34 protein-coding genes are annotated in these 43,725 nt (G+C 65.7%); 21 read left to right on the top strand and 13 right to left on the bottom strand.

What is annotated here, in order from left to right:
- From FQK05_RS25170 to FQK05_RS25155, 4 genes are all read left to right on the top strand, one after another.
- A partial coding sequence (locus FQK05_RS25170) for a TRAP transporter large permease subunit (protein ID WP_158972227.1) occupies positions 1-274 on the top strand: 274 nt, incomplete at its 5' end.
- A gap of 21 nt (positions 275-295) precedes the next feature.
- Entirely contained in the window at positions 296-1,282 is a 987-nt protein-coding gene (locus FQK05_RS25165; protein WP_158972225.1) for a TRAP transporter substrate-binding protein, read from the top strand.
- A 22-nt stretch (positions 1,283-1,304) separates the two neighbouring features.
- Positions 1,305-1,841 (top strand): TRAP transporter small permease, encoded by a 537-nt coding sequence (locus FQK05_RS25160; RefSeq protein ID WP_158972223.1) that lies wholly within the window; start codon positions 1,305-1,307, stop codon positions 1,839-1,841.
- A 29-nt stretch (positions 1,842-1,870) separates the two neighbouring features.
- Positions 1,871-3,322 carry an N-acyl-D-amino-acid deacylase family protein gene (locus tag FQK05_RS25155; protein ID WP_158972221.1) on the top strand — a complete coding sequence of 484 codons (1,452 nt, stop codon included), beginning with the start codon at positions 1,871-1,873 and terminating at the stop codon, positions 3,320-3,322.
- A 184-nt stretch (positions 3,323-3,506) separates the two neighbouring features.
- Here the strand turns inward: FQK05_RS25155 and FQK05_RS25150 are convergent, their stop codons facing one another.
- Positions 3,507-4,460, bottom strand: a complete 954-nt coding sequence (locus FQK05_RS25150; RefSeq protein ID WP_158972219.1) for a LysR family transcriptional regulator — start codon at positions 4,458-4,460, stop codon at positions 3,507-3,509.
- Positions 4,461-4,635: 175 nt separating this feature from the next.
- Between FQK05_RS25150 and FQK05_RS25145 the strand changes: the two genes are divergently transcribed.
- From FQK05_RS25145 to FQK05_RS25125, 5 genes are all read left to right on the top strand, one after another.
- Positions 4,636-5,085, top strand: coding sequence for a tripartite tricarboxylate transporter TctB family protein (locus FQK05_RS25145; protein WP_158972217.1), 450 nt, complete (start codon positions 4,636-4,638; stop codon positions 5,083-5,085).
- Positions 5,086-5,090: 5 nt separating this feature from the next.
- On the top strand, positions 5,091-6,638 hold the full coding sequence (locus tag FQK05_RS25140) for a tripartite tricarboxylate transporter permease (RefSeq protein WP_158972215.1): 1,548 nt from the start codon (positions 5,091-5,093) through the stop codon (positions 6,636-6,638).
- Positions 6,639-6,656: 18 nt separating this feature from the next.
- Entirely contained in the window at positions 6,657-7,625 is a 969-nt protein-coding gene (locus FQK05_RS25135) for a Bug family tripartite tricarboxylate transporter substrate binding protein (RefSeq protein ID WP_158972213.1), read from the top strand.
- A gap of 81 nt (positions 7,626-7,706) precedes the next feature.
- Positions 7,707-8,909, top strand: coding sequence for a CaiB/BaiF CoA transferase family protein (locus FQK05_RS25130; protein ID WP_158972211.1), 1,203 nt, complete (start codon positions 7,707-7,709; stop codon positions 8,907-8,909).
- A gap of 382 nt (positions 8,910-9,291) precedes the next feature.
- Entirely contained in the window at positions 9,292-10,836 is a 1,545-nt protein-coding gene (locus tag FQK05_RS25125) for a Fic family protein (protein ID WP_158972209.1), read from the top strand.
- A 1,013-nt stretch (positions 10,837-11,849) separates the two neighbouring features.
- On the opposite strand, the gene repC is transcribed toward FQK05_RS25125, so the two are convergent.
- The 3 genes from repC to repA form a co-directional block, all read right to left on the bottom strand.
- Positions 11,850-12,926, bottom strand: coding sequence for a replication initiation protein RepC (gene repC / locus FQK05_RS25120; protein WP_158972207.1), 1,077 nt, complete (start codon positions 12,924-12,926; stop codon positions 11,850-11,852).
- Positions 12,927-13,099: 173 nt separating this feature from the next.
- A complete protein-coding gene (repB, locus tag FQK05_RS25115; protein ID WP_158972205.1) occupies positions 13,100-14,053 on the bottom strand; it encodes a plasmid partitioning protein RepB in 954 nt (317 codons plus the stop codon).
- Entirely contained in the window at positions 14,053-15,234 is a 1,182-nt protein-coding gene (repA, locus tag FQK05_RS25110; RefSeq protein ID WP_158972203.1) for a plasmid partitioning protein RepA, read from the bottom strand. The genes repB and repA overlap by 1 nt, the downstream gene beginning before the upstream one ends.
- On the opposite strand from repA, the gene FQK05_RS26310 reads away from it, so the two are divergent.
- The 5 genes from FQK05_RS26310 to FQK05_RS25090 all read left to right on the top strand — a co-directional run bounded on the left by FQK05_RS26310 (position 15,154) and on the right by FQK05_RS25090 (position 20,184).
- Positions 15,154-15,615 carry a hypothetical protein gene (locus FQK05_RS26310; RefSeq protein WP_233270679.1) on the top strand — a complete coding sequence of 154 codons (462 nt, stop codon included), beginning with the start codon at positions 15,154-15,156 and terminating at the stop codon, positions 15,613-15,615. The two genes, repA and FQK05_RS26310, sit on opposite strands and share 81 nt — an antisense overlap.
- 352 nt (positions 15,616-15,967) lie before the next feature.
- Positions 15,968-17,224: a four-carbon acid sugar kinase family protein gene (locus FQK05_RS25105; protein ID WP_158972201.1), complete on the top strand. Its 1,257-nt coding sequence runs from the start codon at positions 15,968-15,970 to the stop codon at positions 17,222-17,224.
- Positions 17,221-17,901, top strand: a complete 681-nt coding sequence (locus tag FQK05_RS25100; protein WP_158972199.1) for a class II aldolase/adducin family protein — start codon at positions 17,221-17,223, stop codon at positions 17,899-17,901. Before FQK05_RS25105 ends, FQK05_RS25100 begins: the two co-directional genes overlap by 4 nt.
- A gap of 112 nt (positions 17,902-18,013) precedes the next feature.
- Entirely contained in the window at positions 18,014-18,661 is a 648-nt protein-coding gene (locus tag FQK05_RS25095) for a TetR/AcrR family transcriptional regulator (RefSeq protein WP_158972197.1), read from the top strand.
- A 227-nt stretch (positions 18,662-18,888) separates the two neighbouring features.
- Positions 18,889-20,184, top strand: coding sequence for a cytochrome P450 (locus FQK05_RS25090; protein ID WP_158972195.1), 1,296 nt, complete (start codon positions 18,889-18,891; stop codon positions 20,182-20,184).
- Here FQK05_RS25090 and FQK05_RS25085 read toward each other — a convergent pair.
- Positions 20,178-21,182: a GlxA family transcriptional regulator gene (locus FQK05_RS25085; protein WP_158972193.1), complete on the bottom strand. Its 1,005-nt coding sequence runs from the start codon at positions 21,180-21,182 to the stop codon at positions 20,178-20,180. The two genes, FQK05_RS25090 and FQK05_RS25085, sit on opposite strands and share 7 nt — an antisense overlap.
- A 153-nt stretch (positions 21,183-21,335) precedes the next feature.
- On the opposite strand from FQK05_RS25085, the gene FQK05_RS25080 reads away from it, so the two are divergent.
- Complete coding sequence (locus FQK05_RS25080; RefSeq protein WP_158972191.1) at positions 21,336-22,949, top strand: ABC transporter substrate-binding protein; 1,614 nt, start codon at positions 21,336-21,338, stop codon at positions 22,947-22,949.
- Between the two features lie 358 nt (positions 22,950-23,307).
- Here FQK05_RS25080 and FQK05_RS25075 read toward each other — a convergent pair whose 3' ends face one another.
- The 6 genes from FQK05_RS25075 to FQK05_RS25050 form a co-directional block, all read right to left on the bottom strand.
- Positions 23,308-24,474 (bottom strand): M20 aminoacylase family protein, encoded by a 1,167-nt coding sequence (locus FQK05_RS25075; RefSeq protein ID WP_158972189.1) that lies wholly within the window; start codon positions 24,472-24,474, stop codon positions 23,308-23,310.
- 355 nt (positions 24,475-24,829) lie between these two features.
- Positions 24,830-26,230: an amidase family protein gene (locus tag FQK05_RS25070; protein ID WP_158972187.1), complete on the bottom strand. Its 1,401-nt coding sequence runs from the start codon at positions 26,228-26,230 to the stop codon at positions 24,830-24,832.
- A 37-nt stretch (positions 26,231-26,267) separates the two neighbouring features.
- Positions 26,268-27,956, bottom strand: coding sequence for a dipeptide ABC transporter ATP-binding protein (locus tag FQK05_RS25065; protein WP_158972185.1), 1,689 nt, complete (start codon positions 27,954-27,956; stop codon positions 26,268-26,270).
- A gap of 1 nt (position 27,957) precedes the next feature.
- Complete coding sequence (locus tag FQK05_RS25060) at positions 27,958-28,842, bottom strand: ABC transporter permease (protein WP_158972183.1); 885 nt, start codon at positions 28,840-28,842, stop codon at positions 27,958-27,960.
- Positions 28,842-29,783, bottom strand: a complete 942-nt coding sequence (locus FQK05_RS25055) for an ABC transporter permease (RefSeq protein WP_158972233.1) — start codon at positions 29,781-29,783, stop codon at positions 28,842-28,844. The genes FQK05_RS25060 and FQK05_RS25055 overlap by 1 nt, the downstream gene beginning before the upstream one ends.
- A 62-nt stretch (positions 29,784-29,845) precedes the next feature.
- Positions 29,846-31,417: an ABC transporter substrate-binding protein gene (locus tag FQK05_RS25050; RefSeq protein ID WP_158972181.1), complete on the bottom strand. Its 1,572-nt coding sequence runs from the start codon at positions 31,415-31,417 to the stop codon at positions 29,846-29,848.
- A 306-nt stretch (positions 31,418-31,723) separates the two neighbouring features.
- Between FQK05_RS25050 and FQK05_RS25045 the strand changes: the two genes are divergently transcribed.
- Both FQK05_RS25045 and FQK05_RS25040 read left to right on the top strand, forming a co-directional pair.
- Positions 31,724-33,103 carry an aminotransferase family protein gene (locus tag FQK05_RS25045; RefSeq protein WP_158972179.1) on the top strand — a complete coding sequence of 460 codons (1,380 nt, stop codon included), beginning with the start codon at positions 31,724-31,726 and terminating at the stop codon, positions 33,101-33,103.
- 121 nt (positions 33,104-33,224) lie between these two features.
- Entirely contained in the window at positions 33,225-34,712 is a 1,488-nt protein-coding gene (locus FQK05_RS25040) for an aminotransferase-like domain-containing protein (protein ID WP_233270677.1), read from the top strand.
- 132 nt (positions 34,713-34,844) lie between these two features.
- On the opposite strand, the gene FQK05_RS25035 is transcribed toward FQK05_RS25040, so the two are convergent.
- Entirely contained in the window at positions 34,845-35,567 is a 723-nt protein-coding gene (locus tag FQK05_RS25035) for a helix-turn-helix transcriptional regulator (protein WP_158972177.1), read from the bottom strand.
- Positions 35,568-35,677: 110 nt separating this feature from the next.
- Here FQK05_RS25035 and FQK05_RS25030 point away from each other — a divergent pair, with 110 nt between their 5' ends.
- From FQK05_RS25030 to FQK05_RS25020, 3 genes are all read left to right on the top strand, one after another.
- Positions 35,678-35,950: a hypothetical protein gene (locus tag FQK05_RS25030; protein ID WP_158972175.1), complete on the top strand. Its 273-nt coding sequence runs from the start codon at positions 35,678-35,680 to the stop codon at positions 35,948-35,950.
- A 591-nt stretch (positions 35,951-36,541) separates the two neighbouring features.
- Positions 36,542-37,828, top strand: coding sequence for a metallophosphoesterase family protein (locus FQK05_RS25025; RefSeq protein WP_325063981.1), 1,287 nt, complete (start codon positions 36,542-36,544; stop codon positions 37,826-37,828).
- Complete coding sequence (locus FQK05_RS25020; protein ID WP_158972173.1) at positions 37,828-41,295, top strand: YhaN family protein; 3,468 nt, start codon at positions 37,828-37,830, stop codon at positions 41,293-41,295. The genes FQK05_RS25025 and FQK05_RS25020 overlap by 1 nt, the downstream gene beginning before the upstream one ends.
- 238 nt (positions 41,296-41,533) lie before the next feature.
- On the opposite strand, the gene FQK05_RS25015 is transcribed toward FQK05_RS25020, so the two are convergent.
- Complete coding sequence (locus tag FQK05_RS25015) at positions 41,534-42,457, bottom strand: LysR family transcriptional regulator (RefSeq protein ID WP_158972171.1); 924 nt, start codon at positions 42,455-42,457, stop codon at positions 41,534-41,536.
- 132 nt (positions 42,458-42,589) lie between these two features.
- Between FQK05_RS25015 and FQK05_RS25010 the strand changes: the two genes are divergently transcribed.
- On the top strand, positions 42,590-43,725 hold a 1,136-nt coding region (locus tag FQK05_RS25010; RefSeq protein WP_158972169.1), incomplete at its 3' end, for a TRAP transporter large permease.

The following is a 43,725-nucleotide window of genomic DNA, read 5'->3' as shown; positions in this document are numbered from 1 at the left end:
TTTTGCGCCGATCTTCGTGCCGGTGGCGCTGGCCATGGGGATCGACCCCGTGCATCTGGGCATCGTCATCTGCTTCAACATCACCATCGGGCTTCTGTCCCCGCCGCTGGGCGGTGTGCTTCTGATCCTCGCGACCACGGTAAAGATGGATTACTGGGCCCTCGTCCGCGCGACCTTCCCGTTCTTTCTGGCCGAAGTCGCCCTGCTGATCGTGCTGACCTTCTTTCCCGACCTCAGCCTTGCCCTGCCACGCCTTCTCGGGCTGGCCAACTAGAACCCAACAACGGAGATTGCCATGACGTTCATGTCCCGTACCCTTGCCACCGCCGCGCTGGCGCTGATCGCAGCCGGTGCCGCGCAGGCCTCGGAAGTCAAGATCGCGATGAACGGCGCCGACGACCCGGCCACGAATGCCGAAGCCGCCTTTGCCCACGGCTTTGCAGACGCGCTGGACGGCACCGATTTCGAGGTGACGATCTTTCCGTCGGGCACGCTGGGATCCGAAAAGGAACGGTTCGACCAGGTCGCCCAGGGGCTGGTCGAGGTCAACCTTGCCACCGCATCGACCAGCTATGGCATGTCGCCCATGGTCAAGGGCGTGGCGCTGCCGTTCTTCTTCGAATCCACCGAACAGTTCGACGATATCGTCGTCGACACCGACATCCTTGAAGAGATGAACGCGCCGCTGGTCGAAAACGGCGTGCGGCTGGTGGGTTTCAACTTCATCGGCGGCTCGATCGGCATTCACAACGCGAAGAAGCCCATCGCCACGGTCGAGGACATGCAGGACCTGCGGTTCCGCGCGCTGAATGCCGAACAGCTGGACTTCATCCAGACGCTGGGCGCCACGGGCACCATCGTCGCCTGGGCCGAAGTCGCCAACGCGATCCAGACCGGCGTGGCGGACGGGTACTTCAACGCCCCGAACTCGGCCATCCGGACGGGGCATACCGACTTCCTGAAATACTACACGCCGGCCGACATCTCGCCCTCGACCCGGATCGTGCTGATTTCCGAAGACTGGTACGCGTCGCTGTCGGACGACGAGAAGGCCCAGATCGACACGGCGGTCGCAGCGGGGATCGCGGCCAACCGGGCGTGGGTCGCCAACTGGCTGCCGGCAGTGCGCGAAAAGCACGAAAGCCTGGGTGTGACGATCACCGAAATGGCCCCGGGCGAACGTGACAAGATGGCGGACCTGTCCAAGGACGTCTGGGCCAAGACCCTGACGCCCGAGCAGCTGGACGCCTGGACCCAGGCCCGCGCGGCCGTGTCGAAGTAACCCCAGCCAAGGAACGGTCCCCATGCAACGCACGGCAAGGATGATGATCGGCCTGTCCAACGGGCTGGACCGCGTGGCCACGGTGGTGGCCGGTTTTGCCATCGTCGTGCTGGTGGGGGCCGTCATGCTTCAGGTGGTGGCGCGCTACGTGTTCCAGCAACCGCCATCCTGGACCGAGGAACTGGCCCGCTATGCCATGATCTGGGCCGGGCTGATCGGCGCGTCGATGAGCTTCAAGCGCCGCTTCGACCCGGCCCTGTTCAAGGGGGCCTCCTCCACGAAAGGGCTGATCGGGCTGATGGCCGAGACGATGAAGTCCATCGTCGTGCTGACCTACCTGCTGCCGATCCTCTTCTACGTCTTCTTCGGCCCGGGCATGAACCCTGCCCGCGGCTTCCTTCTGCGCCACAGCCGCACCATGGCCGAGGCGCTGCCGTTCTCGACGATCTGGATCGCCGTCGCAGTGCCGCTGATGATCGTCCTCGTCCTGCTTCACCTCGTCTCGCGCTGGTGCGGCGACGACGGCGGCGGCGATCCCGCGGCGACCGAGACCGACTGAACCGAACGCCCCACTGTCAGGAGACTACCATGCACGCAGATTTCATCATCCGCGGCGCCGAAATCATCGACGGCAACGGAACGCCCCGGCGCAAGGGCGACGTGGCCGTCAGCGACGACCGGATCGTGGCCACAGGGGACCTGGGCCACTGGACCGCCGGGCGCGAGATCGAGGCCAAGGACCGCGTCGTGGCCCCCGGCTTCATCGACCCGCACGTGCACCATGACGCCGCGCTCTTCACCGCGCCGGATATGGAGTTCATGACCAACCAGGGCGTGACCACCGTGATCAACGGCAATTGCGGCTTTTCCATTGCGCCGATCCGGCGCCCGGAAAACCTGCTTGGACAGTTGCGCATGATCTCGGCCCGGCCGGACCTGATCTTCCCGACCTATGCCGCCTACCGCGACCGTATCGCGGCGGAACCGCCGGCGGTGAACGCGGCCTGCCTGATCGGCCAGTCCACCCTGCGGTCCAACGCGATGGACGACCTGTCCCGCGCCGCGACCGACGACGAACTGGCAGACATGTGCGCCCTGCTGGACGAGGCACTGGGCCAGGGCGCCATCGGGGTATCGACCGGCCCGTTCTATCCGCCGGCCCGCGCCTCGACGACCGCCGAACTGATCGCCCTGGGCCGGGTCGCCCATGCTCATGGCAAGCTGTACGTCACCCACATGCGCGACGAAGGCGACCGCGTGATCGAGGCGCTGGAGGAGACCTTCTCTGTCGGTCGCGAAGCCTGCTGCGGCGTCCATGTCTCGCACCACAAATGCGCGGGGCTGGCCAATCACGGCCTGTCGGAAACCACGCTGGCCATGATCGACGCGGAGATGCGTCAACGCGACGTGGGGCTGGACACCACGCCCTGGATCGCGTCGTCGACCATCCTGAATTCGGGCCGGCACCGGCAGGCCGAACGGGTGATCATCGCCGAAAGCGAACCTCATCCCGAACTGGCAGGCCGCGATCTGGCGGATGTCGCACGGGACTGGAACACCGATCTGGAAGGCGCCATCGAACGGCTGCTGCCGGCCACGGGCATCTTCTTCATCATGGCCGAAGAGGACGTGCAGCGGATCATGGCCTATGAACACACCATGATCTGTTCCGACGGCATGCCATCGGGCAGCCACCCGCATCCCCGCGTCTGGGGCACCTTCCCGCGGGTGCTGGGCCGCTATGTCCGCGATGTGGGGCTGTTCTCGCTGGAGGAAGGGGTGCGCCGCATGACCTCGATGCCGGCCGACCGGTTCGGCCTGGGCGGGCGCGGGCGGATTGCGGTCGGCGGTTTTGCCGATCTGGTGATCTTCGATCCCCGGACCATCGCCGAGGGCGCGACGTTCGAAAACCCGATCCGCCCCGCGCACGGGATCGACCGGGTCTTCGTCAACGGACGCGAGGTCTTTGCCTTCGGCAAGCCCACCGGCAACCGCCCCGGCCGCCCGCTGCACCAGACCGCCCCGGTCCGGGTCGTCTGACAGCGGCACCGCCCTGCCCGGCCCGGCATCGGGTGCCTGCCGGTCCGGGCCGGCAGGCTGCGGCGGTCGCCCCGACAGGCAAAACCGGCCGCGGGCAAGGTTCCCGTTCCGGATCCGCCACCGGCCGGAACGGCGCTTGTCGCGCCATCGGGGGGGCGCCTCTGCCGTCCGGATCGGCCGCGGACTATGCGATGGCGTCCCCGCCCTGCCTGCACACCTGAAGGAGCGCATCGCGCAGACGCTGGACAGACGGCAGGCTGCCGATCTCGCGCAGCGTGACGAAACAGATCCGGATCGGCGGCAGCGACAGGTCTGGGGTCGACAGCGTCACGATCCTTTTGCCGACGGGCTGCGGGTTCAGGACGGCCCGCGGAACGAAGGTCAGCAGATCGACCTCCTGGGCCAGCATCAGCAGCGATGTCGGGTCGGCCGAAACTTCGACGACCGGCAAGGGTGCCGGCACGCCGCAATTGCGAAACGCGACCTCGATAGAGCGGCGGTTGTTGGTGTCTTCCGACGGCAGGGCCCAGGGCCATTGTGCCAGCTCTGCCGCGGACACCTCGGCCCTGCCGGCAAGCGGGTGATCGGCAGAACAGACCACCACCAGGCCGGTTTCTGTCAAAGGTTCGTATACCAGCAGATCCGCCGTCGGCACCGGCATGGCTGTCCAGTCCACCCGACCCACATAGCAGTCCAGGTCCCCGTCCAGAAGGCGCGACATCATGTTGCCCACGGTGCCAGCCTGCAGGAGGAAGCGGATGCCCGCGCGCTGCGCTTCCAGCTGGCGCAGCGCCGCCGGCATAAGCTTGAACAGCGATGCCGGATTGGAGCCGACCCGCACCACCGCCGGAGACTCTGTGCCCAGATCCGCCGCCAGGTTGTCGAAAATGGCCAGCCCCGCCCGCGCCCGCTGCAGCGCCACCCGGCCAAGCGGCGTCAGCACCGCGCCGCGCACGGACCGGTCGACGAGCGCTGCCCCGAATGCAAATTCCAGATCCTTCAGCATCTGCGAAACCGCGGGCTGGGTCAGATTCAGCGCCTCGCCCACCGCGCGCAGCGACCGGTGGCGGTCGATCAGGTCCAGCAGGCGAAGCTGGCGCAGACGCAGGTGATCCAGATGGGAAGACGGGCCAGACATAAGCAATACCTATCACATTCAAGAATCTTCCGAATATTACTTTTAACCCGGCCCCGTTACCCGTGGAAGGGAGGAGACCCAAGCAGCCCGGATTCCATCCGGGGTGCGGTGGGCGCAGGGGCCAAGGGCGACGCCGTGCCGGCCGTTCCAGGCCCTGCGCAACGGGAGGAAAAATATGAAACGAGCTGACCTCGTGTCGGGGCTGGTGCTGGCGGCGTTCGGCGTCGTCATGCTTGCCGTCGTGATCCCCGCACAGATCGAACCGGCGCCGGACGGCTATGTCTCGCCGCGCCTGGTGCCCAATCTGGCGATGATCGTCATCGTCGCGCTGTCGCTGCTTCTGGTGCTGCAAAGCCTGCCCAAGTCCGAAGAGACGCCAAAGGCCGGGACGCCCGTGTTCTTCGCCCGGGACTGGGTCGCACTGGCCAAGATCTCCGGGGTCTTCGCCGCCAGCCTGGTGCTGTTCTGGCTGGGCTCGCCGCTGGCGGCCGGCGCGGTGCTGATCGCGGGCACGCTTCTTCTGCTGGGCGAACGCCGCCCTGTCATTCTTGTCGGGATGCCGGCAGGGTTGCTGCTGGCGGTCTGGGCGCTGTTCTACAAGCTGCTCGGCACCGTGATCCTGTGACCGCCATGGAACATCTTGCCATCGGCTTCCAGAATGTCCTGACGCCCGGGACGCTGTTCTGGGTCACCGTCGGGGTGACGCTGGGCTATGTCCTGGGCGCCCTGCCCGGGCTGGGCAAGGCGACCGGGGTCGCCATTGCGATCCCGATGACGTTCTACCTGCCCCCCGTCGCGGCCATCGCCATGCTGATCGGCATCGCCAAGGGCAGCGCTGCGGGCAGCGCGGTTTCTGCCATCCTGCTCAATACCCCGGGCGAGCCGTCTTCGGCACCTACCGCGCTGGACGGCTATCCGCTGGCGCGGCAGGGCAAGGCGCAGAAGGCACTGAAGATGGGGCTGTTCGCATCCGTCATCGGCGATTTCCTGTCGACCCTGATCCTGATCGCGCTGGCCGCGCCGCTGGCCCGCTATGCGTTGCTGATCGGCCCGGTCGAACTGTGCTCTGTCCTGCTGTTTTCCCTGACCTTCATCGGCAGCCTGGCCGGGCGTTCGATGCTGAAGGGGATGATCGCCGCCGCCTTTGGCGTGTTCTTCGCCACCATCGGAATCGAAACCGAAACCTTCATTCCCCGCCTGACCTTCGGGATGCTGGAACTGGATGACGGTATTTCGCTGGTGCCGATGGCCATCGGGATGCTGGCGGTCGCCGAGATGGTGATCCAGGCCGGAAACATGCGGAACCTCGACCGCGAGGCGGCCGAGATCGACGACAGCACCCGCCCCGAAGACCGGCGGGTGACGCTGGCCGAATGGCGCCGCTGCCTGCCGGTGATCGGCCGCGGCACGCTGATCGGCGCGGTGGTCGGCATCCTGCCGGGGCTGGGCGCCAGCGTCGGGTCGTTCCTGTCCTATGGCGCGACGCAGCGCAGTTCGAAGACGCCCGAGAAATTCGGAACCGGCATGATCGAAGGCGTGGCAGCCGCCGAAAGCGCCGATAACGCCGTGGTGCCGTCCAGCTTCGTCCCGCTGTTCGCCCTGGGCATTCCGGGCAGCGTGATCGCCGCCATCCTGATCGCCGCACTGGTGCTGCACGGGCTGACGCCGGGGCCGATGATGTTCATAGAACAGCCGCAGATGGTCGCCGATCTTTATGCCGCGATGCTGTGCGCCAGCGGGATCCTGTTGCTGGTCGGCTATGCGGGTCAGCGCATCTTTGCCCAGGTCATCCGGGTGCCGATCCGCCTGATCATCCCCGTGGTGCTGTTCCTGTGCTGCATCGGCGCCTACATGAACACCAACAGCCTGTTTTCGATCTACTTGATGCTGGCCTTCGCGCTGCTGGGTTTCTTTGCCCGCAAGCTGGAATTTTCCTTCGTCACGTTCCTGATCGGCTTCGTGATCGGCCCCAATCTGGAACTGACCTTCCGTCAGTCGCTGCAGCTGCTGGATCACGACCCGATGCGGCTGGCAGCGCATCCCATCGCCCTTCTGTTCGGCCTGCTGACCGTCGTGACGGTCGTCTGGATCGGTCGCAGCAACCGGCGCCTTGCGGCGCAGCGGTCGGCCCGGCCCCGGGCCGGCACGGACGCACCTGCCGAACAATCGCACACCTGAACACTGGGAGGAGACCAGATGCGCAAGACCAACAGAAGACAGCTTTTCGGTGCCGCGGCCGCGGCGCTGCTGGTGCTGGCCGGGCTCGGCACGGGCCCCGCGATGGCCGACGACTATCCCGTCCGCCCGATCACCATGCTGGTGGGCTACAAGGCCGGCGGCCAGACCGATCTGGTCGGGCGTGCTGTGGCCAGGGTCCTGTCCGACCAGCTTGGGGTGCCGGTCAACGTGGTCAACAAACCCGGCGGCGGCGGCGTTCTGGCCACGCACGAGCTGAGCAAGGCCAAGCCGGACGGCTATACGATCCTGTTCCATGCCAACAGCGTGATCAACACCGTGCCCTTCCTGATGAAGCGGGTGACCTTCAAGCCCGAGGATTTCGAATATGCCGGCATGATCACCTCTTATCAGGTCGGACTGGCCGCGCAGAAGGATGCACCCTTCGACACACTGGAGGACTTCGTCGTCTGGGCCAGGAACAATCCCGGTTTCAGCTTCGGATCGCTGTCGCCCACCGCCCGGATGACGATGGAGGTGATCGCCAAGCAGGAAGGGCTGGACGTGAACATCGTGCCGCTCAAGGGCGGTGGCGATCTGCTGAACGTGCTGCTGGGCAACCAGGTCGATCTGGTCTGGTCGGGGGGCATCCACTACAAGTACCCCGAACAGCTGAAGACCATCGTCGCGCTGACCACCTTCCGCCATCCCTCGGCGCCCGACGTCGAAACCATCGACGAAGCCGGCTACAGGCTGGCCATGGACGGGCTGACCACCCTGATCCTGCCCAAGGGCACGCCGCGCCCGATCCTGGAACGGCTGAGCACGGCCCTGAAGGCGGCCGAGACCGACGAAGCCTTCGCCAAGGTCGTTGCCGCCGCCAATATCCCGATCCGTTACAAGGATCTGGACGAGGCCGCGGCCGAAGTGGCCCAGAGCTACACGCGCAACAAGACCATCTTCGAGAGTGCCGGGATCGAACCCCAGTGATCCCTGACGCGCCGGCAGGAAGATCCGGCCGGCGCATCTTCCTGCCCTGGCAGACATTTCAACATCCAATACGAGGCCGCCATGTTTCAGCCGTTGAAAGGCATTCGCGTGATCGATCTTAGCCAGGTTCTGGCCGGGCCCTATGCCACGTACCAGCTGGCCTTGATGGGGGCCGAGGTGATCAAGATCGAAAGGCCCGGTCAGGGCGACTGGACCCGCGTCGGCGGCCCCCTGCCGCAACTGGCCGAACGCGGCATGGCACTGGGATTTCTGGGCCACAACGCGGGCAAGAAATCCGTGACCATCGATCTGAAGACGCCGGAAGGCGTGGCGCTGGCGCGCGAACTGGTCGCGGGTGCCGACATATTCGTCGAGAATTTCAAGCCCGGCGTGGCCGAACGGCTGGGACTGGGGTTCGAAACCCTGCGCGAAATCAACCCGAAACTGGTCTACTGCTCGATCTCGGCCTTTGGACAGGACGGACCGCTCCGGCACCGTCCGGCCTATGATCACGTCATCCAGGGCATGTGCGGCATCATGCTGACCACGGGCAAGCCCGGGGACGGGCCGGTCAAGGTCGGTGCGCCCTATGTCGATTATGCGACGGGGATGAACGCCGCCACGGCGATCCTGGCCGGGCTGCGCGAGGTCGATCGGACAGGCACCGCCGTTCAGGTGGATGTGGCGATGCTGGATACCGCGCTGATGCTCATGTCCTCGTTGATGACGACGCACCTGACCACCGGCTGGATCCCCGCGCAGAACGGCAACGAAGCCTGGAGTGCCAGCCCCTCGTCGGGGGCCTTCGACACCGCGGACGGCATCCTGATGCTGGCGGCGAACCACGATACCCAGTTCCGCCACATGTGCCATGCCATCGGGCGCGACGATATCCCGGGCGACCCACGCTGGGACAGCGCGGCAGAACGGCACAAGAACTGGAAAAGCCTGCGCGAAACGCTGGAAGAAACGTTCCGCGGCAAACCCGCTGCAGAGTGGGAAGAGCTGTTGTCAAAGGCCGCCGTGCCCGCCGGGCGCATCCGCGGTCTGGATGAAATGCTTGCCGAGCCGCAGATCGCCGCCCGCGGCCTGACCAGCGAGATCCGGGTCGAAGGGCATGACGGTCCGGTCCACATCCCGACGCTGAGCTTCAAGGCCAATGGCGAAAACTGCACGCCGGACCTGCCGCCCCGTCCGCTGGGCGCCGACACCGACGCCGTGTTGCAGGCGGCCGGAATTTCTCGCGAACGGCTGGACGCCTTGCGGGAAACCAGTGTGATCTGAAGGTCTCGTCGCCGGTCCGGATGAAACGACGAAGGACCGCAGACTGTTTCGGCCCCGGATGTCGCGCCGCGCCAGGCGGCGGTATGCTGCGATGGTTCCGGACGCCCCCGTGGCGTTCGGACCTTTTCGCCGGCCGCGTCCGGCCCCTCCCCTTCGATCCGGGGTCGGGACGGACGGCAGTGAGAGACCTTGGGGGATGCCTTCAATCCTCTGGCTTGGACCACGCCGGGCCGGGTGCCCCTGAAACCCGGCTTTCCCGATGGTTCCCGGTCGGTCCCCCGGGTATCCATTCACTGGATTTCGCCGACAGGCATTGATTGCAATCAATATTCATGACACTGTATAAGTCATAATCGATTATCGAAAGAAATATCCGGAATTCATGGAAGATGGGCAGAGAAATCCATATTCAGGGCCTGTAAGCGTCTTTCACGACCGCCGGCTTCCCGAACCCGCCCGCCCGGCGGGCTATGCCGCGCTGATCGACGCCTATGCGCTTTCGGTTCCGCTGCCGCGCAAGCTGGCCGCCATCGGTCCGCGCCACAAGGTCTACGAGGCCGATGGCTGGCAGCTCTTTACGCCCCGCCATGCCCCGGACGCCAGCCTAGCCGGGCATCTGATCTTTGCACTGCGCTACGAAGGGCTGGACCTTGCCGTGCTGAAGCGGCTGTTCCTTGCGACCGGCGCCGCGCCGATCCGGACCATGGTCCAGGCAGCGCCGACCGGCAGCTACGCCCGCAGGATCTGGTTTCTGTATGAATGGCTTCTGGGCCGACGGCTGGACCTGCCGGATGCGACGCGCGGCAACTATGCGCCCGCGGTCGACACAAGGCTGCAATGGGGAACCGAGGGCACACCGTCGCCGCGCCACCGGGTCCGCAACAACCTGCCCGGAACGCCGGATTTCTGCCCGATGATCTTCCGGACCCCGGCGATCGAGGCCTTCATCGCCCGCGATCTGGCCGCCGAGGCGCGCACGGTTCTGGCCCAGGTGCCCGCCGATCTTCTGGCCCGCACGGCGGCCTTTCTGCTGCTGAAGGATTCCCGGTCCAGTTTCCAGATCGAGGGCGAGAACCCGCCCCAGGACCGGATCCGCCGCTGGGGCCAGATCATCGGCGAGGCCGGGCGCCATCCCGTCGACCGGGCCGAGCTGGAGCGCCTGCAGCGCATCGTCATCGGCGACGCGCGTTTCGTGCAACTGGGCCTGCGCCAGGACGGCGGTTTCGTGGGCGAACACGACCGCCTGACCGGCGCCCCCCTGCCCGATCACGTCAGTGCACGGCCGGAAGACCTGCCGGCACTGGTCACCGGACTGGAACAGTTCGACCGATCCATCGCCCCCGGGCTCGACCCGGTTCTGGCGGCCGCCTGTCTTGCCTTCGGCTTCGTCTACATGCACCCTTTCGAGGACGGAAACGGGCGCCTGCATCGCTATCTGATCCACCACGTGCTGGCCGCCCGGGGCTTCAATCCGGCCGGGCTGGTGTTCCCGGTGTCGGCGGTCATCCTGGAACGGATCGACGCTTACAGGCAGGTGCTGGAAAGCTATTCCCGCCGTCTTCTGCCGCATGTCGACTGGCATCCGACAGAGCGCGGCAATGTCGAGGTGCTGAACGACACGGGCGACTTCTATCGTTTCTTCGATGCGACGCCCCATGCCGAATTCCTGTTTACCTGCGTGGCACGGACCATCGAAACCGACCTGCCGGCCGAAACCCGGTTCCTGCGTGCCTATGACGGGTTCAAGACGCAGGTGTCGGCACTGGTCGACATGCCGGACCGGACACAGGATCTCTTGTTCCGCTTCCTGCACCAGAATGCCGGCAGACTGTCCGACCGTGCCCGCGCCAGGGAATTCGCCGCCCTGACCGAGGAGGAGGCGACCAGGATCGAAGCCATCTATGCGGATCTGCAAGGGAATTTCTGACCCGCTCCGTCCTGCCGTTTGCATTGCGCCACGCGGGCACGAACGGTCAGAGGCGGCACCTGCAGTGGCTTCGTAGTCCGGGCCGTTCAGCGCCACGCAGTCCTTCCGCAAAGGCTGCGCCTCATCCGACCGTCCCGGTCCTCCCCAGGACCAACACGCTGAAACGATCGAGGCAATAGTTTGGCCACTCCCCAGGACAGAGGAATCACCACGCTGCCGAGGCGCCTCCTTCGGTCGTGCCCGACTTCTCCGTCGCGGATCTCCGGGGCCCTACGGGGTCGACAGGTCGAAGCGGGAATTCAAGGCTTAGCCGACTGGATGCCTGGGCATGGGCTTCGTGGAAGTTCGTTCGAATGACAAAGAGGTAAACCTGTTCGTACCGATTGACCGGGCCACGAGACTTGCCCGCGCACGCTGCCCTATCGCATCCATGCCGTGCGCACCGAAGCTGGAGTCCGGGTCGTCAATCACCAGCAGGACCGCCGCGCAATGGCCGGCATTTCCGGCGGCGTCCATGAAGGGAACGACATGCGGCACCGGCCAGGCAACAGGACGGGCCGCCGCTCGCCGCGGTACATGTCCCCCCTGCCCTCTGGATCACGGACGACACCGGCGCCAGGCCTGACATCGTGACGCTGAACTCCGGGTCTGGCGAGTTGCCCACGACCTCCGCCGCCACCCGCATCCGGCCGGCCTTTGCCATCCTTGCCAAAGCGGGGCGACTGTTGGGCGTGGGTTCGTTCCGGGCCTTGAAGGGTCAAGCTTGCATACTGCAAATCCAAGGCGATCCCCCTGCCCCGCCGCAGCATACCGTCCAAGGTCGCGGTGGTCGGCAACGCCTGAACTTCACTACGCCTTTCTTCGGTCAGCAGCCGGAAACGCTCCGTCTTCCCTGGCCGGATCAGACAGGACGTCATTGCGGCCTGCTCCAAACCACGGTGCGGTACAGGACCAAGGGACACCCGGTGCATTGCCGATTCCGGATTGTCAGCTGACAATTTGCGGATGCCGGGTCATGTCACGGGGCAATTGTCAGCTGACAATCGTGCCCGCCGCGCGGTCGTCAGCATGCCCGCAAGATTGAAGGACCCTTTCTCGGCGCGCTTGCACAAGGCACGAAGATAGGCGCCTGGGCTTCGGATCTGGGCCATGGATTCCAGCATGCACAAGACCGAAACGGCGGCTCCGCGTTCTCCGATAACCGAGGACGCCTGGCGATAGACTTCGGCGTCGATACCCATCATCGGATGAAGCCGGTCAGCCGTGCTGACCAGCTGTGGCCAATCGGGGTGCCGGGTCGGAAAGAAGTTCTGGTATTCCCTGCAACTGCTCAGGACATCCGAGATATCCGGGTCCTTGGGAAGGGTCTTGTCCACAGGCTGTATCCTTACAGAAATGGATTTATCTGTAGCTTGTATGTGCCGCTCATTCCGGCTGTCGCTGGCGCTCGTTTCGACGGTCGGAGCACAGGGCCGTGGATCGGGCAAGGTGGTCTCGACGGCGGTGACCAGGGCCCTCAGCACGTCCGAGGACAGCTTGCGGCGAAGGCACAGGCGGACGTGTTCCAGCAGGGGATCGTCGGGGTCCCGACCGTCGTCCAGCGCATTCTGTCGGGCGGCTGCAAGGCGGGCGCGCAGGGCGGCGACGCGGTGGGCCTCGGCCCGGGCGTCATCGGCCATTTCCGCAATGGATGCGGCCGCGCGGGCGAGGGGGCTGAGATCGAAGCCGAAGACGACACCACCGACCCGGGCAAAGCGTTTGCAGTTGGCGCTGTCACGCCGTGCAATCAGGCCGCTGCGCACCAGTGCGGCCAGGTGCCGGCGCAGGGTGCTTTCGGGCATGCCGTTCAGCCGTGCCGACAGGGTCCGGTTCGACGGATAGACCATGCCGGCGCCGGGGTCGGCGGGCAGGTCGCGGCCGGGGAAGAAGGTCAGAAGGGCGCGCAGCACCGTCAGGCTGCGGTGGTTCAGCCCGTGGCGGTCGGCCACCAGCGTCAGGGCGTCCAGCAGGGCCCACTTGTCAGCGGGCAGACCCGCCGTTTGACAAGCCTCTGCCGGTTGCCCGCGGACGATCCGGGACATCTGGGTCATGAAAATTGTCACGAAAGACAAAACTTCCCCGCCCACCGAATCGGTGGTGGTTGACAGGATCAGGGGTGCGGAGCTATCTCAAGAGTGCGAGAAATGAGAAGGCTCTCCGGGCTCTGTCCTGGGGGGCTTTTTTTGTCCTGTGTCGTGCCTCCTGTTGCTGCTCGTTTCGGTCCTCAGTCTTTCGACCGCGTCTTGATCCAGCGGTCGTAAAGGTCGGTGATCAGGTCGTCCGCCTGGGCGTCCAGCCAGTGGGCAAAGCCCGGGGCGCCGTTTGCGTCGACGGTCAGGGTCAGGCCCTTATCGTTGGTCTTCAGCCGCGCGATGGGCAGGCCTTCGGCGCTTTTCACCTTGCGCGTCCGGGCGGGCAGACGGGCGGCCCGGGGTGCGGGCGCCAGGGTGGCCCAGGCCAGCACCTGTTCAAAGCGCGCGTCCGATCCGGGCACGGTGGCCAGGGCCGGCAGGCGGGCCGTGACCCTTTCGCGGATCTCGGGCTTTTCCATCGCTTCGGCCAGCTTCAGCCAGCGTTCGCGGCCGATCGACGGGGCCGAACCGATCTCGCGCAGGAAGGGCAGGTCGAAGGCGCGGCCGACCTTCAGCATGCGGCTGATCATCGGCAGGTCCATCGACAGGGCCGCGGCAATGGTCGGCCGGTCATAGGCCAGTGCGTCCAGCTGGGCCGCGAAACTGGCCTTCTCGATAAAGCTAAGGTCTTGACGTGCCGTGTTTTCCTGCCCCTGGGCCAGGATCAGCGCCTGGTCGTCCAGATGCCGGACCATCGCCTTGACCGGCAGGCCAAGCGCGCGCAGCGCCATCACCCGGCGGCGGCCATAGACGATGTCGTACTGCCCGGGCTCTCCGGCCCGGGGGCGGACCAGAACGGGCACCTGCTGACCATGGGCGCGGATGCTTTCCTTCAGCGCCTCGTCGGCCTCGTCATCGGTGCCAAGGCGGTCGGTCACGCCCGCGGCATGGATCAGGTGCGGGTCGATCTCCTGCACCGCGTTTTCCTGAAGCCGGGTCAGCGAGCTTTGCAGCGCGCCCACGGCTCCGCGCGGGGCAGGGGCCTCGGGCGTCCGCCGCGAGGGCGAGGGTGTGTCGGTGGGTGTCAGGATTCCCTTGCGTGCCATCAGCGTCCCCAGGCCTGTTGCATCAGGGTTTCGATCTCGTCGTTGACGGCATTCAGGCTTTCCATCGCGCGGTCATAGGTGGACCGGTGGAAGGCGCCGCGTTCCACTTCGTAGATCGTCTGCTGGGTCAGTCCGGCGTCCGAAATCGCGGTGGATTTCAGCATGGGCGAGACCATGACCTCCTTGCCGAAGAGCTGCCGCAGGAAGGCCACGACCTGCTGCTGCGGCCCGTCCGAGGGTTCGTAGCGGTTGATCAGGAAGCGGAGGAAATCCAGTTCCATCTGCGCGCCCGCGTTCGAGACGACGTCGAGGAGATCCGCGCTCATCTGAAGGAACTGGCTCATCGAGGCGACGTCCAGCATGTTGGGCACGACGGTGATCAGCATGCCGGTCGAGGCACAGAGCGCCGAAAGCGTCAGGTAGCCCAACTGTGGCGGGCAGTCGAAGATGATGACGTCGTAATCGGCCTCCACCTCCTGAAGCGCCGCGGCCATGCGGGCATAAAAGGGGGGCTGGATGTTGTTGCGAAGGGCGGTCGGCGTCTCGTGCTCGAACTCCTGCAGCATCAGGCCGGAAGGGGCGAGGTCGAGCCCTTCGAAATAGGTTTTCAGGATCACCTGCGACAGGGGCACGGGGTCGTCATAGCGAAGCGCATCGTAGACCGACCCGGAATGCAGGAAATCGAATTCAGGCTGATATCCGAACAGCGTCGTCAGCGAGGCCTGCGGGTCGATGTCGACCGCCAGTACCCGATAGCCTTTCAGCGCCAGCCGCTGGGCCGCATGGATCGACGACGTCGTCTTGCCCGACCCGCCCTTGAAATTCAGGAAGGACAGGACCTGCACCTTGTCGCCGGGGCGGCGCCCCTTCAGGTAGGTGCCGGGGGTCTTGGCGCTGTCGTCCAGGATCTTGCGGATCGCCGCCAGATCGGTCGCGGAATAGCTGCGCCGCCCCCCGGCCGAGGTCTGGACCTCGGGCACGCGGTCTTCGAAATGAAGCTTGCGCAGGAAGCTGGGAGAGATGCCAAGCAGGTCCGCCGCCTCGCCCGCCGAGAACAGGCGCAGCTGCTTTCGCGCATCGGGCGCGAAGCTTTTCAGCATGTGCTGCTCCAACGCGCCAGCCAGTTGCTGCGCATTCTCGCGGATGCGGGTATTGATATGAATGGGATCGGTCCCAGTCATGCGCTGCTGCCTCTTTCCGGAACGCTGTTTTTCGCCAACGCCATATTTTCCGTTTCTTTACGCAATCAGAAGGGGACTTGTCCACAGATTCCTGTTTGCCGTCAGCAAGTTGCCGGCCACCACGGGGTGCGGTGTCCGGGCGGCAGCTTGGCGTTCGGCGGCTATCACATTGATTTCAATTGTATTTTTGTGGTTTCGGGCGGCCGGGACCGAAATCGGCCTTTGGCGGCACCTCCGGCCGGGTTCCGCAGGGCAGGGGGCCCGGACGAATCGAGCCTGCTGCGGCGCGGGGCGCTGTGCCGCGATGCTGTGCGGCCAGGCTTCACCCGGCCGGAATGGACCGGCGGGCGGGTGCTGAATTCCGCGCTGACCGACCTTTAACACCTGCTGAAGAACCGGGGCGCGGCGCTGAAGAGGGAACAGACCGGACAGACCTTCTGTGTCCGGCCGCAGGACGCGCACGAGGCCGTGGCCTGAATGTCGGCGCAGGGGTCGCCGCGCTTCTTCGCCCGGACACCCGCCCCGAAGGTCCCCGGGCGTCCCTTTCGGGCCGCGGATCTGTAAGGGCAGGGCGGCTGGATCTGCGGCGCGCTTGTCGAAGATTTTCGTACACTGCGATCACAACCGTGGCTATAGCCTGCGGGATGGGCGCTGAAGTGGCGAAAAGACCTTTTCTTAGTCGAATAATTTTGATTAACTTTTCGGGCCGAAGCGGAGAACCGGGAACCACGCGATGCCACCAGAACTGGGTATTCTATCGGACGATTTCACGGGCGGTCTGCTGGTCGCCAGTCTGATCGAGGCCGACGGCGTTGCCTGTCCGGTCTATTTTTCGACCCCCGCCGCGGCGACCGGGTCGGTGACCGCACCGGTGATCGTGATTGCGGCGCGCACGCGTCTGGTGCCTGTCGCGCAGGCGCTGGACGATGCCGGCGCCGCGTTCGGGGCGCTGGACGATCTTGGCTGCCGTCAGGTGGCCTACAAGGCCTGCGGCACCTTCGATTCTACCGAGGAAGGCAATATCGGCCCGGTCGCACGGCTTCTTTCCGAACGCTACGGCCAGTCGCCCGTGCTGATGAGCGCAGGCTTCCCCGAAGCGCGGGTGGCCGTGTTCGAAGGCCATATGTTCGTGGGATCCGACCTGATCAACGAGTCTTCGAAGCGGTTCGATCCCGTCACCCCGATGGCCGATCCGAACCTTGTGCGGTTCCTGTCGCTGCAGACCGGGTCGCCCGTCGGGCTGGTTCGCCACAGAGAGCTTCTGCAAGGGGCCGAGGCGGCTTCGCGGGCCCTGCAGCAACTGGTGGACGACGGGCATGAATACATCCTGCTTGACGCTGCGGATGTCGGCGACATCGCGGTCAGCGCCGATCTTGTGGCCGGGCACAGGTCGTTCGTGGCCAGCGACAGCCTGATCGTTGCGGTTGGACGGCGGGCCGGGCGCGACCGGAAGACCGCGCCGGCCCCTGTGCAGCATGCCGAAGGCCCCATCGCGGTGCTGGCCGGCAGTGTCGGGCCGATTGCCGAGGATCAGCTGGCCGCGTTCGAGGCCGCGCATCCGATCTGCCGGATCGACCCGGCGGCAGACGGGGATCCCGAAGCCCTTGCCGAACGGGCCGTGACCGAGGCCGCGGCGCATATCGGGCGCCCCTTCGCCGTCACGACCTGCACCGACCGCGCCGGGGTCGAGGCGGCGCAGGCGAAGTTCGGGCAGATGGGCGCGGCACGCCGGGCCGAGGCGATCCTGGCCGGGGTGGCCGGGCGGCTGTATGATCGCGGGGTCCGCCGGTTCGTCGTGTCGGGGGGCGAGACCTCGGGTGCGGTGGTCGGGGCGCTGAAGATCGACAAGGTCCGCGCGTTGCCCTTTGGTCCCCTGGGCGGCGGCTTCTGCATTGCCGAGGCGCCGTCGCGGATATCGCTGTTTCTGAAATCCGGCAAGCTGGGGGACCGGGACGTTCTTCTGCGGGCGCTCGACGAGATGGAACCATGACGCAAGAGATCACGGAAGAAGACGCCCGCCAGGCGCTGGTCGACAAAAGCCGCCTGTGCATCGACAGGGGCCTGTCGAATGCCACGGCCGGGAACCTGTCGATCCGGTTCGGCGCGGGCATGCTGATCACGCCGTCGGGGATCGAGCCCGCGTCGATGACGGCGGACCAGATTTCGTACTGCACCTTCGACGGGCAGGCCTCGGGCGGGTGGAAGCCGTCCAGCGAATGGGCGCTTCATGCCATGATCTATCAGGCGCGGCCCGAAGCCGGGGGCATCGTCCACGCCCATCCGACCTATTGCGTTGCGGTTTCGGTCCTGCGCGAACCGATCCCGGCGTTCCATTACATGGTCGCCGGGTTCGGCGGCACGACCGTGCCCTGCGCGCCCTATGTCCTGTTCGGTACGCGGGATCTGGCGGTTGCCGTGGCCGACACGCTGGGCCAGCGCTATTCGGCCTGCCTGATGGCCAATCACGGGATGATCGCCCTGGGCCGCGATCTGGACGCGGCCTTCCGCGCGACCGAGCGGCTGGAGACGCTGGCGCACCAGTACCAGTTGGCGCGGAGCATGGGGCCCGTGGCGCTTTTGACCGATGACGAGATGGCCGAGGTTCACGGCGCCTACAAGTCCTACGGTTATGGCAAGCCCGCGACGACGGGGCAGGCACAGGGCTGACAGGCACGGGGCTGACGGCGCGCACCGCGATCTTCGGCACCGGAATTGCCGGTGGCAGGCGCCTGCGGGACAGGCCATACTTGCCATCGCCGGAGCCGCGGGAAGGATGCATGTGACCAGAAAACAGCCGGACCTGCCGCAAATGCACCGGGTGCCGCGCCGCAAGCCCGGCAAGGAGCGTTTCACGCTGCTGCTCGACACGGTCGAGGCGCTGATGTCGGATCATGACTCGGGCGATATCAGCCTGGCCGATATCGCGGAAAAGGCCGGCGTTCCGCTGTCGTCGATCTATCATTTCTTCCCGAACCGCGACGCCGCCTATTGCGGGCTGGCCGAACGGTTTCAGGAAGCGATCGGTGCCCTGTCGGAAGCGCCGATGCCCCGGCCGCCCGAAAGCTGGCAGGCGCTGATGGAGTACAAGCAGCGCGCAGGTGCGGAATACCTGAACAGCCACCCCTCGGCGCTGCGCCTGTTCCTGGGGGCGGCGGTCAGCGTCGATGTGCGCAATATGGATCTTCACGGCAATGCGCGGCTGGCGAAGACCCGCGCGGCCTATATGCGCCGCTATTTCGTGCTGGATCACATTCCGGACCTTGAACAGCACCTTGCCGTGGCGATCGGCCTGACCGACGGCATCTGGGCCGTGTCCTACAGCGAACATCGCACGATCACGCCCTATTACCTGAACGAGGCGGTGCTGGCCTCGCGCCTTTATCTTCGCGCCTATCTGCCTGAATACGTCCGGCCCCTGGGCGGCTGAGACCCGCGCCCGTCGGGAGGCGGTTTCTGCGGGTGCAGCAATCGCGCCCGGGATCATCGCCTTTCGATCTGCACCCTTCGTATTTGGCAATATCTGCCGTCGATATCGCGTCTAGCGTCCTGGGGAACGCAAACGCGGAAGCTGCGGTTGGCCCCTGACGTGACGCCCCGGACAGGAGCGCACCGGCCGGCAAGGAGCGGCGCCGCGGGGATCATGGAAGCTGAGGCATGAACGAAGAGACGCACAAGATGTTCGATGTGGCCGCGTGCCCGACATTGGCGGATTATGGTTTTACCGGCGGTCGGGACAATTTCCACGCCTTCTGCGCGCGGATCTTCCGGGACGGTTCGCCCCGCTTCCTGCGTACCGACGACGGCGAACTTGTCGTATTCCGCAATGCCGATCTGGTGGCTTTCGGCACCTCGGCCCTGGTCGGGAACGTGCCCGTCGGCGCGATGTATCCGTCGCTGTATCGCGCGGGCGCCGCAGGACGGCTTCCGGGGGCCGAAGTGGCCGAGGTGATCTCGTCCCAGGTTTTCACCTTCAACCCACCGACCCACGGTCCGGCGCGGATGATCCTGGCCAAATGGCTGGGGCCCAGACAGGTCGCGCTGATGGAGCCCCTGGCGCGCGACGTGGCGGCCGAGCTTGTGGCCCGCGCGCAAGCCGGGGCCGAGGTGGAGTTCGTCACCGAATTCGCCGAGGCGATGACGATCCGCTTCTGGGGCGCGCTTCTGCGGATGACGCCCGAGGACACCGCCGATCTGGAACGTCACGCCCATGCGATGACGGCGCTTTTCCATCTGCAACGGACGTCAGGGGATATCGACCGGCTGGATACCGCGTTCCGCGGCTATCGCGACAACCTGAACCGGGCCGCCGACCGGCTGCTGGCAGAGGGCGATGCCGAAATGACGGCGCTTTGGGACAAGGTGCAGGCGCTCGATTTTCCCGACGATCCGCACCGGACCGGGGTGCTGCCGAAGACGCTGGGCGATTTCCTGGCGGGCAATCTGGTCGATGGCGTGCATACCGCCGCGCTGGCGGCGGCCAACACCTTCTATGTGCTTTCGACCTGCGACGCGGCGCGGACGGCGTTCCGGGACGATCCGGCGCAGCTTCCGAAGATCATCGCCGAGGCGCTGCGGATGGAGCCGCCGGTCATGTTCCTGAAACGTTATGTCCTGGAAGATTTCGACCATGCCGGCACCACCTTTGCCGCCGGTCAGCAGGTCATCATGATGTGGGCCGCGGGCAACAACGATCCGGCCGTCTTTGCCGATCCGCGGGCCTTCGATCTGTCGCGTCGGGCCGGGGCGATGACCACCTTCGGCAACGGCGCCCATATCTGTCCGGGCCGCTATCTGGGTCTGATGCTGGCCCGCGTCCTGATCGAGACCTTCCGCGACGCCGGGATCGAGATTGCCGTGCCCGAAGGGAAGGCGGCCGACTGGTATCCGGCGCACATGATGAACCAGATCCGGGCGATGCCGGTCATCCTGCGGCGTGCGGGGGGTCAGTAAAGGCTGCGGCCGTCGCCGGTGGTGACCGAGGCGAAGTCGCGGCGATAGTCCTGCGGACTTTTGTCATAGATGTTGCGGAAGGCCCGGTAGAAGGCCGACGGCGTGCCGAAGCCGCAGGCCAGCCCGATTTCGCGGATCGGCAGGCTGCTGTAGAGAAGAAGGTCCTTTGCATGGCGCAGCCTGATCGCCAGATAGATCTGTTTCGGCGTGCTGCGCAGATGGCGGCGGAACAGGTACTGCAGTTCGCGCATCGAGATCCCGCAGCTGTCGGCGATCTGCGCGATGCTCAGCGGCGTTTCGATATTCCCGGCCATCAGGGTCTGGGCGGTTTCAAGGCTGCGGTTCCCGATCCACGAATTCTGGTTCGACATCTGCCGCTGCCAAGCATCGTCCGGGCGGGGCGAGGGATAGACCAGATCGTTGCAGACCCGGTTGGTCAGCACGTCGCCATGATGGCGGCGCAGCATTTCAAGCCCGAAGTCCAGCATCGCCGTCTGCCCGGCGCAGGTCGATCTTGTGCGGCCGATGACGAAAAGCTGTTCCTTCACCTCGTGCACGCGCCCGTCCTCGCGCAGGGCGGCAAGGGTGCTCCAGTGCGCCGTTGCCGCGGCATCGTCCAGCATGCCGGCCTGCGACAGGGCCAGCGCACCGGCATCCGCGCCGCAGATATGCGCGCCGTTCGCGGACTGGCGGCGCAGCCAGCTGAAGAGCGGCCGGCGGAGCGCCGGGTCGAGTTGGTAGGACACGAGGAGGATCACCAGATCATAGGCCTTGGGGTCGTCGAAACCGCGCGTGCCCGACACCTCGATCCCCAGTCCCGCGGCCAGCGGCCCGTCGCCCGCGACCAGGATGTCGGTGTCGTAGAGCGTGCCCGAGCTGACGCGGTTCGCAGCCCGGAACGGTTCCACCGCAAGAAGCGCGCTGTGCAGCGACGGTTCGGGCGTCAGGACCAGCGCGATGTGGCGGCGCTGGTCTGGCGGGTTGGTTTTTCCCTGCATGCGGCGGCCCGGCTCTCAATTCGATATTCGTTAAATTCATATACTATGGCGCTTTTCGCAACATGAAGCCGGATCAAAGGTGCAACGTTTTGTCAGGAAAGGGCGCTGGCACGGCCTTCCGAGATCAAAATGCCACCAACATGGGATATCATCATGATCCAATCTTCGTGGACGACAGTACAAAAGGGGCTGAGCTCCGTCGCGCTGTCCGCCGCCATTCTAACGATGTCCGGACTGACGTCTGCAGCGGTGGCGCAGGACGACATCTCGCTGGTGGTCGCGCGGGACATGGACCTGAATTCGCTCGATCCGGCGCGTGCGTTCTGTGACACGTGCCAGATCTACCTCAGCTCGACCTATGACCGTCTTGTCGACATGGCCGAGGACAACACCTCGCTCGTGCCGATGCTGGCCAGGGAATGGTCCAGCAACGAAGACCAGACCGTCTTTACCTTCAAGCTGGATCCCGCGGCCAGGTTTTCCGACGGATCGCCGGTCGAGGCGAAGGACGTAAAGTGGTCGCTGGAACGGCTCGACAACATCAAGGGCGGCATTTCCTACCTGATGGATCCGGTGACAAGCATCGAGGCACCGGATGCGTCGACCGTGGTCATCACCGTCTCGGCACCGAATTCGGAATTCGTGGGCTCGCTCTCGGCGCCCTATGCCGGGATCCTGAATTCGGACGTGGTGACGGAGCATGGCGGCAATGCCGGCCCGTCGGCGGATTCGAAGGATACCGCCGAAGACTGGCTGATGGGGAATTCGGCCGGTGCGGGGCCCTACACGCTGGTCAGCTACAGCCCCGGCAACGAATTCCGCCTGACCCGGAACGAGAACTACTGGCGCAAGGCGCCGCAGGTGAAGGATTACATCTTCCGGCAGACCAAGGACGCGGTCAGCCAGGTGCAGATGCTGCAGAGCGGGAATGGCGACATCGCCATGAACGTCGACCCGATCACCGCCACCAGCATCACCGGTTCCGATATCGAGGTGGTGACGAAGCCGTCGTTCAACATGGTCTATGTCGCTCTCAGCCCGGGCGCCAAGAACCTGCCGCATCCGCTGACCCCCAAGATCCGCGAAGCGATTGCGAAGGCCATCGACTATGACTCGCTGATCGAATTCACGCTGGAAGGGCAGGGCTCGCGCCTTGGCTCGCCGCTGCCGAACGGCTTTCCCGGTGCCGGCGCGGTCGAGCCCATCGCCTTCGATCTGGAAGGCGCCAAGGCCCTGATGGAAGAGGAGGGCGTCGCCGACGGCTTCACACTGGAAGCGATCTTTCCGAACGTGAACCAGTACGGCGTCGACTACACGCTGATGATGCAGAAGATCCAGATGGATCTGGCCAAGATCAACGTGGATCTGGACCTTGGGGCGGTCGAATTTTCGGTCTGGCGGGAACGTCTGACGGGTGACGGCATCCCGATGACGGCCGTGTTCTTCGCTCCGGATTATTACGGGTCGTCGCAATACGTGCAGTATTTCGCGATGATGGACGGCACCGTCTGGTACGGCCGCGCCGGCGGACCGTCGGATCCGTCCATCGCCAACCCGAAAACGCCCGAGATCTTTGCCCAGGCGCTGGCCGCCGGCGGCGAGGAGAGCAACCGGCTTTTCGGCGAACTGGCCCAGATCATGGCGGACGACCACGTGATCCTGCCGATCGTCAGCCCGGACGCGCTTTTCGTGTCGCGCAAGGGCGTGTCCGGCCTGCGCTACAGCGCCTGCTGCAACCTTGTCCTGGCGGACATCACCGTCGAATAACGGCGCGCGGCCTTCAGGCTTCGTACCTCCGGACCCTTCCGGAGGTACTTTCGTTTTCCACGGGCGCGGAATCGAACGAGACCGCGATCCGGATCGCGAAGCTGGTCACCGGCAAGTACGAGATCGTGGCCTTTTCCAACAGCTGGCACAACGGAGGCCGAGTCATGCCCGGTCGGGGGCGGCGCGTGGAAACCACGCACCCTACGGCAGGGTTCCGATGCCGTTGATATCCTTCCAATGCCCGGTCGATTACCCGGTTCCCCACGCACCGTCTGCCCCCAAGGTTCCCACAACACGGGTCAACGTCTGAAACCGCCCGTCGGTTGCGCGATCCCCATGCCCCGCAAACGCGCGCCGATCACTCTGCCGGCATCCGGCTTTCGACCATTTCCACGAACCAGCTGCACCCGAAGGGGATCGCGTCGTCGTTGAAATTGTATTCGGGATGGTGCAGCGGCTTGCTGTCGGCGCCGTTGCCCAGCCGGATCATCGCACCGGGGCGTTCGTTCAGCATGAAGGCGAAATCCTCGCCCCCCATGACGGTCGGCGTCTCGATGCACGACCCGGTGATCCGTTCGGCCGCGGCGGCGGCAAAGCCTGCCTCGTCTTCCGAGTTGATCAGCGCCGGCACCCCGTCGATGTAGTCGACCGCCGCCTCGCCGCCATGCATTTTTGCCGTCATCTCGGCGATCTCGTGGATCCGGCGTCGCGCCATGTCGCGCACCGCAGGCGACGTCGTTCGCACCGTACCCTTAAGCTGGGTCTTCTGCGGGATGACATTGAACGCCTTCGACGACGTCTCGATACATCCGACCGACACCACCACCGAATCGAGCGGATCGGTGCTGCGGCTGGCGATGCTTTGCAGCGCGATCACGATATGGCTTGCGATCAGCCCGGAATCCACCGTCTCGTGCGGGCGGGCGCCGTGGCCGCCCTTGCCGGTGACCTCGATCTCGAAGATGTCGGCCGCGGCCATCGACGGGCCCGGCTTCACGCCGATCGTGCCCACCGGCAGGCCCGGCGAGTTGTGGATGGCATAGACCTCCTGGATGCCCCAGCGGTCCATCATGCCTTCGTCGCACATCACCTTGCCGCCGCGGCCGCCCTCTTCGGCCGGCTGGAAGATCAGCACGACGCTGCCGTCGAAGTTCCGCGTTTCCGCCAGGTACTTGGCGGCGCCCAACAGCATCGCGGTGTGTCCGTCGTGCCCGCATGCATGCATCTTGCCCGGCACGGTCGAGCCGTAGTCGAGGCCCGTTTCCTCGTGGATCGGCAGGGCATCCATGTCGGCGCGCAGGCCCACCACCCGGCCGGAATTGCCGCGGTTGCCCCTGATCACGGCCACGATACCGGTCTGGGCGATCCCTTCGGTAACCTCGTCGCAGCCGAATTCGCGGAGCTTCTCGGCCACCATGGCACTGGTGCGGGGCAGATCGAACAGAAGTTCGGGGTTGGCATGGATCTCGCGGCGCCAGCCGGCGATTTCGTCCTTCAGTTCGGCGATACGGTTCTTGACGGGCATTCTTCCCTCGTTCCTGCGAAAAACGGCACGGGGTCAGCGGAAGCAGGCCGTGCATCGCCTGCCATGATACGCAGGGAACCATGGCATGTCCCGCCGAACCGCGCGGTCCCGACGGGTGCTTCCGCAGATTTCAGACCAGCGGAACGGTCGCTTCATCCACATGGCGGCAGGGGGCGTTCTGCCCCGGGCCGGGGGACGTCTTGATCGACGACCCGCGGATCTTGCGCCTGGATCTTGCGCCCGGGCCCGCACATCGCGGGCCCGGGCTTCGGCTTGGACCGGCCGACCCGAAGCCCGGCCTGACGTGTTCAGGGGCAGAAATCGGGCCCGCGGCCTAACAGGCCCGGATCTGCACCTACCGCGGATCGACCGGCACGTCCGGGCCGCCACGGGCCGCGATATCGGCGCCCGCGGCCAGCAGCAGGTCCTCGCGGTAGCGCGCGGCGGTCAGTTGCACGCCAAGCGGCGAGCTGCCTTTCATGCCGGTCGCGACCGACAGGCCGGGCAAGGCGAGAAACGGGATACCCAGTTGGGGAAGCTGCGCGGCCCAGACACGAAGATAGGCTTCGGGATCTTTCAGATCCTCTGCGAAGGGGAACGGCGTTTCGGCCGAATTCGGCAACAGAAGGATCGGATAGTCCTCGAAGAACATCTGCCACTTGCGGGCGAGCGTGGCGCGGGTCCGGAGCAGGCCATGGAGTTCGGGAAGTCCGACCGAGCGCGCAAGCTCTTGCTGGCCGCGGAGCATGGCGATCACGCCGGGATCGCCGTCGGCCTCGGCCGCCGCCAGGGCCCCGTCGAAATCTTCCGAAAGCCACAGCTTGACCTGCGCGTCACCGGCCTCTTTCAGGGGCGGGATCGTATCGACCTCGTCGACCTGCCAGCCGGCGTCGCGCAGCCGTTCGGCCGCATCGAGCAGCGCGTCCACGACCGCATCCTGCGTGTCCAGACCGTCGGGGCGCAGGGAAAGCGCCACCTTGCGCGGAACGTCGGGCCCCTTCAGCGGCACAGGCGCAAACCAGGGATCGCGCGGGTCGGGCTGGACCATGGCCTCGAAGCCCAGGCGCAGATCGTCGATGGTGCGCGCCAGCGGGCCGGACACCGACATCAGCTGACCGGAAATCCCCCGTTCGGGCATGCTGGCGTTGTAGTTCGGCACCCGGCCAAGCGTCGGCCGCAGCCCGTGAACCCCGCAGGCATAGGCGGGATAGCGTATCGATCCGCCGATATCCGTGCCATGGGCAATCGCGCCGATGCCGCTGGCAACCGCCGAGGCCGCCCCGCCCGAGGACCCGCCGGGCGTCAGCCCCCTGTCGAACGGGTTGTAGTTGTCGGGATACAGCTGGGAGGTCGTGAACCACCTGACGCCGAAGGACGGCATGTTCGAACGCCCGATCGACACGGCACCGGCGCGTTCGAGATTGTCGACCACCGTCCCGTTTGCCGCGGCGATGTTGTCCTTGTGGGCAACCACGCCGTAGGTGGTGGCAAAACCGGCTTCGTCATTGGTGACCTTGATCGTGACCGGCACGCCCGCCAGCGGGCCGGGATCGCGGCCGGCCGCGATCATGGCGTCGATCTTTGCCGCCCGCATCAGCGATTGTTCGGGGCGGTGATCGACGATGGCGTTGATCAGCGGGTTTACGGCTTCAAGCCGGTCGAGTGCCGATTGCGTCGCCTCGACCGCCGTGAACGCACGGGCACGGACGCCGGCGGCGATGTCGGTTGCGGTAAGCTTCCAGAGTTCGGATGTCATGCTTCTTGTCTCTCGGGTTATGGCTGTATTCTTGCGTCTATGCCGGACGGCCGGGTGCAGCGATGCCCGTCATGTCCGGCGCTCGCACGGGAAACGGTCGAAAGCGGGCAAAGTCCCAGTGGCTGCCGGGCGCGGCAGCCAGAAGGCGTCTTGTATAGTCCTGCCGCGACGCGGTCAGCACGGCGGCAGCGGGGCCCCATTCGACAAGCTGGCCCCCGCGCATCACCGCAATGTCGTCGCAGATCCTGGCCGCCACCCGCAGATCGTGTGTGATGAAGAGGATCGCGACACCCATTTCCGCCTGGATCTGCTCGAACAGATCCAGGACCTGCGCCTGTACCGAGACGTCCAGGGCCGACACCGCCTCGTCCGCGACCAGAACGTCGGGTTCGACGGCGATCGCCCGGGCAATGGCGATACGCTGCCGCTGCCCGCCAGAGAACTGATGCGGCAGCCGGTCCGCGGCGTTCCGGGGCAGACCGACCTTGACCAGAAGGTCACGGGCCAGCGCCAGGGCTTCGGCATGGGGCATGCCGTAGTTGATCGGCGCTTCGGCAATGGTTTCGCCGACAGTGACGCGCGGGTTGAGCGAGCGATAGGGGTCCTGAAAGACCATCTGGATGCGGCGCCGCATGTTTCGAAGCGAAGCGCCGTGCAGGTTGTCGACATGGTCGCCGCACACCCGGATGACACCGCTGTCGGGGGCTTCGAGCTGCATGACGCAACGCGCCAGCGTCGACTTTCCCGAACCGCTTTCGCCGACGATGCCCAGCGTCCGGCCGGGTCTGAGATGAAGCGAGATGTCGTCGAGCGCCCTGACTTCGCGCCCGCGGCCGAAGATCCCCCTGCGGCCGAAGGTCTTGTCCAGCCCGTCCAGTTCCAGCGCGAATCCCGCGCTGGTGTCCGGTCGCGCCGGTCGGGGTTCAAGCCCGGGAACGGCCTTCAGCAGGGCGCGGGTGTAGTCCCTGGTTGGATTGCTCAGGACACCCTGCAGCGATCCGGTCTCGACCATAGCGCCGGCGTTCAGCACCGCCACGCGATCGGCGATTTCGGCGACCACACCCATGTCGTGGGTGATGAACAGGATCGCCGTCCCGCGATCCTTCTGCAGGGTGCGGATCAGGTCCAGGACCTGTTTCTGTGTCGTCACATCCAGCGCGGTCGTCGGTTCGTCGGCGATCAGCAGGGCCGGTTCCAGCACCAGCGCCATGGCGATCATGACGCGCTGGCGCTGGCCGCCCGAAAGCTGGTCGGGATAGGCGCGCATGATCGCCCGCGGATCCGGCAGGTTCACCTTGGCGAGTATGTCGAGCACCCTGGCCCGCCTCTCGGCCGTGCCGAGCTGGGTGTGGATCAACAGCACTTCTTCGATCTGGTCGCCGATCCGTGCGACCGGGTTCAGGGCCGTCATCGGCTCCTGGAAGATCATCGACATGCGGGTCGTCCGCAGGGCCTGCAACCGCTTGCGGGACGCGCCGCGCAGCTCTTCCCCGCACAGGCGGATGCTGCCGCCGCCGATCTCGAGGTCGGCCTCGGGCAGAAGGCCCATCGTCGCCAGCGATGTCAGCGACTTGCCCGAGCCGCTTTCGCCCACGAGGCAGAGCGTTTCACCGGCGGCGACGGAAAGCGACACGTCCTGCAAAAGCGTGGCGCCATCGCGCCCCCGGAGACGGATCGTCAGGTCGCGGATGTCGAGTACGGGCGCCTCGGGGGATGCTCCGGTCATGTCACGCTCTTCCTGTTTTGCTGCGGGGGTCGAAATGATCGCGCAGGACATCGCCCAGCATGTTTGCGGCCAGGATCACCAGCGACAGGATGAGCGCGGGCCAGAAGATCATGCCGGGCCGGAGCGAGAAGAACATACGCCCTTCGGACATGATGTTTCCCCATGTGGGAATGTCCGGGCTGATCCCGACGCCAAGGAACGACAGCACGGCTTCTGTCAGAATGGCCGACGCGAAGACATAGCTGCCCTGGACCAGAAGGGGGGCGACGGTCGAAGGGATCAGGTGGCGCCACATCAGCTTGCCAATCCGCGTGCCGGATATCCGGGCCGCCTCGACGAAGGGGGCAGAGCGGGTCGACAGGATCACGGCGCGGACGATCCGTGCGACACGCGGTATTTCCGGGATGGTGATCGCCACCAGAACGGTCCCGACAGAGGCGCCGGCCAGGGCGACGATTGCCACCGCAAGAAGAACGGCGGGCATCGCCATCAGACCGTCCATGATCCGCATGATCACCGCGTCCGCCGCGCGGAAGAATCCGGACACAAGCCCGATCACAAGACCGGTCCCGACCGCCAGGAGCGTGGCACCGACGCCGATCACCAGAGAGATGCGCCCACCGTAAAGCACGCGCGAGAAGATATCGCGGCCATAGGCATCGGTCCCCATCAGATGCTCGGCAGAGGACGGTCTGAGCCGCGCGGTCATGTTCAGCGCCAGCGGATCGTAGGGGGCCAGCAGTGGCGCAAGCGCCGACAGGGCGGCGACGGCGAACAGGACCGCGACCGTGACCCCGATCACCACCCCCTTGCGACCGGTCATGAGGCTGGACAGGACGGACAGCAGGGCAGGGCGCGACAGCGCGGTTTCGACAGGGCCTGACATCAGTACTTAATCCTTGGGTCGAAGAGGCTGTAGGCGAGGTCGATAAGCAGGTTGATAAGCACGTAGACCGCGCTGGTCACAAGGATCATGGCCTGGATGACCGGGTAATCCCGGGCCATCACCGCATCGATCGTCAGCCGCCCGAGACCGGGCAGGTTGAACACGCTTTCGGTGACGACCACGCCCGAGATCAAGAGTGCCAGACCGGTGCCGACCACCGTCAGGATGGGGATTGCCGCGTTGCGCAGCGCATGACGGAAAAGAACCCTGGGTTCCGTGCAGCCCTTTGCCCGGGCGGTGCGCACGAAATCCTCGTGAATGACATCCAGCATGGCCGCCCGCGTCATCCTGGCAATCAGCGCGACATAGATCACGGACAGCACGACACTGGGAAGGATGGCATGCGACAGGAAGGGGCCCAGCCCGCGCGACAGCGGGGCGAAGCCCTGAACCGGAAGCCAGCGCAGGTCGATCGCGAAAAGCTGAATCAGCATGTAGGCGATGACGAAGACGGGAATGGAAAAACCCAGCACCGAAAAGGCGACCGCGCCCCGGTCGATCCAGCTTCCCTGTTTCCAGGCGGTCAGAACGCCCAGGGGCACCGCCACAAGAACGGACATGCTGATCGTGACCAGTGCGATGGACAGGGTCGGTTCCAGCCGTTGCGCGATAAGCTCGGACACGGGCAGGCCCGAGATCAGCGACTTGCCGAAATCGAGACGGACGATTTGCTGGATCCAGGTCACGAACTGGACCAGAAGCGGCTGGTCCAGCGACAGCGCGGCGCGGATCTGGCGCAGCTGCTCCTCTGTCGCCTGATCTCCGGCGATGGCGACGGCAGGATCGCCCGGCGTCAGCCGCAGAAGCAGGAAGACGAAGATTGCCACGAAGGCCATGACCGGCACCGTCGCGAGAATCCGTTTCAGAACGTAGAAGATCACAGGCATTCACCTTCGGCTGGAAGGGCGGCCCGCCACGCGCGCCGCCCGGGGTTCCGTTACGGTTACCGGGCCCGCTTCACATTCCAGAAATACGGCGCAGCCGGACCGGTCACGAAGCCTTCGAGATCCGACCGGAACGCGCTTGGCGAGACGAACTGTCCAAGCGGCACATACGTTGTCTGCTCGTAGGCATAGGCCTGGATTTCCTTGGCCAGCGCCATGCGTGCCTCTTCCGTGGGGGCCGCGGCGAATTCGGCCCGCAGTTCGTTCAGGTGCGGCAGGTCGGCCCAGCCGAAGGTGCCCTGTTCGCCATTGCCGTCCATGAACAAGTGGCCCAGCGGGTTCATCACGTCGGCGACGCCAAGGTACGAGAACATGATATTCCACCCGCCTTCATCGGCCGGCCCCTTGTTGCGCGCGCGCGTGGCCACGGATTGCCAGTCCATCGGCAGGGAGGTGACATTGAACCCGACCGCGCGCAGCGCATCGGCGGCAACGACCGGCTGGGTCTTCAGGACCGGCACGTCCGTCGTCTGCAGGATCACCACCGGGGTGCCGTCGTAACCGGCCTCCTTCAAGAGCGCCTTTGCCTCTTCCTGCCCGGTGCCCGCGGCAATCTTTTCGCCGCCGACGGCGAAGTCCATCTTGGTGCCGCACCCCATCATGGCGGCGCAGGGCGTGATCAGATCGGGATTGCCGACCAGCGCCAGCAGGAAGTCTTCCTGCTTGAACGACAGGGCGGCAGCGCGGCGCAGCCTGGGATCGTCGAACGGCGGCTGAAGGAAGTTCATCCGCGCCAGCGTCTGCCCGCCTAGCGGGTTCAGCGTCTTGATGGTGATTTCGGGATTGCTTTCGAGGATCGGCAGCAGGTCCATCATCGGCGCTTCGAGGAAGTCGACCTCTCCCGAGGACAGCGCGTTGATCGCGGTCTGGCTGTCCGGCATGTTGATCCATTCGACCCTGTCGAAATGCACCACCTTGCCGCCAGCGCCCCAGCTTGGGGGTTCGTTCCGGGGGATGTAGTCTTCATTCTTCAGGTAGACGGCCTTCACGCCGGGCTGAAATTCGTCCCGGACGAATTCGAAGGGGCCGGAACCGGTGAAGTCCGAGATCGCTTCGGTCGCCGGGGTCGAGGCAACGCGTTCGGGCATCATGAAGGGCACAAGGGACGACGGCTTGCCGATCGTGTCCATGAGCGGCCCGAACGGTTCCGACAGGACGATCCGGAAGCTTTTTTCGTCGACCGGTTCCATGGACGCGACGAAGCTCATCATCTGCCGGCCCATCGTGTCGCGGCTGCCCCAGCGTTTCAGCGAAGCAATGCAGTCTTCGGGCCGCACCGGCGTGCCGTCGTGCCATTTCAGCCCGTCGCGCAGCGTGAACGTGTAAACGAGGCCGTCGTCGGACATCGACCAATCCGCCATCTGTGGCCGGACGACAGAGTTTTCGTCCATGGCGACGAGCGTGTCGTAGATCATGTAACCATGGTCGCGGGTGATATACGAACTGGCCATGACCGGATCGGTCAGCCGCAGGTCGGAATGCATCACGGCGCGCAAGGTTTCGGCGTAGAGCGGCGCCGCGGTCACGGATGCCAGGGCCGCAGATGCAATCAAGCGTTTGATCTTGAACATTTTCCTGTTGGTCCTTTTTCTTTTGGGCAAACGATCCCTGTCCGTTTCTCAGTGCTTTGAAACGGGCTTCGGGAAATTCGCGGAAGGTGTCCCGTGAACCGTTAAGCGCGTCGAAAATGTCTGCATAGGTGCAGATGCGGCCTAACCGTGGTTACAGATTGGCCGGGACCGCCGATCGGCAGCGCCCGTGCGGAACTGCACCCACAGTTGGCGCCCGACTGTACCTACCGGTCCATCTTCCGTCCGGCTTATGGCTCGGCCAGCCAGGGCCCGCGGTGACGCGGCTGCAATACGGAGGCATGAGAGATGGACACTGCGTACAAGACCAATGACATTTCCGGGGTCGTCGAACTCGACCGGGCGCATGTCTGGCACCACATGCTGCAGCACAAGGCGCTGGAAACCGCGGATCCGTTCATTGTGGTCGAAGGACGGGGCCTGACCGTCTGGGATGCCCGGGGGCGCGAATATCTCGACGCCGTTTCGGGTGGTGTCTGGACGGTCAATGTCGGTTACGGGCGCGAGAGCATTGCCGATGCGATGCGCGATCAGGCCGTGCGGATGAACTATTTCGCAGGCAGCGCCGGAACGATCCCGGGCGCACAGCTTGCCCGGCGTCTTCTTGGGCTTATGCCCGGCCTCGACCGCATCTATCTGGCCAATTCCGGGTCGGAGGCGAACGAGAAGGTCTTCAAGATGGTGCGCCAGATCTCGGCCCGCCATCGCGGCGGCCGCAAATCGAAGATCCTGTTTCGCGATCGCGACTACCACGGTTCGAGCATTGCAACCCTTGCCGCGGGCGGACAGCCGGAACGGGCGGATGAATACGGCCCCCTGCCGGAAGGGTTCGTGAAGGTCCCGCATTGTCTTGAATATCGCAGGCAGTGGGATGCGGACGATTACGGCCGGCGCGCCGCGGATGCCATCGAAGAGGTCATCCTGCGTGAAGGGCCCGATACGATCGGGCTTCTGTGCCTGGAACCCGTCACCGCGGGTGGCGGTATCATCACGCCCCCCGAAGGTTATTGGCCGCGCGTGCAGGAGATCTGCCGGAAATACGACATTCTTCTTCATATCGACGAGGTGGTCTGCGGCCTGGGCCGCACCGGGACGTGGTTCGGCTATCAGAATTACGGGATCGAGCCGGATTTCGTGACCATGGCCAAGGGATTGGGCTCGGGCTATGCCGCGATCTCGGCCGTGGCGACGACCAATGCCATATTCGACCTGTTCAAGGACGAAACGGACCCGATGGCCCATTTCCGCGATATCTCAACCTTCGGCGGCTGCACGGTGGGCCCGGCCGCAGCGCTCGAAACCATAGACATCATCGAACGCGAGGGCCTTCTGCAGAATTCCCGGCGCATGGGTGAACGGCTTCATCAGGGCCTGCGGGCGCTTCAGGACCGGCACGCGGTGATCGGCGATGTGCGCGGCATCGGGTTGCTTCAGGGCGCCGAACTGGTCCGCGACCGCGACACGAAGGAACCGGTAAGCGAAGCCCTGGTGACGCGTGTCCTTGCCGAAGCCAAGTCCGAAGGTGTCATCATCGGCGCAATGAACCGGTCGATGAAGGGCCTGAACACGACCCTGTGCCTTGCGCCCGCCCTGATCGCGACCGAGGCGGATATCGACCGGATCCTCTCGGCGATCGGCACGGGCCTGTCGCGGGTCTTTCCCGCCTGAAGCCCTGCGGCAGACGCCTGCGCGCCGGGTTTCAGGGCGCTGGCGCCCCGTGCACGGCGGCGCTAGTCTTCGCCTGTCGTGCTGGCTGGCCCATTGTTCCGGAGGCCTTCAGGAGGCGGCGATGAACCAGATGATCGAAACCCTGATCCAGCTCGACCGCGAGTCGGTCGAGAGCCTGCAGATGCAGATCCGCCGCCAGATCGCCATCGCGGTCGTGTCCGGCCGGTTTCCTCCGAACTATGCGCTGCCGTCGATCCGGGATTTCGCACGCCGGCTTCATGTCAGCAACAACACGGTGTCTCTTGCCTACGATGCGCTGCGCCAGGACGGGTTCATCGCCAGCAAGCGCCGGTCGGGATACTTCATTTCCCCGGACGCCCACGCCGCGCGGGATGCCGCGGTCATGCCGGGGGCAGACCAGGACCCCCCGGATCGTTTCGATTTCAAGGCGCATTTCGGCGATTCCACCTATGACCAGCCGCGCACCACGAAGCCGCACGATGCGCTGGTCCGCTTCCGCTATCCGTTCATCAGCGGCCATGTGGATCCCAACATGTTTCCCGTCGGTGCCTGGCGGGAATGCGTGCGGGATTCCGTGAACTCGATCCAGATTCGCAACTGGGCGATGGATTTTTCCACTGTCGACGACCCGCTTCTGATCGAACAGCTGATCCTGCGGGTCCTGCAGCCGCGGGGGATCTATGCCAATCCGGACGAGGTCCTGATCACCGTCGGCGGGCAGAATGCGCTTTATACCGCGCTGAAACTTCTGCTGAAGAAGCGGGGCGTGCTGGGCGTGGAAAACCCCGGCTATCCCGAAGCCGCCAATATCGCGCGCATGGAAGGGCACGAGGTCCGCCACCTGCCCATGGATGACGAGGGGCTGATCCTGTCGCCCGCGGCGCTGGAGTGCAGCTGTCTTTATGTCACCACCACGCACCAGCACCCGACAACGGTGACCATGTCGGAATCCCGCCGCCACGCCTTTTTGCGCGAAACGCGGAAGAAAGGCATCTTCATCATAGAAGACGACTATGAGGCCGAAACCACCTTCGACGAGAAAGCGGTCCCCGCGCTCAAGGCGCTGGATCACTACGGGAACGTGATCTACATCGGCAGCCTGACCAAGTCGCTGATGCCGGGGCTTCGGATCGGTTTTCTGGTGGCCGACCGCGATTTCGTCTCCGAGGCCCGCTCGTTCCGGCATCATGTCCTGCGTCATCCGCCGATCAACAATCAGAATTCCGTCGGCCTGTTTCTGGAGCGCGGTCATTTCGACAGGTTCATCGCCCGTTTACGGGACGAATACCGCGCCCGTGCAAGGGTGACGCGGGACGCGCTTTACACCTATCTGCCCGAACTGAAGGACCGTGCCCGCTTTGGCGGAAGCAGCTGTTACTTCAGCTTCGCCGACGGGCTGGACACCCTGGCCCTGCAGGAAGCGGCCGCGCGCCGATCGGTCTATTTCGAGGAGTCGAGCAAGAATTTCGAGAACCTGCACGAAGGCCGCTCTGGCATGCGGCTGGGATATTCCTGCATCGACAAGACCCTGATCCCGGACGGCGTCCGTCTGTTGTCGGAAGCCGTCGCCGAACTGCGGGGCACCTGAAGCGCATCCGCCGCTGACCGTCCGGAAATCCGGAGGTGTGGCGGGTTTCCGGTCAAGGGCGCCGCATTGCGCCCTGGCGACAGCAGGCTTTGGCCCTTGCCGTGACGGCACGACGATACAGCGCAAGCAAGTCTACGCAGTTTCGACCGCAGCCTCCGCGCCTGTCAGGTCACGGGCGCCAAGGTCCCAGCGATTCCGCTCTGACCAGATCTGGCGGAGGATCTCTCCCTGACCGGCGAAACAGGCGCCGGTCGGTTCACAGGCATAGATCCGGTCGGTACGGAAATGGCGCAGGCCCCCGCGAAGTTCGCACCATGCCGCAAGAAGAACCGCGTTGATGTGATAGACCACGCCGATGGGCCGGATATCGCGCGTGGTGCGCACGCCGGCCCCATCCATATAGTCGATCCGCAGCACGCGTTCGTCCCGGACGGCCGCGCGCAACATCGCCTTGGACACGCAGCCCAGTTCCGGATCGTCGGCCGGCGCCCCCCAGGGGGAAACCTGAAGCCAGTCCGCCGGAGCATGAAGCGCATCGATCTTTGCCGAAATCCGTTCCGCCGCCCGGCAAAGCGCACGGTCGCCCGACCGGCTGAGCATGCAGAGCCCGACGCGCAGCGCCTCCACCTCCTCCTCGTCGAAGTTGAGTGGCGGCAGATCATAGCCCCGGCGCATGACATAGCCGATCCCGGGTTCGCCCTCTATCGGCGTACGCATGGCCTGAAGCGCCGCGATATCGCGGTAGACAGTGCGGACCGACACTTCGAGCCGCGCGGCAAGGTCTTCCGCCCGGATCGGTCCGTCGACAGACCTGAAAATCTGGATCGTTTCGAAAAGGCGGTTCGATTTCGTCATGGGCGGCATTCCGGCAACGTGCGCTCCTGACATTATAGGCCCGACCGCTGACAACGCCATGTCAGGAGCGATCGGCCAAGGTTCATCCGCCAGGATCAGGAACCGCGCAGATGAGCTACTATGAACATGCAACCCTTCTCGCCCTCCGCCTGGGCCCCTGGGCCGGCCCGGAAGAGCCGGCCCGGTCGACCATCGCGAGAGAGATCGAAGCGGCCTTCACCGAGAAGCGGCAGCATCCCGACATGCCGACGACACCCGGGAAACGGACCACGCCGTTCGACGCGGTTGCCGCCGTCCTTGGCCTTCAACGCCGCCCCGGACACGCGGATTCGGGGAACGAAAGCACGCCCAAAGGAAACAGGGACGGCGAAAGGGGCCGTTGAAGCTCTCGACGCAGCTGTCCTGCAAAGGTTTGCACAGGGCGATAGGGGGCCCTTCGACCCTGCGGCCCTCCGGCCGGCGCAGGAGGCGTTCGATGTCGGTTCTCTGCCGTAGCGCGCAGGGAAGAAACGCTGTGTCAGGGTCATGGCTGCGCGTGCAGCCCCCGGATTGCACAGCGGGTGGCCAAGACGGGGTCCCAGGTCTCAACGGTGAATTTGCGGGAACCGCAGTGATGTCGAGACGGGCCAGCTGTGCCCCGGGCCTGCGTTGCCCGAGGCTCCGGCTTCCGAGCAGGGCGGAGCAGGGTCACGAACGGATTTCCCCTGAAGGACGCGCGCGGTGCGAATGGGTCTCGATAAAGTGGACCAGTTGCCGATCTCGCTCTCAGGCGGTCACGTCAGCATTCCGGATCCGGCGCTGTCGTCGGCATCTCTGATTCCGGAGCCACGCCAACGTGCTTTTCCGGATCGACGCCGAAATTCCTCCACCCGCTGTCCTTCGACATTATCCCGCGGCACAAACTCCGCAGCCAGGAATGGTGTCATTCGAAAGGGAGCCAAACGGCGTTTCCGTCCCTGTCCGGTGGCCCGACGATTGGAATTGAAGCTTTTGCCGGATCCGGATCTAATCGCCTGGAACTTGGGGGTGGTCCGATCAAGATCCTGCACACAGCCGATGTCCATCTGGATGCGCCGCTCCGATCACTGGCGCTGCAGGATCCGGACCTGCGCGACCGGGTGCAGACTGCCACGCGCACGGCTTTCGTCCGCATCGTCGACACCTGCCTGGCCGAAGGCGCGTCGGCGCTGTTGATCGCGGGCGATCTCTTCGACGGGGCGCAGCGCAGCGCGCGGACGGCGGCCTTCCTGGTCGAACAGCTGGACCGGCTGCGAAAGGCCGGGATCCGGGTCTTCTACATCCGCGGCAACCACGATGCCGAAAACCCGGTCGCGGGCGAGACGGCGCTGCCCGACAATGTCCACACCTTCGACGCGCGCGGCGGCAAGGTGCAGCTGGCCGAGGATGTCTGGATCCACGGGGTCAGCTTTTCCGGCCGCCACGTGCCCGACAGCCTGCTGCCCAGATTCGACGCCCCCGTGCCGGGCGCGGTGAACATCGCGATGCTTCATACCTCGCTGGCCGGGGCCGAAGGGCACGATGTCTATGCGCCCTGTTCGGTCGCGGATCTCTCTGCCATGGGTTTCGATTACTGGGCGCTGGGACATGTCCACCGTCGCCAGGTCCATGGCGCGGCGCCCTGGATCGTGATGCCAGGAACGCCGCAGGGCCGCGACATGGGGGAAACCGGCCCGAAAAGTGCCACCATGCTGACGCTGGGCCCCGGCGGGATCGGGGTAGAGGAGATCCCGACCTCGGCCGTGGAGTTCGTGCGACATGAAATGAACGTGCCCCAGGATGGCGACGATGCCGACCTGCGCGCCGATCTGCGGGGCGCCTTGCTGAAGGCCGTGCAGGGACTGGTTTCCGACACAGGCGTGGTGCGGTTGACGCTGAAGGCACCGGGCCCACGCCATTGGCAGATCCTGCGGGACCGGGACCTGTGGACGGAAACCCTGCACCGGCTGGCGGCGGATACCGGGCGGCTGTGGCTGGACCGGCTGGATATCGTGGCGGCCGGGGCCGAACCCGCCGGTCAGGGCGCCACCGACGAACTGGCCCGCCTGATGGCGCAAATCCGTGCCGAGCCGGGCTTTGCCGAGACCTGTCGCCTTGCGCTGGAGGACCTGGCCGCCGAGCTCCCGGCGGACCGCCGCCGCGCGCTGCTGCCGGACGAGGACGCAGCCGCGGCCCTTGCCCGGGCGCTGGCCGAAGCCGGGGCCGAAGCCATGATCGCCCGCATGAAGGGGGCGCCCGACTGATGCGGATCCGGCAACTGGACCTTGACCTGTTCGGTCGCTTTGCGGGGCAGGTCTACGATTTTGGCCCGGGCGGCGAGGGATCGGATTTCCACCTTGTCTACGGGCCGAACGAGGCCGGCAAGACGACCACGATGGAAGGCTTCCTGCGGTTGCTTTACGGCTTTCCGCACCGGGAGCCCTATGACTTCCTGCATCAGCGGCGGAACCTGAAGGTGTCCGGCCGGCTGGAGATCGACGGCCAGATCCGCGACTTTGTCCGGCTGCCGACGCAGAAGGGCAACCTGGTCGACACCTCGGGGGCGGTGCTGCCGGAAAACGCGCTGGCGCAGCATCTGGGCGGGCTGACACTGGCGGATTACCGCAGCCTGCTCTGCCTCGACGACCAGACGATCGAGACGGGGGGCGAGGATATCGCCAATGCCCGCGGCAATTTCGGGACCCACCTGTTTTCCGCCGCTGCCGGGATCGCGAACCTGAACGCGGTGCTGGACGCCGCACGGGACGATGCCGACAAGCTCTACCGCAAGCGTGCCAGCACGACCCAGATGGCCGAACTGAAGCGCGAGCTGGAGGAGGTGAACCGCCAGATCCGCGACCGCGACGTGACGGCCGGGGCCTGGAAGGCGCTGAAACAGGATGTTCAGGCAGCAGAGACGGCAGAGGCCGCGGCCCGGACCGCCCGCGATGCCTTGCGCACCCGGCTGGCGGAAGCACAGGCGCGGGCACGGGCGCTTCCGCTTCTGGCCGAACACGACGCGCTGGCGGCCCAGGTGGCGCCCTTCGCGGCGTATCCCGACCGGCTCGATATCCGTGCCGAGGACCTGGTGACCCTCACCGCGGATCTTGGGCGGGCCGAGGACAACCGCGACCGCCTGACGGACGAAATCGCCGAGACCGAGGCGGCACTGGCCACACTTGACCCGGATCCTGCCCAAGTGGACCTTGGACCGGCGCTGGAGGTGCTGGGTACGCTGCGCGACCGGGCGGCGCCGGCGGCAATCGACCTGCCGAAGCGCCGTCAGGAAATGGCGAACCTGCAACAGGACATGGCGAATGTCGCCCGCGACCTGTCACCGGATCGGCCCCCCGACGCAGGTCCCGAAGATCTGGTCCGAAGCGCGCCGCAGATCGCGGCGCTGGAACAGGCCCGCGAGCGGATGCGTCAGGCCGAAAGGGCCCGGGACACCGGGGCACAGGAGGTCGCCGACCTGGATCGGTCCGTAACCGAGGCCGAGGCCGCCATCGTCAGGATCCGCGACGATGCACCGGCGCACACGGGCTGCGCGGACCTGTTGGCGCGCCATGACCTGGGGGCGCTGGAACGGGACCTTGCCACGGCCCGGGCCCAGATCGGCGCGGCCCGGGATCGCGTGGCCGAGGCGCTGGACAATCTTGCCATCGCCGGACTGCGCTTTGCGGACCTGCCTGCAGGTCCGGTCGACCCGCTGACCGCGGCCGATCTCGCCCGGCGCCACGCCGATCTGACGGAGGAGATCCGGACCGTGACCTCTGAACGCGACAGGTGGCAGACCGAGGCAGAGGTTAACGCCGCCCGCATCGCCCGCCTGGAAGCCGGGACCGGCCCGGTCGGCGATGCCGAGGCGGCAGAGGCCCGCGCAACGCGCGATGCGCTCTGGCAGGCCCATTTGGCCGACCTTTCGGCTGTCAGCGCCGCGGCGTTCGAACCGGCAATGCAGCGGGTGGACGGCCTGGCCGAAGCGCGCCTGGCCCATGCCGCGGATCTGGGTCAGCTGCGCCAGTTGGACCTGGCCCGGATCGATGCGGAAACCCACGGTCGCCGCGCCGCCGACCGACTGGCCCGCATGACCGAAGAGGCGGACGGGATCACGGCACAGGTAGCGGATCGGGCCGCCGCCCTGGGCCTGCCGGCGCTGGCGCCCGATGCCTTCCACGCCTGGGCCGACCGGCACGATGCCGCGGTCCGCGCAGAGGCGCGCCTCGACCGCGTGATCGCAGCGCATCAGGAGGTGCTGAACCGGGTCGACGGGATTCTGGCGGCCTTGCGGCCGCTGCTGCCGCTCGAAGACCCGGACTTTGACAGCGCCCTTGCCGCCGCCCGCCGCCTGGCCGAGGCCGAGACCCGGCACCGCGACATGCTGAAGACAGCGGCCGAACGGGCGGGCAGTCTGAAGAAGGATCGGGACCGCCGGCGCGCCGCACTTGCGGATCTGGAAGCCGTCGCAGAGGCCGCCGCGGCGGATTGGACGTCTTTGGTGGCCGATCTCTTCGGTGCTGCGGTGGTCCCGGCGGTGCTGGACCGGGCACTGGCCCGTCTTCACGAGTTGCGGGCGCTTGACGTCCAGCGGATGCAGGTGGCGCGGCAGGTCCAGGGGATGGAAGCCGACGCTGCGCAGTTCCGCGACAGCGTGGCCCAGTTGGCGGATGCTCATGGGCTGGAAGTCGGCGACGACCCGCTGGCCACCTTCGACATCCTCCGCGGCCTGAAAGATGCGGCGGTGGCGATGATGACCCGCCGCGAGACGCTTTCGAAGACCATGGCGGACCGCACCGAACGGCTGTGCGAAACGCAGGGCCGCCTGAACGAGATTGCCCGGACCGTGCAGGACATCGGACGGAGCTTTCCTGACCTCCCCCCGGGCGGGACCTTGGGTGACACGCTGGCCGCACTTCGTTCCACCGTGGCCGTGGCACACGAGACCATCGAGAGACGTGCCCGGATGCGGGCGCTGGAAACGCGGATCCTGGCCGGTCTGGCCGCACCGGACCTTGATGCAGCCCGCCAGGCATTGGCCGGTGCGACGGCCCCGGCGCTGGAGGCAGAGGCGGCCAGCCTTTTGTCCGACCTCGACGCGGCCGAGGCCGCATTGTCCGCCGCCACGGCGCAAAGGGCCAATGCCGCGCGGGATCTGGCCACGATCACCGGGGATGCGGGCGTCGCGGAACTGGTCGAGCGCCGCACGACACTGGAGCTTCGGATCGAACAGACCGTGCTGGACTATCTTCGCCACCACCTGGGCCTGAAACTGGCGGACGAGGCGATCCGGCGCTACCGCGACACCCATCGCAGCGGCATGATGGAAGCCACCGAACGCGCCTTTGCCGACCTGACCGCCAATGCCTATCCCGCGCTGACCACCCGGCCGGAAAACGGGACCGAGATCCTGTTGGCCCGCGATGCCGCCGGCGGTGCCAAGCAGGTGGGCGACATGTCCAAGGGCACGCGCTTCCAGCTTTATCTTGCCTTGCGGGCCGCGGCCTACGAACAGCTCGTCTCGCAAGGGGTGCGCCTGCCGTTCTTCTGCGACGACATCTTCGAAACCTTCGACGAAGACCGCACCCGCGCCGCCTGTCGCCTGATGGAACGGATCGGGCGCAGCGGCCAGGCGATCTACCTGACCCACCACCGCCACGTCGTCGACATCGCACGCGAGGTCTGCAGCACCCCGCCCATCGTGCACGAGATCGCGCCGGCCAAGCTGTCCTGACCTCGCGCCCCTATGTCCTTCATTTCGTCGGGGGCCGCCCGGCCAGCTTGGCCCATTGTCCGTTCGGTCGGTCTTGGCAAACGGCAAGTGCGATCAGGACCGATTCCGCATTCATTTAACATAAGACTGACTACGGGCTTAAGTCAGATCCGGGTGGGCACGGCGGGAAATTAGTATCGGTGCAGGATCGGCAGGGCCTGGGCCCGGTGCCGTCCCCCGGACGTGCGGTGAACGGGCGTCAGGTCACAGGGCCGCGGGGCGGGCGGTATCCGGCCGTCCAATCCTCCAGCAGCTCGCCAAGCTTTTCGATCAATATGCGCGCGGCCGAACGGTGGCTGACCGGTCCCAGCGACATCGCATAGATATCGAATCCCAGGTCCAGATCGCGCACCTGGAAACCGGTATTGTTCTGGAAGTAGGCGGTGAATTCGTCGGCGATGGACGCCACGCGCATGGTCTGGGCCAAGGGCGGTACCATCGACAGGGACTTGACCGTGATCTGCGGCTGGAACGAGACGTCCTTTCCGGCCAGCGCATCGGCCAGCACCTTGCCCACCGGACCGCGCAGCGTGGAGCCCATAAGCGCCTCGGTATCCAGGTCGGTCATCGGAAGCGGCCCATCGCCCGCCAGCGGACCGTCGGGCGGCGTCAGAAGCTGCAGCCGCCCCTGCCCGATCCGTTCCAGTTCGACATCCTCGACCTGCACCTTGCCCGCAACGATGCAGACATCCGCCTGCCCCGCCCGAAGCGAGTGCAGCTGCTGCGCCAGCGTGCCGACGTCCAGAATCACGTTCATCCCCGGCAGGCAGGTCAGCAGATGGCGGACAGCCTCGGGCACGAAATGGATCGACAGCATGTTGATCGTCATGACCGAAAGCGTCTGGCCGACCCCCTTCTGCAGGGCATCGATGCGGTGTTCCAGCCTGGTCATGCCTTCGAACAGGAACCGGCATTCGCCGCGGATGATCTCGGCCTCGGCGGTGGGCATGACGCGCCCCTTGTCCAGCACGAAAAGCGACAGGCCAAGCGCCGCCTCGAAATCGCGCAGATGCCGCGAGACGGTAGGCTGCGTCAGCCGCAGGTGGCGCGCCGCACCGGAAATGGAATCGTGATCGTAGACGGCACAGAAGACCTGCAGGCGCTGAAGCGTGATCGGTCGCATGGCACTCCTCGGGGCCGGGGCACGGACTAGCCATAGAAGAACTCTATGGGGAGTTCAATATTTTGCTATTTCGCGGTGCGCGGTCCGGTCGCAGGATGGCCTGCAAGCGAAAGCCACAGGGAAGACCCGGGTATGCCTGCGCCATTCATTCTAGGATTCACGATTCTCGGGCTTCTGGCCGGATCCGCCATTGCCTATGTGATCGGCGCCGCGGCGATCCTGACCTTCGTCGCCGCCGGGCGGGATTCGTTCATGGCGGTCCTGCCCCAGCGGCTGTTCAGCCAGTTGGACAGTTTCGCCTTCCTGGCGATGCCGCTTTTCATCTTTGCGGGCGACCTGATGAACCGCGGCGGGCTGGCCACGGCGCTGATCGATTTCACCATGTCCTTCCTGGGCCGGCTGAAGGGCGGGCTGGGCCATGTGAACGTGGCCACGTCGGTGTTCTTTGCGGGCGTCTCCGGGTCTGCCGTGTCGGACGCCGCCGCGCTTGGCAATTCGCTGGTGCCCGAGATGCGCCGCCGCGGCTATTCGCTGGAATATGCGGCCGCCATCACCGGGGCGTCGTCCATCATCGGGCCGATCATTCCCCCGTCGTCGATCCTGATCTTTTACGGCGCGTTGATGGAAACCAATGTCACCGCGCTGTTTGCCGCCGGGATCGTGCCCGGCCTGCTGATCGCGGCGCTGCTAATGGCAATGAACGCCTACTATGCCCATCGCGACGATCATCCGGGCGGACGCGATGCCCAGGTTCCGCCCTTCTTCCCGTCGCTGCTGAAGGCGCTGCCGGCGATGTCGCTGCCGGTGATCATCCTGGGCGGCACGCTCTTCGGCTTCATGACCCCGGCCGAAGCCGCGGCGATGGCTGTCGTTGCCGCGCTTGTCATCGGATTCGGCTACCGGCAGCTGACGCTGCGCGATATCGGTCACAGCCTGCAGCGCACCTGCGTGATGCTGGGGGCGCTGTTCATCATCCTTTGCGCGATTTCGACCTTCAGCTACCTGGCGGCGCTGCTGCAATGGCCGCAGACGATCAAGGGCGTGATCGAAGGCTGGGGCCTGGGTCCCCTGCAATACCTGATGCTGATCAACGTGATCTTCCTGATCGCGGGCATGGTGATGGACGTGAAGGCGGCGGTTGCGCTTTTTGCGCCGATCTTCGTGCCGGTGGCGCTGGCCATGGGGATCGACCCCGTGCATCTGGGCATCGTCATCTGCTTCAACATCACCATCGGGCTTCTGTCCCCGCCGCTGGGCGGTGTGCTTCT

The sequence above is a fragment of the Chachezhania sediminis genome (assembly GCF_009765275.1).
In the GTDB taxonomy this organism is placed as follows: domain Bacteria; phylum Pseudomonadota; class Alphaproteobacteria; order Rhodobacterales; family Rhodobacteraceae; genus Chachezhania; species Chachezhania sediminis.
Note: the sequence above shows the minus strand (reverse complement) of the source record. Positions and strands in the feature narration are given on the sequence as shown.

Excerpts from the sequence above, each read along its gene's own strand:
- FQK05_RS25165 (WP_158972225.1), top strand. The coding sequence starts at position 296 with ATGACGTTCATGTCCCGTACCCTTGCCACCGCCGCGCTGGCGCTGATC.
- FQK05_RS25160 (WP_158972223.1), top strand. The coding sequence starts at position 1,305 with ATGCAACGCACGGCAAGGATGATGATCGGCCTGTCCAACGGGCTGGAC.
- FQK05_RS25155 (WP_158972221.1), top strand. The coding sequence starts at position 1,871 with ATGCACGCAGATTTCATCATCCGCGGCGCCGAAATCATCGACGGCAAC.
- FQK05_RS25150 (WP_158972219.1), bottom strand. The coding sequence starts at position 4,460 with ATGTCTGGCCCGTCTTCCCATCTGGATCACCTGCGTCTGCGCCAGCTT.
- FQK05_RS25145 (WP_158972217.1), top strand. The coding sequence starts at position 4,636 with ATGAAACGAGCTGACCTCGTGTCGGGGCTGGTGCTGGCGGCGTTCGGC.
- FQK05_RS25140 (WP_158972215.1), top strand. The coding sequence starts at position 5,091 with ATGGAACATCTTGCCATCGGCTTCCAGAATGTCCTGACGCCCGGGACG.
- FQK05_RS25135 (WP_158972213.1), top strand. The coding sequence starts at position 6,657 with ATGCGCAAGACCAACAGAAGACAGCTTTTCGGTGCCGCGGCCGCGGCG.
- FQK05_RS25130 (WP_158972211.1), top strand. The coding sequence starts at position 7,707 with ATGTTTCAGCCGTTGAAAGGCATTCGCGTGATCGATCTTAGCCAGGTT.
- FQK05_RS25125 (WP_158972209.1), top strand. The coding sequence starts at position 9,292 with ATGGAAGATGGGCAGAGAAATCCATATTCAGGGCCTGTAAGCGTCTTT.
- repC (WP_158972207.1), bottom strand. The coding sequence starts at position 12,926 with ATGACCCAGATGTCCCGGATCGTCCGCGGGCAACCGGCAGAGGCTTGT.
- repB (WP_158972205.1), bottom strand. The coding sequence starts at position 14,053 with ATGGCACGCAAGGGAATCCTGACACCCACCGACACACCCTCGCCCTCG.
- repA (WP_158972203.1), bottom strand. The coding sequence starts at position 15,234 with ATGACTGGGACCGATCCCATTCATATCAATACCCGCATCCGCGAGAAT.
- FQK05_RS25105 (WP_158972201.1), top strand. The coding sequence starts at position 15,968 with ATGCCACCAGAACTGGGTATTCTATCGGACGATTTCACGGGCGGTCTG.
- FQK05_RS25100 (WP_158972199.1), top strand. The coding sequence starts at position 17,221 with ATGACGCAAGAGATCACGGAAGAAGACGCCCGCCAGGCGCTGGTCGAC.
- FQK05_RS25090 (WP_158972195.1), top strand. The coding sequence starts at position 18,889 with ATGAACGAAGAGACGCACAAGATGTTCGATGTGGCCGCGTGCCCGACA.
- FQK05_RS25085 (WP_158972193.1), bottom strand. The coding sequence starts at position 21,182 with ATGCAGGGAAAAACCAACCCGCCAGACCAGCGCCGCCACATCGCGCTG.
- FQK05_RS25080 (WP_158972191.1), top strand. The coding sequence starts at position 21,336 with ATGATCCAATCTTCGTGGACGACAGTACAAAAGGGGCTGAGCTCCGTC.
- FQK05_RS25075 (WP_158972189.1), bottom strand. The coding sequence starts at position 24,474 with ATGCCCGTCAAGAACCGTATCGCCGAACTGAAGGACGAAATCGCCGGC.
- FQK05_RS25070 (WP_158972187.1), bottom strand. The coding sequence starts at position 26,230 with ATGACATCCGAACTCTGGAAGCTTACCGCAACCGACATCGCCGCCGGC.
- FQK05_RS25065 (WP_158972185.1), bottom strand. The coding sequence starts at position 27,956 with ATGACCGGAGCATCCCCCGAGGCGCCCGTACTCGACATCCGCGACCTG.
- FQK05_RS25060 (WP_158972183.1), bottom strand. The coding sequence starts at position 28,842 with ATGTCAGGCCCTGTCGAAACCGCGCTGTCGCGCCCTGCCCTGCTGTCC.
- FQK05_RS25050 (WP_158972181.1), bottom strand. The coding sequence starts at position 31,417 with ATGTTCAAGATCAAACGCTTGATTGCATCTGCGGCCCTGGCATCCGTG.
- FQK05_RS25045 (WP_158972179.1), top strand. The coding sequence starts at position 31,724 with ATGGACACTGCGTACAAGACCAATGACATTTCCGGGGTCGTCGAACTC.
- FQK05_RS25040 (WP_233270677.1), top strand. The coding sequence starts at position 33,225 with ATGAACCAGATGATCGAAACCCTGATCCAGCTCGACCGCGAGTCGGTC.
- FQK05_RS25035 (WP_158972177.1), bottom strand. The coding sequence starts at position 35,567 with ATGACGAAATCGAACCGCCTTTTCGAAACGATCCAGATTTTCAGGTCT.
- FQK05_RS25030 (WP_158972175.1), top strand. The coding sequence starts at position 35,678 with ATGAGCTACTATGAACATGCAACCCTTCTCGCCCTCCGCCTGGGCCCC.
- FQK05_RS25020 (WP_158972173.1), top strand. The coding sequence starts at position 37,828 with ATGCGGATCCGGCAACTGGACCTTGACCTGTTCGGTCGCTTTGCGGGG.
- FQK05_RS25015 (WP_158972171.1), bottom strand. The coding sequence starts at position 42,457 with ATGCGACCGATCACGCTTCAGCGCCTGCAGGTCTTCTGTGCCGTCTAC.